Here is a 55,264-nt window from a genome sequence, read left to right on the forward strand (position 1 = left end):
CTGGCAGTATCTCAACCTCAACTATATCGCCAAGGCGCATATCGACCAGGACGCCTGCATCAAATGCGGCCGCTGCCACATCGCCTGCGAAGACACCTCGCACCAGGCGATCACTTCGATGGTTGATGGCGTTCGCCATTTCGAGGTGATGGAAGACGAGTGCGTCGGCTGCAACCTCTGCGTCAACGTCTGCCCGGTCGATGGCTGCATCACCATGGTGCCGCTGGCCGCTGGTACGCTCGACCAGCGCACCGGCAAGACGGTTGAGCCTGTCTATGCCAACTGGACGACGCATCCCAACAACCCGATGGCCAAGGTTGCTGCCGAATAGGCGTTGAGGAGCAACGAAAAGGCGGTGCAGCAATGCACCGCTTTTTTCTTCCTCTTATTGACGACAAGAAATATCCACGATAGGAAATATCCATGATTAAGGAGAGGCTAAAGTGAAGCTGAGCGAAGGCGTTGAAGCGGCGATCCATTCCGCTGCGATGCTCGCGGCGGTCGAGGGCGGAGCAACCATGCCGGGCTCCGCGCTGGCCGAAGCATTTGGCCTTTCCCCCAGCTATCTGCTGAAACATCTGCAAGCTTTGACCGCTGCCCGCATCCTCGAATCCGTACCGGGTCCGACCGGCGGGTATCGCCTGGCGCGTGTGCCCGAAAAGATCTCGCTGCTCGACATCGTGCTGGCTGTCGAGGGGCCCCGACCGGCATTCCGATGTGGCGAAATCCGCCGCAAGGGTCCTGCCAGGATAGATGCCTCGGCTTATGTGCAACCTTGCGGCATCAATGCCGCAATGTTGCGCGCAGAACGTGCCTACCGCGCGGCACTTGCCGCGGAGAAGCTCTCCGACATCATCGCTGAATTCATGGCCGATGCCGATCCACGTGTCGTCCACGCTGCCTGCGCCTTTGCCGCGCACAACGCCCGGTCACAGAAACCCGCTTCCCGATCATGACCGTACAACCCAGGAAAGGACCGAGCATGCAACCCAGGTTAGACTTCTTCGCCGAGGCGCCCCAATTGATGAAATATGTCGTCAGCCTGAACAGGGCGGTGGAAGAAAGCGGGCTCGACAAGGGTCTCCTGCATCTCGTCAAGCTGCGCGCCTCTCAGATCAATGGCTGCTCCTATTGTGTGGAAATGCACAGCCGCGAAGCGCGTGAGGATGGCGAGAGCGAACAGCGTCTCTATCTCGTCGCCGCATGGAAGGAATCGCCGCTGTTCAGCGAGCGCGAGCGCATGGCTCTCAAATGGGTGGAGACGGTGACCAGGATCGCCGACGCCGGTGTGCCAGAGGAACTCTTCCAGGAAGGGCTCAAGCATTTCTCCAGGGAAGAGCTGGTCAAACTGACTGTCGCTGTTGCCATGATCAACACCTGGAACCGGCTGTGCGTGACGTTCCACGCCATTCATCCGATGCCGGCCGCCAAGGCCGCGTGATATCAAGATCGTAAGTTGCGCAGGGCGCGCCGGGGCGCCCTGTTTTCTTTTGGGGAACAAGATGATGCTTGTCGATTTTCACAAAGAGATTCTGTTTGTTGGTCGTCTTCTGCTGGGAGGCGCGTTCATTTTCGCGGGCTTGCGCAACATCCAGAACCGGACATTCGTGGCGCAACTGATGAGCGCGCGCGGCGTGCCGCAGGCGCCTATCGTACTTTGGGTCGGTATCGTGGTGCAGGTTATTGCTGGTGTCCTGCTGATCGCGGGTGTCTGCACCGCAGCCTCAGCGGGGCTGCTGTTGCTGTTCCTGATCGCAGCCACGCCGATGTTCCACAATTTCTGGGACTACCAGCCGGGGCCGGACCGTGTCGCGAAGATCAACGGCGTCGTCGGCAATGTCGCGCTGGCTGGCGCCATCCTGGCGCTGATCGCAAATTCGCTGCAGGCTTGACCGCACGCCGGGAGAACGCTTCAACGTCCAGGCACTGTGCACAGTGCTGCTTCGAATTCCAGGGGGATGGACGGCGTGGAAATCTTTATGCTGACCGGACGCTGCATCTTTGGCGCGTTCTTCCTGATCGCGGGCATCCGCAACATCGCCCGTTTCAGCGAACGCAGGTCCGGCGCCACCAATTACGGGTGGCTGCTGCCGGCACCCGTCATGGCTGCCGGCTTCGCAGTTCAGCTGTTCGGAGGCCTGCTGCTCATCATCGGTTTCTGGGTCGTGCCGGCCGCGCTGGCGCTGATCGTTTTCCTGGTGCTGGCAACCGCGCTTTACCACAACCTGTTTCTCTATGAGGGGCGAGAGCGCGACCCTCATCTCTATTTCACTCTCGTGAACATCACGCTGGCCGGCGGTCTACTGATGGTTATTGCCGGCGCTGGCTGACGCCTACAATTTGCTTTCGGGTGGCAGGCTCTTGTCCTTCCTGCAGGTGGCGAGCGGCAGGGTCTTGCCACCGGTTATGCTCTTTACCGTCTTGGTCGCCGGGTCGGTGATGAGCTTCACACAGGCGCAGCCATAGCCATAGTTGCCATTGGAATTGACATACTGGGTCGGATCGAAATCCGGCAGCTTGTCCATTCCGGCAGCCCCGGCTCCTTCGGCATTGCCTTGCGTTGCGAATACCCACATCCCGTCCTTGTCGACCAGCCACCAGTTGCCCGGTGTCGGGTTGACCAGCCAGCCGCAACGGTTTTCGGCCGGCGCGGCCGTTGTCTTCGCGCCGGAGGCAGATGACGCAAATGCGCCGGCACAGCGCTTGTAGAGAACCGACTTGCCCATGCCGAAACCTTCGGGATTGTAGAGCATCTGGTCCTTGTCGTCGGCATATTCGAAATTATCGACATTGCCTTCCTGCCTATAGTGGATGGCGCCGTAACCGCGCGGGCTCTCCTTTGGTGCGAAGATGACGGCCTGCGCTTTCTGTCCTTTGTACTGCAGCGTGCCCGCGGTGAAGGTGACGGTGCTGCCGCTGCATTTGCCGGCTTTGGCCCAGACGCCCTGTGCAGCAATAGGAACCGTCGTGTCGGCGGCATGAGCCTGCCAGCAAGAGACAATGGCCAGGCTGGCGGCAAGCAGTTTCAGGCGCATCATTTCCCCCCAATGCACGTTCGCTAGTTCTGCATGCGTACAGATTGCGTTCAAGGCAATAGGTGCCTTTTTTCTCAGGCGAGGTGCAGGCCTTCGATGACCTGATCCGCTTCTTCGGCCGGGATCTCGCCGATGTCGATGACGATGCCGGTCTCGTCCGGTTGCAGGGGCTCCAATGTCGCGAGCTGGGAATCGAGCAGGCTGGCCGGCATGAAATGGCCCTTGCGGGCCTTCATGCGTTCCATGAGCAGTTCACGCGAGCCGGAAAGGTGGGCAAAGGCCACGACGCCCTTTTCGCTCCCGCCGCGCAGGATGTCGCGATAGGATCGCTTGAGTGAGGAACAGGTGACGAGGGCGGGACGCCCGGACCGGATGCGTCCATCGATCCAGCGCGATATGGCTTCCAGCCAGGGGCGGCGGTCGTTATCGTCGAGCGGGATGCCATGGCTCATCTTCTCGACATTGGCCTTCGGGTGCAACTCGTCTCCCTCAAGCAGGTCCCAGTGCAGCCGCTCCGCCACCAGGCCGGCGATGGTTGACTTGCCGCAGCCCGATACGCCCATGACGATGACGACGAGAGGCCTCACAGGAACGCTCCCAGGATGAGGACACCGATGAGGCCGCAGACGGAAATGATGCATTCCATCATCGTCCAGGTCTTCAGCGTCTGGCCGATGTCCATGTTGAGATAGCCTTTGACGAGCCAGAAGCCGGCGTCGTTGAGATGCGAGAGGAAGAGCGAGCCGGAGCCTATGGCAAGAACCATCAGCGCGCCCTGGGCTGGAGGCAGGCCCGCAGCCACGGGTGCAAGGATACCGGCCGCTGTCACGGTCGCGACGGTTGCCGAGCCGGTGGCGACGCGCACCAGCACTGCGACAAACCAGGCGAGGAACATCACCGGCAGGCCGCTGCCGGTGATGGCATTGGCGATGACCGCGCCGATGCCGGTGTCAACCAGCACCTGTTTGAAGCCGCCACCGGCGCCGACCACGAGGAGAATGCCGGCGATAGGCCCGAGGGAACTTTCAAGACTGCGAGCCACGGCTGCCCTGGGCATCCTGAACATCAAGGCGCCGGCAATCACGGCAATTCCCAGCGCGATCAGCGGCTCGCCCAGAACGTGCAGGGCGGACGGAAGCAGAGCCTTCGAGCCGGGCGCAATGATTTCCGATATCGCGCGGGCGAGCATGAGCACGACCGGAAGCAGGATCGCGGTAACGGCCGTGGCGAAGCTCGGTTGCGTGGCCGCCTCATACCGGCTTTCACCGGCCTGTCCGAACAGTTCCGGCGTTGGGACATTGACCCAGCGGTCGGCGATGCTGGCGAAGATCGGCCCGCTGATGATGACGGTCGGGATCGCGATGAGCACACCCAGGCCGAGCGTCAGGCCGAGATTCGCGCCAAGCGTGCTGACGGCGACGAGCGGGCCGGGGTGCGGCGGCACGAGGCCATGCATGGCGGAAAGGCCCGCGAGTGTCGGGATGGCGATCTTGGCGATGGACTGACCGGACCGCTGGCTGACCAGCAGGATCACCGGCATCAACAGCACAAGGCCGATCTCGAAGAACATCGGCAGGCCGATGATGGCGCCAACCAGTCCCATCGTCCACGGCAACATTTCTGGCCTGGAGCGTCCCACCAGCGTGTCGACGATGCGGTCAGCGCCGCCGGAATCAGCCAGCAGCTTGCCGAACATCGCACCCAGCCCCATCAGCAGGCCGACACCGGCCATGGTGGTGCCGAAACCCTTGGTGAAGGAAGCGACGGAGGCGGCAGCGCCAAGATTGGCGGCGAGGCCGACGCCGAGCGCGCCGATGGACAGGGAGAGAAAAGGATGGAGCTTCAGCCAACTTATCAGGAGGACGATGGCGGCGATTCCGGCCAGTGCGGCAATGATCAGTTGGGCATCGCCGGCGGTGGCAGCGTGTTCCATACAGTGTCCTCCATGCCCCCACGCGCATTAGTTCGCACGATTTCCGGCAAGGTCAACGGCGGATAGGCAAGTTTCCACTTGCTGGGGAATGGAGCGTCAAGAGACTGAAACGACGGCAGCGATCAGCCGGCGACGTTCTTCGGCTTCAGCCCGTCGAGGAAAAGCTGTTCGAGGAAGCGCGCGGCATCTTCGAAACGGCCATCGCCGCCGAGGTCTGGTCCAAGCACGGCGCGTACCTGCACGTCGAAATCGGCATAGTGCTGTGTCGTGGCCCAGATGGAGAAGATCAGGTGCCAGGGGTCGGTGCGCACGATCTTGCCGGCACGCATCCAGCCCTTGATGATGGCGACCTTCTCCTCGACGAGGCTTTTCAACTCGCCTTCCAGCAGAGGCATGATGCGCGGCGCGCCCTGCAGGATCTCGTTGGCGAACAGCCGGCTCTCGCGCGGATAATCTCGTGCCATCTCCAGCTTGCGGCGGATGTAGCTGCGTAGCTCCGTCAGCGGGTCGCCGACATCGTCGAGTTCGCGCAGTGGTCCCAGCCAGGTGTCGAGCAGGCGCTGGATCAGCGTCTCGTGGATTTCTTCCTTGCGGCGGAAATAGTAGAGCAGGTTCGGCTTCGACATGCCTGCCGCTTCGGCGATCTGATCGATCGTCGCACCGCGGAAGCCGTGGGTGGAGAACACTTCGAGCGCGGCTTCCAGGATCAGCTCGCGCTTTTCCTGCTGGATACGGGTACGGCGCGGGGCGGGGGCATTCATGTCGTCAAAAGCCCTTTGCAAGACAAGGCGTTCAAGCCGAACTGGACCAATTGTCTGGACCAGTTTTTGCTGGGCTGTGGAGCGCGCTTCGAATGCGGCATTTCCGCTAGTAATCCCTTGACCGTCACCATGGCGGTGCTAACGTTTGTCCATCCGGTCAAAAATTTGCGTAGCATGAAAACGCGCCGAAGACCAAGCGTTGGCCGCACCGAAACGAAGCAGTGAAAGGAAAGGCTTGGTCATGTCCAATCGGCTCAAGGTAACGCCGAACGATCTCAGTGCATTCTGGATGCCATTTACGGCGAACCGGCAGTTCAAGCAGGCGCCGCGCATGCTGGTCGCAGCCAAGGATATGCACTACACGGCCTCCGACGGCCGCAAGATCCTCGATGGCACCGCCGGCCTGTGGTGCGTCAACGCCGGCCACTGCCGTCCGAAGATCACCGAGGCGATCCAGAATCAGGCAGCGGAACTCGACTACGCACCTGCCTTTCAGATGGGCCATCCGATCGTGTTCGAACTGGCGAACCGGCTGGTCGACATCGCGCCCAAGGGCATGGATCATGTCTTCTTCACCAATTCCGGCTCGGAGTCGGTCGACACCGCGCTCAAGATGGCGATCGCCTATCATCGCGCCAAGGGCAACGGCTCGCGCTTCCGTCTGATCGGTCGCGAGCGTGGCTACCACGGCGTCAACTTCGGCGGTATCTCGGTTGGCGGCATCGTAAACAACCGCAAGATGTTCGGTACGCTGCTGACCGGTGTCGACCATCTGCCGCATACTCACCTGCCCGAAAAGAACGCCTTCACCAAGGGCGTGCCGGAACATGGCGCCGAGCTCGCCGACGAACTGGAACGCATCGTTGCCTTGCATGATGCCTCGACCGTCGCTGCCGTCATCGTCGAGCCGGTTGCAGGCTCCACCGGCGTCATCCTGCCGCCAAAGGGCTATCTGCAGCGCCTGCGCGAGATCTGCACCAAGCACGGCATCCTGCTGATTTTCGACGAAGTCATCACCGGCTTCGGCCGTCTCGGTGCACCGTTCGCGGCTGACTATTTCGGCGTGACGCCGGACATCATCACCACAGCCAAGGGCGTCTCCAACGGCGTCATCCCGATGGGCGCGGTGTTCGTGACCAAGGAAATCCACGACACGTTCATGAACGGCCCCGATCACATGATCGAGTTCTTCCATGGCTACACCTATTCGGGCAATCCGATCGCCTGCGCCGCGGCGCTTGGCACGCTGGACACCTACAAGGAAGAGGGGCTGCTGACCCGCGGTGAAGAACTGGCGCCTTACTGGGAGGATGCGCTGCATTCGCTCAAGGGGGAGCCGAACGTCATCGATATCCGCAACATTGGCCTGATCGGCGCCATCGAGCTCGCGCCAATCGCCGGCCAGCCGACCAAGCGTGCGTTCTCGGCCTTCGTGAAGGCCTTCGAGCGCGGCGCGCTCATCCGTACCACCGGCGACATCATCGCGCTGTCGCCACCGCTCATCATCACCAAGGGCCAGATCAACGAACTGATCGACCATGTGCGCGAGGTTTTGAGAGCTGTCGACTAGCGCGCCCTAGGGGCGCAAGCCAAACATTGCGGCTGGCGTCGGGAACCGCCGGCCGCAGTGTCGAAAGACAATGAGAGGACCATAATGGCCGCACCCGGCGAGAACCTGCGCATAAATCCCGATCGTCTATGGGACAGTCTCATGGAGATGGCCAAGATCGGCCCGGGCGTTGCCGGCGGCAACAATCGCCAGACACTGACCGACGCGGACGCGGAAGGGCGGGATCTGTTCAAACGCTGGTGCGATGCGGCGGGTCTCGAGACCGGCATCGACCAGATGGGCACCATGTTCGCCCGTCGTGAAGGCACTGATCCCGATGCACTGCCTGTCTATGTTGGTTCCCATCTCGATACGCAGCCGACCGGTGGTAAATATGACGGTGTGCTCGGCGTGCTCGGCGGGCTGGAAGTCGTTCGCACGCTGAACGACCTCGGCATCAAGACCAAACATCCGATCGTCGTCACCAACTGGACAAACGAAGAGGGGGCGCGTTTCGCGCCGGCCATGCTGGCGTCAGGCGTCTTCGCCGGCGTGCATACGCTTGACTATGCCTATTCGCGCAAGGATCCCGACGGCAAGAGCTTCGGCGACGAGTTGAAGCGCATCGGCTGGCTGGGTGACGAAGAGGTCGGTGCACGCAAGATGCACGCCTATTTCGAATACCACATCGAGCAGGGGCCGATCCTCGAAGCCGAGAACAAGCAGATCGGTGTCGTCACGCACGGACAGGGTCTGTGGTGGCTCGAATTCACGCTGACCGGCAAGGAAGCGCATACCGGTTCGACGCCGATGAACATGCGTGTCAATGCCGGGCTTGCCATGGCACGCATCTTCGAGATGGTGCAGAAGGTGGCGATGGAAAACCAGCCGGGTGCCGTTGGCGGCGTCGGCCAGGTCAAGTTTTCGCCCAATTCGCGCAATGTGCTTCCAGGCACTGTGGTTTTCACCGTCGACATCCGTTCGCCCGAACAGGCAAAGCTCGACCGGATGCGCGCCGCGATCGAGGCCGAAGCGCCCAGGATAGCCAAGGAACTGGGGGTTGGCTGCTCCGTCGAGGCGGTCGGCCATTTCGACCCTGTCACTTTCGATCCGACGCTGGTTGCCCGGGTGCGTGCCGCGGCTGAAAAGCTCGGCTATTCGCACATGAACGTTATTTCCGGCGCGGGCCATGATGCCTGCTGGACGGCAAGGGTTGCGCCTTCCACAATGGTGATGTGTCCTTGCGTCGACGGGCTTTCCCACAACGAAGCCGAGGACATCTCCAAGGAATGGGCCGCCGCGGGTTGCGATGTGCTGTTCCATGCGGTGGCGGAGACTGCGGAGATCATCGAATAAGGCGACCTGGAGGACAAGCCATCGATCTCCGGCCAAGATCGATGCACTTATTGTCCAAAGCCGCCTGATCTGAATCACTTACCGAACGCAGCTCACAAGAAGCGCGAACGAAACGAGGGAACTGAACATGACCAGAGTGATCAGGAACGGCACCGTCGTCACGGCCGATCGGACGTGGAAGGCCGATGTGCTGATCCAGCACGGCAAGATCGTGGCGATCGGCCAGAACCTGCATGGTGACCACGAGTTCGATGCCACCGGATGCTATGTCATGCCGGGCGGCATCGACCCGCACACCCATCTCGAAATGCCGTTCATGGGCACCTATTCGGCCGACGACTTCGAAAGCGGCACGCGTGCCGCCTTGTCTGGCGGCACCACCATGGTGGTCGATTTCTGTCTGCCTGCGCCGCAGCAGTCTCTGCTCGAGGCGCTGCAGATGTGGGACAACAAGACTTCGAAGGCCGCTTGCGATTTCTCGTTCCACATGGCCGTCACGTGGTGGGGCGAGCAGGTCTTCAACGAAATGAAGACTGTCGTCGACAAGGGCATCACCTCGTTCAAGCACTTCATGGCCTACAAGGGCGCGCTGATGGTCGACGACGACGAGATGTATGCGTCGTTCCAGCGTTGCGCCGAACTTGGAGCACTGCCGCTGGTGCATGCCGAAAACGGCGATGTGGTTGCAGCACTTTCGCAAAAACTGCTGGCGGCGGGCAACAACGGGCCGGAGGCGCACGCCTATTCACGTCCGCCGGAGGTCGAAGGCGAGGCCACCAATCGCGCCATCATGATCGCCGACATGGCCGGCGTGCCGCTGTATGTCGTGCACACCTCTTGCGAACAGGCGCATGAAGCGATCCGGCGTGCGCGCCAGAAGGGCATGCGCGTCTATGGCGAGCCGTTGATCCAGCACCTTGTGCTCGACGAAACCGAATATTTCAACAAGGATTGGGACCATGCCGCACGTCGCGTCATGAGCCCGCCCTTCCGCAACAGGCTGCACCAGGATTCGCTGTGGGCCGGCCTGCAGGCAGGCTCGCTGCAGGTGGTGGCGACCGACCATTGTGCCTTCACCAGCAAGCAGAAGCGTTTCGGTGTCGGCGACTTCACCAAGATCCCGAACGGAACCGGTGGTCTCGAAGACCGCATGCCGGTGCTGTGGACGGCGGGCGTGAACACGGGCCGGCTGACCATGAACGAGTTCGTGGCGGTGACGTCCACCAACATCGCCAAGATCCTCAACATGTATCCCAGGAAGGGCGCCATCGTTGAAGGCGCGGATGCAGACATCGTTGTGTGGGATCCGAAACGCAAGAAGACGATCTCATCGAAGAGCCAGCAGTCGGTGATCGACTATAATGTGTTCGAGGGCTACGAGGTGACGGGCCTGCCGCGCTTCGTCTTCTCGCGCGGCGAACTCACCATCCAGGAAGCCGAGGTGAAGACCAGAGCCGGCCACGGCGAATTCGTTGCACGGGAACCCAACGGCGCGGCCAATCGGGCGCTGTCGACCTGGAAGGAGATCACTTCGCCGCGCAAGGTGGAGCGCACCGGCATTCCAGCGACGGGGGTGTGAGCTTGCGGCGGCTTTTCTTCGTGGCTGCAGCCGTGCTCGTGGCGGCGCCGGCTCTCGGAGCCGGCATCGATCTTGCGAAACCCTATGGCAACAAATCGGGCTGCATCAACAGGAATGGGCAGCAGGTCTATGCCGAGGATATGCTGCTGGTCACCAGGACCGATCTGGTGACGGCCGCCAGCGCCTGCACCATCAAGGAAACCAAAGCGAACAGCGATGGCTCCCTGCTTTTGAAGACCGAATGCGAGGCCGAAGGCGAAGAGGGCAAGGCGCCGGCGGATTTCGTTCTCAAACCAAGCCCGAAAAACAAAAAGAAGCTTATCGTGACCGATGATAGCGGCTTCGTCATGGGGGAAGTGTCACAGTGCAAATGACTGCCGTAAAGCCAGCCGTCGTCGCGGCAAGCAAACTCGGCCTTACCTTCCAGACCAACGATGGACCGGTCCAGGCGCTTTCCAATGTCGATCTCACCATCGGAAAGGGCGAATTCGTCTCCTTCATCGGACCTTCTGGTTGCGGCAAGACGACTTTCCTGCGCGTCATCGCCGATCTGGAAAAACCGACCTCCGGCTCGATCACCGTCAATGGCATGACCCCTGAACAGGCCCGCGAAAAGCGGGCCTATGGTTATGTGTTCCAGGCGGCCGCGCTGTTTCCGTGGCGAACCATCGAACGCAACGTCGCCTTGCCGCTGGAAGTCATCGGCCTGCCCAAGGCTGAGCAAGCCGAACGCATCAAGCGCACGATGGAACTGGTCAATCTGGCCGGGTTCGAGAAGAAGTATCCCTGGCAATTGTCGGGCGGCATGCAGCAACGCGCCTCGATCGCGCGCGCGCTCGCTTTCGACGCCGATCTGCTCCTGATGGACGAGCCGTTCGGCGCGCTGGACGAGATCGTGCGCGATCATCTCAACGAGCAATTGCTGCAGTTGTGGGCTGCCACCAACAAGACCATCTGCTTCGTCACCCATTCCATCCCGGAGGCAGTCTATCTCTCGACCCGCATCGTGGTGATGTCACCGCGCCCTGGCCGCGTCACCGATGTGATCGAGTCGACGCTGCCCCGCGAGCGCCCATTGGACATTCGCGAGACGCCGGAGTTCCTGGCCATTGCAGCGCGGGTCCGCGACGGGCTGCGCGCCGGTCATTCCTACGAGGACTGACCGGGCATGGATACATTTCGCTCCAAGATCATCCCGGTCAGCACGATCCTGCTGATCATTGTCGCCATCTGGTATGCCGGTGCGGTGTGGATGAACGCGCCGTTCCAACGTGACATGGACAGCCGCAACAATGTCGCGCCGGGCACGATGGAATTCATCGGCAAGACGCTGTCGCAACCCAAGCCGACGCTGCCGGCGCCGCATCAGGTGGCGCAGAATTTCTTCGAGAACACGTTTGCGCGGAAGATCACCAGCAACCGCAGCCTCGTCTACCATGCCTGGGTGACGCTCTCCTCGACGCTGCTCGGTTTCGCCTTCGGCACGGCACTTGGGATCGCGATCGCCGTCGGCATCGTGCATGTTACGACGCTCGACCGCAGCCTGATGCCGTGGATCATTGCCTCGCAGACCATCCCGATCCTGGCGATCGCGCCGATGGTGATCGTGGTTCTGGCGGCCGTCGGCATCACCGGCCTGATCCCGAAGGCGCTGATCTCGACCTATCTTTCGTTCTTCCCGGTCGCCGTCGGCATGGTGAAGGGCCTGCGTTCGCCCGAACTCATGCATCTCGACCTCATGCACACCTACAATGCCAGCCGTTCGCAGACCTTCTGGAAGCTGCGCGTGCCGGCCTCCGTGCCATTCCTGTTCGCCTCGATGAAGGTGGCTGTGGCGGCGAGCCTCGTCGGCGCCATCGTCGGCGAATTGCCGACAGGGGCGGTTGCGGGCATAGGCGCCAAGCTGCTCGCCGGCGCCTATTACAGCCAGACCATCGACATCTGGTCGGCGCTGGTGGCAGGCTCCGTGGTGGCCGCGCTTCTGGTCGCTCTGGTGGGGCTGGCCGGGCGTCTGGTCGATCGCGCCATGGGCGGGAGGCCGGCATGAGCGCGTTGAAACCATCCTGGCAAGCCATGCTCGCGGTTGCGCTGTGCCTCGTGGCGTTGGCACTCGGCGCCATGAGTGCGCCGGAAGTGGCTGCCAATGCGCAGCCGACAGCGACGATCGGTTATCCCTACATGGGCACCAAAGGCCCGATGTATGGCATCGTCGTTCTCGCTGGGGTGCTGTCCATGCTTGCGTTTGCCCCGGCGCTGCAGGCATTGATCCTGTTCGCAGGCTCGACGGTCGCCGCCCTCATGCTGCTGCACGGCATAACCGGTTTCGAAGGTACGGCGCGCGCGCCGTACTACCTTTTGCTCGCCGCCACCTGGTTGCTTGGCTGGCGTTGCGTGGCAGTGCTGTCATCAATCAAGTCGTCGCAACGCTGGTTGTCGACGGCATTGAAGCTCGCCGTTCCAGCCCTGTTCGGCATCTGGATCCTGATCCTGTGGGAAGCAATCACGCGCGGCGCCGGCATTCCGTTCATCCTGCTGCCGCCGCCAAGTGCAGTCGGTGCGCGCATCGTCAATTCGTTGCCGGTCTTATGGGCTGACGTGAACCAGACGATCTTCCGCTCCGTGCTGATCGGCTATGCACTGGGCTGCGCCAGCGGCTTCATCGCGGCCATTCTCGCCGACCGCTTCGTTTTCCTGCGGCGCGGGCTGATCCCGATCGGCAACATGGTCTCCGCGCTGCCGATCATCGGCGTGGCGCCGATCATGGTGATGTGGTTCGGTTTCGACTGGCACTCGAAGGCGGCCGTGGTCGTCATCATGACCTTCTTTCCGATGCTGGTGAACACGGTAGCCGGGCTTGCGGCCTCTGGGCACATGGAGCGCGACCTGATGCGCACCTATGCCTCGAATTACTGGCAGACACTTTGCAAGCTCAGGCTGCCGGCGGCAGCGCCTTTCATCTTCAATGCGCTGAAGATCAACTCCACGCTGGCGCTGATTGGTGCCATCGTCGCCGAGTTCTTCGGTACGCCGGTGGTCGGCATGGGTTTCAGGATATCGACCGAGGTCGGCAGAATGAATGTCGACATGGTCTGGGCCGAAATCGCAGTTGCAGCGCTCGCGGGTTCGGTTTTCTATGGCGTGGTCGCGCTCATCGAACGAGCAGCCACGTTCTGGCATCCGTCTGTCCGGGGAGGTTAGGCGGAGAAGAATAAGAAGGGTTTGGGTTCAACTTCAGAGGGTAAGAACATGAAAAGAACGATTATTTCGATGCTGGCGGCCGGCATGTCGCTGATCGCCTTCCAGGCGATGGCCGAAGACAAGGTGACGCTGCAGCTCAAATGGGTCACGCAGGCGCAGTTCGCTGGCTACTATGTCGCCAAGGACAAGGGCTTCTACAAGGAAGAAGGGCTCGATGTCGAAATCAAGCCGGGCGGCCCGGATATCGCGCCGGAGCAGGTGATCGCCGGCGGTGGCGCCGACGTCATCGTCGACTGGATGGGCGGCGCGCTGGCTGCCCGCGAGAAAGGCGTCGGGCTGGTCAACATCGCGCAGCCCTTCAAGAAGGCCGGCATGGAACTGGTCTGCCCGAAGAACGGGCCGATCAAGACCGAAGCCGATTTCAAGGGACGCACGCTGGGTGTCTGGTTCTTCGGCAACGAATATCCGTTCTATGCCTGGATGAACAAGATCGGCCTGAAGACGGAAGGCGGCCCGGACGGCGTGACGGTGCTGAAGCAGAGCTTCGACGTGCAGCCGTTGATCCAGAAGCAGGCCGACTGCATCTCGGTCATGACCTACAACGAATACGGACAGGTTCTCGACGCCGGCTACAAGCCGGAGGACCTCATCGTCTTCAACTATACCGCGATGGGCAACGACCTGCTTGAAGACGGGCTCTATGCGCTCGAGGACAAGCTGAAGGATGCTGCCTTCGAGGACAAGATGGTGCGTTTCGTGCGCGCTTCGATGAAGGGCTGGAAATACGCGACGGAAAACACCGACGAAGCCGCCGACATCGTCGTGGAAAATGGCGGTCAGGACGAAAACCACCAGAAGTTCATGATGAAGGAAGTGGCCAAGCTCATCGACAATGCCGATGGCAAGCTGATCCCGGAAGCTTACGAGCGCACCGCAAAGGCGCTGCTCGACCAGAAGATCATCGCCAAGCAGCCTGAGGGCGCCTACACAACCTCGATCACCGACAAGGCGATAAAATAGCACGCTGTATTGTGAGAAGTTCGAAAGGGGCGGGAAACGCCCCTTTCATTTTTCGAGAAGGCTTAGCGCTGTTCGCGGATGTCGGTCAGCGTCCTGGCTGGCGTGATAGCTTCGGGGTCGAGCTTCACCTCGATGATGGACGGCTTGCCGCTGGCGCGTGCGCGTTCGAATGCAGAGGCAAATTCCTCCGTTTTCACCACCGTCTCGCCATGGCCGCCATAAGCGCGGGCGAGTGCTGCGAAATCCGGATTCCTGAGATCGGTGCCTTCGACGCGGCCGGGATATTCGCGTTCCTGATGCATGCGGATGGTGCCGTAGATGCCATTGTTCACCACCACCGTGATGATCGGCAGGTCGTACTGCACGGCGGTGGCGAATTCCTGCCCATGCATCATGAAGCAGCCGTCACCCGCGAAGCAGATGACTTCCCGTTCCGGAAACACGCTCTTGGCTGAGACCGCTGCCGGCAGGCCGTAACCCATCGAACCGGAGGTGGGGGCGGCCTGTGTGCCGAAACGGCGGAAACGATGGAAACGATGCACCCAGGTGGCGTAATTGCCCGCGCCATTGGTCAGGATGGCGTCCTCGGGAAGCACGCTTTCGAGATAGTCCATGATCGGGCCCATGTGCACGGCACCCGGGCCTGTCTTCGGTGTCGTCGACCATGCGAGGTAGGCGTCGTGCAGCTTGGCAGTCTCCGCCGCCCATGCAGGTGCGGCCTTGGGCCGGCGCCTGGCGAACGCTTCGACGAAAGCCGCCGGCGACGCATTGATGGCCAGTGTCGGGCGATAGACACGGCCGAGCTCGTTGGCGTCTGCATGCACATGCACCAGCGCCTGATCGGGGTAGGGGCTTTTCAGGATGGTGTAATCCGAGGAGGGCATTTCGCCCATGCGACCGCCGATCAGCAGCACGACGTCGGCTTCCTTGATCGCGTTGCCGAGCTTGGGATTGATGCCGATGCCGACATCGCCTGCATAGCTTGGGTGAAGGTGGTCGAACAGCATCTGGCGGCGAAACGAGCAACCGACCGGTAGCGCCCAGTTTTCGGCGATGGTCTTCATGTCGGCAACGGCGTCCGGGCTCCAGCGGGTGCCGCCGAGAATGACGAAGGGGCGCTTGGCGGTGCCGAGCAACATTTCAAGCGCGTCCAGTTCAGCCGCGCCCGGATAGGTTTGGACAGGCGTGAACGGCAGGGCTTTCGGCGCTTCGACCTCGCTGACCAGCATGTCTTCCGGCAGGGAGATGACGACCGGGCCGGGCCGCCCTGAAGTCGCGACGGCAAAGGCTCGCGTGACCAGTTCGGGGATGCGTTCGGCGCGGTCGATCTCGACGACCCATTTGGCGATGTCGCCGAAGAAGCGTTTGTAATTCACCTCCTGGAAGGCTTCGCGCTCCCGCGCATGCCCGGCGATCTGGCCGATGAACAGGATCATCGGAATGGAATCTTGCATGGCGATGTGCACGCCGGCCGACGCGTTGGTGGCGCCGGGCCCGCGTGTGACGAAGCAGATGCCGGGCTTGCCGGTCAGTCTGCCCTGGCAGTCTGCCATCATCGCTGCGCCACCTTCCTGGCGGCAGACGATGGTGCGGATCGGGGAGTCATAAAGCGCGTCGAGCACGGCGAGGTAGCTCTCGCCAGGAACGCAGAAAATGCGGTCGACGCCGTTGGCTTCCAGCGCCTCGACGATCAGCTTACCACCGGTCTTCATCGGTCCAGTCACTCCAGTTCGGCAAGGATTTCAGCGGTGTGTTCGCCCAGGCGTGGCGAGGGGCGATCATAGACGAGCGGCGTGACCGGCATCACCATCGGTGCGCGTACGGATGGCAGGCTGTTGCCGTGGCCATCGTCAAGGTCCAGCCGCATGCCGCGGGCGATCGCCTGCGGATCCTCGAACATCTGGCCGATGTCGTTGATCGGACTTGCCGGCACGCCGGTGGCTTCCAGCTTGGCCAGCAGGTCGTCGCGCGTGAACCTGGCGAGTGCGGCCAGCATGTATTCGCGCAGCCTGACGCGGTTGGCCACGCGCGCGGCGTTTGTGGCGAAATCGGCATCGCCGGGCAGGCCATCCAGTCCGGCCACGGCGCAGAACTTCGCAAACTGGCTGTCGTTGCCGACCGCAAGGATGAAGTGGCCATCTGAAACCGGCAGCACCTCATAGGGCGCGATGTTGGGATGGGCATTGCCCATGCGCTGGGGTGGCGTGCCGGACACCAGGAAATTGAGGTTCTGGTTGGCGAGCACCGAGATCTGCGAATCGAACAGCGCCATGTCGACATGCTGGCCTTGGCCGGTCGCTTCAGCGTGACGCAATGCGGCCTGGATAGCGATGACCGAATAGAGCCCGGTGAATATGTCGGTGACGGCGACGCCGACTTTCTGCGGCTCGCCGTCGGGGGCGCCGGTGATGGACATCAGACCGGACATGCCTTGGACGATGAAGTCGTATCCGGCGCGTGGAGCATATGGCCCCGATTGGCCGAAGCCGGTGATCGAGCAATAGACCAGCCTGGGGTTGATCGCCTTCAGGCTCTCATAGTCGAGACCGTATTTCTTCAGGCCGCCCAGCTTGAAGTTCTCGATCAGCACATCGGCCTTGGCGACCAGCTTGCGCACCGTCTCGGCTCCCTCCGGCGTCGAGAAGTCGACGGCGATGGAGCGTTTGCCGCGGTTGCAGGCATGATAGTAGGCAGCGGAAAGGTTCTCGCCATTCTTGCCTTTGACGAAGGGCGGACCCCATTTTCGAGTGTCGTCACCCTCGGGACTCTCCACCTTGATGACATCTGCACCGAGATCGGCCAGCATCTGTCCCGCCCAGGGGCCGGCGAGGATGCGGGCGAGTTCGATGACACGCACGCCGTTCAGGGGAGAATTGGCCATGAAACACCGCAGGTTTGTTTGGTCGCGCTGGCTCTAGCAATACGTGCGCTTCGTGTCACGGTTCTTGCGATGGACCAGCGCAGCAATTGACAGGAACTCAGTGCGAAACCGTGACCTTGTCCGCCCAGGTGACGAAGTCTTCCATGATGATGTTTCGATTCACCTCGTTCAGGCTTTCATGCCGCGTTTCGGCGTAAACCTTTGAAACGAGATTCGAAAAGCCCATCCCGCGCATTCGGCCGGCGAGTTGTTCGACTGCCTTGCCTCCGCCGGTTGCCGGGTCCTTTTCACCTCCGGCGAGATTGACGGGCAGGCTCCTGGCTATGCCTGCAAAGCGGCTGTCGTCGGCGCCGTTGAAGATGAAGCCGAACAGGTCGCGCCACAGCGATACCGAGGCGTCCCAGCCACACAAAGGATCGGCAACATATTTGTCGACTTCGGCCGGGTCGCGCGAAAGCCAGTCGAACAATGTGCGATGTTCTGGCACGGCCTTACCCCAGGCCTGGAAGGTGAGCCGAGGCAACAAGCGCGATGGCACGTCGGAACCCAGCCGGAACCTTTCCCAGGCCAGGATGGCGAGCGCTGCGCGGCCGCTGATACCGGCGGTGAAATTGGCGTTCCAGATCGCGGCGCCTTGTATGCGCGTCGAATGCTTCTGGACGAAGTTGAGTGCGACCAGCCCGCCCATCGAATGACCAAAAGCGATGACCGGGAGCCCCACATGTTCCGCTGCGATGTGATCGTGAACGGCAAGCACATCGGCAACGACCTTGTCGCCGCCGTTCGGATCGCCGAACTTGCCGAGTGGAGCATCGGGGGTGGTGGTGTAACCGTGGCCACGATGGTCGTGCGCATAGGTGTGATAGCCGCGGGCAGCGAGGAAATCGGCGAAGCCAGCATAACGTGCGGCGTGTTCGGCGAGACCGTGGCTGATCTGCACAACACCCCGTGCCTTGCCTTCAGCACTGCGCGCATAAAGGTTGAGCGATGCGCCGGTGGGTGAAGCAAGGGCGCGCTGGTCGCTGAACGGCATCGTCTTCTCCTCCCCTCGGCGCGGTTGAATCCGCGCTCATGACGTCGTCAGCCTTTTGTTTGCGCCCGCAGCCGTTTAGCGTCAATCAGCCATCATGATACCGCTGGGGAAAGAGCGGCAGCACATGCATCGCAATTCTGACATGTCGGTCGGGCAGATGCGCAATACTTAACGAGAGGGATTTGTGCATGCGGACTTGGCCTGGTCTTGGAGCGATGCTCGGCGTTGTCGTCATGATGGGGGTGGCTCAGGCGGAAACGAAACTCGACGGCACCTTCGTGGCGGACGCAGCCTGTCCGGCGACCCAGTCGATCAAGAATGGCAATAACCCCGGCAACGTCGGCACCGAAGCCGGGCAGAGCTATGACCTCATCGCTGGAAACAAGAACGAGCCGACGCACTATATGATCCGCGTGCCTGGGGCTGATCCGGAGCGGCGCTGGGTCAAGGTGAGTTGTGGTCACCTTGCGGGTGCCACTGGCGCGCCAACTGCTCCCGCAGCTCCCGTGGAGCCGGTCGCACCGCAGAAGAAGGCGGCTGCCGGCAAGCCTGAATACGTCTTCGCGATCTCCTGGCAGCCGGCCTTCTGCGAGACCAAATCGAGGAAGACGGAATGCCGTACCATGACGGATGCGAGCTTCGCGGCGACGAACTTCACCCTTCATGGCCTGTGGCCGCAGCCGAACGGCAATTTCTACTGCGGGGTAAGTTCGGCTGATCGTGCCAGTGACAAAGGCAACTGGCGGGACCTGCCGGCAGTCAATCTCGACAAAGCGACACGCGCCGAACTCGACAAGGTGATGCCGGGGACCGCTTCGCAGCTGGACCGGCATGAATGGATCAAGCACGGCAGCTGCTATGGCAAGGACCAACAGGCCTATTTTGCCGACGCACTGGCGCTGATGCGGCAGGTCAATGCGTCACCGGTGCGCGCGTTGTTCGAGAAGAATATCGGCGAAGAGCTGACGGCCAACCAGATCCGCGATGCCTTCGACAGCGCTTTCGGCAAAGGCACCGGTGATCGTGTGCGCGTGGCCTGCTCTGATGATCGGGGCCGGCGCATGATCGGCGAACTGACGCTGGGCCTTGCAGGGCCGATCGGGCCGAACAGCTCGTTGAAGGATCTGATGTTGGCTTCGGCACCGACCGACAATGCCGGTTGCCCGCGCGGCGAAGTGGATCGGGTGGGATTGCAGTAGGTCATCCAAGCCTGCCTCCGTTGCAGGCCGGAGGCATGCCGCCAGTTCAAGCCACCATCGGCAGCAGGCGGCGGACTTCGACGAGCAGGTCCGGGATAGCCTGTTCGTCATTTGACAGATGTTTCAGGAGATATTTCTGGAACAGTCCGTCGAAAACGGCATAAAGCGCGGCAGGCGAAACCACCGGCTCCTTGCCGCCGAGTTCGGCATAACGCGAGGCGACCCGCCACACCATGTCTTCGAGGCTCTGGTCGATCTCGGTGACGTCCTCACGGAAGACGTCCTCGAACAGCGCTTGCGCGCGCAGGTCGTACCATAGCCGGTGCATGCCGGATTCTTCCCGCAGCGTCTCCGCCAGCTTGAGCAGGAAACCTTCGAGCAGGGCTTCGCGTGTCTTGGCGGTGGCCGTGACCTGATCGTAGCGGGTGACGCATTTGGCCTTGTAGTGGCGAACGCAGCAACTGATCAGATCGACCTTGTCGGTGAAGTAATAGTGCAGTACGCCGTGCGTGAAGTCAGACTTCTGAGCGATCTCGCGCAGGCTGGTGCGTGCATAGCCAAGTTCAGCCAGAGTCTCGAGCGCTGCCTCGGCCAGTTCCACGCGTCTGGCCGTGAACTTGTCGATGCGCAGGCGTTCGGCACCGCGTGGTGTCCGCACCTTTTCCATCACCTGGTCAGCCATGGCTGCTTTCCTAGCTCCGACCGCTGAAAAATACCAGCGGGCATCGCTGAAATAAGTTTGCCTCTGCGTCAATAGTCTTTCCCGATATCGTAGACCGTAACACGCTGGGAACGCACAAAAGCTTCCGCGACTTTGCCTGGCGACCATCAAAACCATTTGCCAGGCCGAGGTGACTTGCTAAAGAAGAATTCCGGCTCACGTCCAAAAAGGAACTGATCATGCCGGATTTCTCGATTCTCATTCTGTTTGCGGGCGCGGCGCTTGTGCTGACTGCGACGCCTGGCCCTGACATGCTGCTGATTGCCTCCCGAAGTATCAGCCAGGGGCGCTCGGCTGGCTTTCTCACCTATGCCGGAATTGCAGCTGGTACTTATTGTCATGCGTTGGCGGCGGGCCTTGGGCTGTCGCAGCTGTTCGTGGCCGTGCCTGTCGCCTATGAAATCGTGCGCTGGGCTGGCTGCGCCTATCTTCTGTATCTGGCCTACAAGACATTGCGCAGCGAGGGGTCTGCCTTTGCGCCTTCCACTGCGCTCCGGAAAATTTCCGACAGGCGGATATTCACGGAAGGGCTGCTTACCAATCTGCTCAATCCGAAAGTGGCATTGTTTGTGCTGGCGCTGTTTCCGCAATTCGTGAATCCGGCTCACGGTTCGCTGCTTTTGCAGATGGTGGTGCTGGCCACGGTGCTGAACGGCATAGGTTTTTTCGTGAATGGCGCCGTGGTGATGCTCGGCAGCAGGATTCAGCGCTCCCTTTTCGGCTTTCGCAGATTTCCCAAGCTTCCCCAATATCTCCTGGCGACGGTCTTTACCGGACTGGCGGCTCGTCTGGCGCTGGGAACGCGGAACTAGCAGGTTGTCTTCAACCTGCGGCGGACCTTGGAGGAGCGCCAGGTCTGTGCGTCTTGACCCGGTGATGAAGGCCAGACGCAAAGTCGGCCTTCATCGAAACGCATCATAACAAAACCGGAGCGAGCTGTCGGAAGCAGGGCTGTTGGTTCGTCCTTGGGACGAACCACGAACAACCGCCGCGAGAAGAGCTCCAATGATTCCAACCATTACGGCGTTCGCCATGTCACCTGATGAGGGGCAGGGGCACGCACGCGACATGCGCTTGCGCTGGGCCTTCGAAGAAGTGGGGCAGCCTTATGACGTTCGGCTCGTTTCTTTCAAGCAGATGAAGCAGCCGGCACATCTGGCACTCCAGCCTTTCGGGCAAATCCCGACCTATGAAGAGGGTGATCTTACCCTGTTCGAGAGCGGGTCTATCATCCTTCACCTTGCGCAGCGTCGTTCTGGTCTGTTGCCGAACGAGCCCAATGCCTGGGCCCGCGCGATCACATGGATGTTTGCGGCACTCAACACGATGGAACCGCCGATCGTCGAGTTCGAACAAGCACCCTATATGGCGGGCGACAAGCCCTGGCTCGGCGAACTTCTGCCCATGCTTGAAGACCGTGTCAGAATACGGCTCGGCGAGCTATCGAGACGGCTTGGTGACGCCGACTGGCTGGATGGAGAATTCAGCGCAGGCGATCTGATCATGGTGACGGTGCTGCGCAGGCTTGATGGAACAGGTCTGGTGGAGGAACATCCGAACCTTGCCGGCTATGTCGCCCGCAGCAAAGCCCGTCCGGCCTACAAGCGTGCTTTCGAGGCTCAACTGGCGGTTTTTGTCGCTGCGTCGAGCGCCTGATGAAGGCGTCACGGGCGATCATTCTACCGTCGTTACTTCGAAACCTTCGTCCAGCCATCCGACAAGTCCGCCAGTCATGATCTTGACCGGCCTGTCGAGATCCGCGAGGCGAAGCGCACCGCGAGCGGCGCCATTGCAATGCGGACCAGCGCAATAGGTGACGAAGATGGTGTCTTCGCTCCATTGCTGCATCTTGGAAGCGATGATCTTGCGATGTGGCAGGTTGATCGCGCCCGGCACATGGCCTTTGGCGTAGAGGGCAGGGCTGCGGACATCGAGCAGCACGAAATCCGCGCCCTGGCTCATTGCCTCGTGAACATCCCAGCAATCGGTTTCGAACTCGAACTCGCTGGCAAAGTGTTCCCTGGCACGGTCGCTGGCGGCAGGCCTGGTTGCTGTCACGGCGGTGGGCATGGCGATCTCCTGTTGCGATGGCTGTTTATCCCGTGCCAGGAGATCACCTTGCAATTGGCGTGAATGACAATATACGTAAAGATCATGCCAAAGGCCTCCCTTACTTCGGGCCCACTCGTCGTTGCGCTGCTCTACGATGGCCTGTGCACATTCGAGTTCGGGATCATCGCGGAGATTTTCGGCCTCGCACGGCCGGAGATGGGGCCTGGATGGTATCGCTTCGCCAGTTGCCCGGTCGACGACGGGCCATTGCGTGCTCATGGCGGTTTCACCCTGGTGGCCGATGCTGCACCAGACTTGATCGAGCAGGCCGACATCATCGTCGTGCCTGGCTGGAGAGGCGCCGAGGCTCCGGTTCCCGAGCAACTTTGCCGAAGACTTCGCGACGCACATGCCCGCGGTGCGCGTCTGGCTTCGATCTGTTCAGGAGCCTTTGTGCTGGCAGCGACCGGTCTCCTCGATGGCGGTACGGCAACCACGCATTGGCGTTATGCGGGTGAGCTTCGCCGCCGCTATCCGGAAATCGAAGTCGATGACACCTCGCTTTATCGCGATCACGGCCGCATCTTCACCTCCGCGGGCAGTGCCGCAGGCATCGACCTCATGATCGAGATCGTGCGGCGGGATTTCGGTGCGGCTGCTGCGAACTCGGTCGCGCGGCGGCTGGTGATGCCGGCACACCGCGCCGGTGGGCAGGCGCAATTCCTGGAGCGCCCCGTGCCGCAACGCAAAAGCGCGGAGATCGCACCGCTGCTCGACAGGTTGCGGGCCAGTCTGCAGTTGCGCTGGACGGTCGAGGAGATGGCCTTGGAATGTTCGATGAGCCTGAGGACCTTCCTGCGCCGTTTTACAGAGGCGACCGGAACGTCACCCGGCGAGTGGCTGACGGAAGAACGCGTCGCCTGGGCCAAGCAGCTTCTCTGTCAGCAGCGCCTGAACATGGATGCCATCGCGGAAACCGTCGGCTTTGGCAGCGCCCATACGCTGCGGCATCATTTTCGCAGGCAGATGGGCATAAGCCCGACCGAGTATCGCGCGCGTTTCATCGCCGAGCCAGCGTGACGCACCAGGCCTTCCAGCCGGCGGTGTCGTCAGGTTGCGTGGATACGGTCGAACATCCGCACCAGATCGGCGAGCGTCCGTGTCCCCATTTTCCGCATCAGGTGGCTGCGACGCACCTTGACGGTGATTTCGCTGACTTTCAGTTCCGCTGCGATCTGTTTGTTGAGCAGTCCCTGGACGACCAGCCGGGCCACATCCTGTTCTCCCGGAGACAGGGTTTTCCAGCGCTGCTGCAGTTCGGCTTCGGTCACATCCTTGAGACGCCTGATCTTGTCGATCTCGATGCCGCGCTGAATGGCATCCAGCAGATCCTGGTCACGAAACGGCTTGGTCAGGAACTCGATCGCGCCATCCTTCATCGCCCTGACGCCCATGGCAATGTCGCCATGGCCTGTGATCATGATTGTCGGCAAATGCAGGCCCAGGCCGGTCATATGGGAGAGAAAATCCATGCCGCTCTGACCCGGCATGCGGACGTCGAGCACCAGGCAACTCGGTGCCTCAGCCAGATCGGTGTTCAAGAAGTCCTGCACGGAGCCGAAGGACCGGGCGCGAAGCGCGACGGAGGCAAGCAAATCCTCAAGCGATTCACGGACCGAGCGGTCGTCATCGAGGATGTAGACGATCGGTTCCTCATCAAGATGTCCGGACGTATGGCCATTCATTGCTTCGGACCTCCGGCAACCGGCAGGCTGAACAAAAGCACGGCGCCACCTCCTTCATTCGGTTCTGCCCAGATGCGACCGCCATTGGCTTCGATGATCGAGCGGCTGATGGTCAGCCCCAGTCCGATGCCATCCTTCTTCGTTGTCCAGAAGGCGTCGAAGAGATGTTCCGCTTCGCCGGCGCGCAGCCCGATGCCGGTATCGGCCACCGAGAAACGGATCCTGTCGTGGCTGTCGCTTTCGGTGGTGATCTCCAGCTCCCCGGTCTGGCTTGAAGAGGCCGCAATTGCCTCGACGGCATTGAGCACCAGATTCCCGACCACTTGCCCGATCTGGACGCGGTCGGCCAGCACCATCGGCAGGTTCTCCGGAAGGTAGAGCCTGAGCGCGATGTCGTGGCGGTCGATCTGGTCATGCGCGAGGCCGACAATCTCGCGGACAAGCCCATTGAGGTCGAAGGGGGTTTTCTCCGACGCTTTGTTGCTTGCCAGCCCACGCACGCGCGTGATTACCGCGCTCGCTCGGTTTGCCTCCTCGACAATCCTGTCCACGGTTCGGCGGGCGCTTTCGATGTTGGGTGGATCCTGAGCCAGCCAGCGCTTGCAAGCGCCGGCGCTTGTGACGACCGCCGCCAGCGGCTGGTTGACCTCATGGGCAATGGAGGCGGTCAATTCGCCAAGGCTGGTGACGCGTGCCATGCGCAGCAATCGTTCGCGGCTCTCATGGGCGGCTGCTTCGGCGTTCACGAGCTTCAGCGACAGATATGTGGTCACGCCGATGGCCACGATGCTGATGGCGGTGTTGACGACGCCCACCTCATAGGCACCGGAATGGGTGAGGGCGACACTCAACAGCGTCAGCGCGATACAGACGCAGGCCAGCACAACGACACTGCGCGCAGGCAGAACGCGGGTCGCAAAAAGGATGACGGCCGTGTAGAAAACCGCGGCTGCGATCGCATAGTCGGTCACGGTGTCCGCGACGAAGATGGCCGCGATCGCCACCAGAAGCGCTGCCGCGACGAGCAACTGGTTGCGCCGCATCTGGGTCCCCCGTCTATTTTCCATCGCTGCGATAGTCCGTCAAAACCCGCATTATGCAAGCCGTGCCAGAGCAAATAGCGGAGCACAGAAGGCGAGGCCCTCAGTCCTTGGTGCTGCCGTCCCAGCTTGCGTTGGAGACGCCGGCCTGTTTGGCGAGATAGGAGGTCACCTCCTCGATCTCATGCGGATTGACGGCCGTGGAGACAAGAGTGGCCACGATCTCGACCGTATCGTCACCACGATCGACAATTTCGACGTCGCTGACCGGATAGTTCGCCTGTTCCAGGCGTTCGACCAGGAGGTCACGCATGTCCGGCATGGCGTCGCGGCTGGAGAGGATGCTGACTTCGTAGGTCGCCTCTGTGGCTCGGTCATCGATGGGGATGCGGTTGATCATGTTTACGAGCGGCCTCAGCAGCGTGTTGCCAGCAAGCACGAAAACGGTGAGCAGGGCCGCTTCTGCGATCATGTCGGTCCCGGCGCAGGCGCCAACCGCGGCCGAGCACCACAACGTTGCAGCCGTGTTGAGGCCGCGCACATTCATGCCTTCCTTCATGATCACGCCGGCGCCGAGAAAGCCGATGCCCGAAACGACATAGGAAATGACGCGCACGGCTTCCGTCGTGCCGGCGATCCGCTGGGCGAGGTCGACGAAGGCCGCAGCGCCAACCGCGACGAGAACATTGGTGCGCAAACCCGCCGTCCGCTGGCGATACTGGCGTTCCGCGCCGATCAGCGTTCCAAGCACGAAGGCCGCGGCAAGTGCCACGACGGTGTCCAGGAAAGGATAGAAGTCAAACGTCTGCAGGAATTTCATGGCGTTGTCTCAATTGTCCTCGCGCGCATACAGGGCCCTGTTTGCACGCAGATGACGGTGATCCATCGATGATCAGCGTTGCCGCCGCAACATGCGAATGGCAAGACCATGAAGATGCATCGCGTTGCGCATCAGATACACAGATTGTGCGCGTGTGAGCAGGCCGCCGCGTGCAAGGCGCACAGTGATCACAAAGAGCGCGGCACCGGTTGCCGCGAATGCCCAGCACAGATGGCGGTTGGCAAGTTCGAGGAGCCAGCTCGAGCCGGAGTGCACTTTTCCAGTCCGCATGGGAACCTCCGCGATGCGCCCGCAAACGGGCGGGCGCCTGCAGCAATCGACTTTTCGGTGTGGAGATCAGGTTCGGGCGGACCGGCCGCCCGAACCTTTTGTCAGGATCAGAACCACTGGCCGAAGCGGCGGATGTAGATCGTCTTCATTGTCTGCGCGACAATGCAGTAGCTGAGCAGCGTTCCGGCGAGCCAGGGGAAGTACTCCCATGGCAGCGGCTGCAGCCCGACCATCGCGCCCAGCGGCGAGAACGGAATGTAGATGCCGAGCACGCAGACCAGTCCGGTCATCAGCATCACGGGCAGGGCGGCCGTGCTCTGGATGAACGGGATCTTCTGGGTGCGCAGCATGTGCACCACCAGCGTTTGCGACAGCAGGCCCTCGATGAACCAGCCGGACTGGAACAGCGACTGCAGTTCCGGCTTGTTGGCGCCGAAGACATGCCACATCACGGCGAAAGTGGTGATGTCGAAGATCGAAGAGGTCGGTCCGATCCAGAGCATGAAACGGCCGATGTTCCTTGCGTCCCACTTTCGCGGCTTCTTGAGGAATTCCTTGTCCATCCGGTCCCAGGGCAGCGACAACTGCGAGATGTCGTACATCAGGTTCTGGATGAGCAGATGAATGGCGAGCATCGGCAGGAACGGAATGAAGGCGCTTGCCACCAGTACCGAGAACACGTTGCCGAAGTTCGAACTCGCCGTCATGTTCAGGTACTTCATGATATTGCCGAACGTCTCACGACCTTTGACGACACCTTCCTCCAGCACCATCAGGCTCTTCTCAAGCAGGATGATATCGGCGGATTCCTTGGCGATGTCGGTGCCGCTGTCGACAGAGATGCCGACATCGGCGTCGCGCAGTGCGGGCGCATCGTTGATGCCATCGCCGAGGAAGCCGACGGTGTGCCCATTGGCCTGCAATGCCATCAGCACACGCGACTTCTGCAGCGGCGTCAGCTTGGCGAAAATCGTCCGCTCCTCGACGATGCGGCCGAGAGCCGCGTCATCCAGCGTCTCGATCTCGCGGCCGAGAACCGGCTGGCCGGGCTCGAGACCGACCTCCCGGCAGATCTTGGCGGTGACCACCTCGTTGTCGCCGGTCAGGACCTTCACCGTCACGCCATGCTCGGCGAGCGCCTTGATCGCAGGGCCCGCGGTCTCCTTGGGCGGATCGAGGAACGTGAGGAAGCCCTGGACGACCATGTCGTTCTCGTCGGAAACCTCGTAGCGCGTCTTGCGGGCGGCGTTGGTGATCTCGCGTGTTGCCACGACAAGCACGCGGAAGCCGTCACGGTTGTAGGCGCGGGCCATGTCGACAAGGGCGTTGCGCTCGGCTTCTCCAAGCGGACGAACAGCCTTGCCATCCTTGATCGCGGTCGAGATCGCCAGCATCTCTTCCACGGCACCCTTGCAGATCAGCAGGTGCTGGCCGCTGACGTTTTCGACGACGACGGACAATCTCCGGCGCACGAAATCGAACGGCAATTCATCGATCTTCCGGTTGGTTGAGTTTGTCTGAACGATACCCGGGACATGTTCGGCAAACCGGATGACCGCCTGATCCATCAGGTTCTTGACCCCGCTCTGGTGATGGCTGTTGAGCCAGGCGAGCAGCAGGACGCCCTCGTTGCTCCTGCCGTGCACGTCGACATGGTGCTCCAGGATGATCTTGTCCTGCGTGAGCGTGCCGGTCTTGTCGGTGCACAGCACGTCCATCGCCCCGAAGTTCTGGATGGCGTTCAGGCGTTTCACCACGACCTTGCGTCGCGCCATCGCGACGGCGCCCTTGGCGAGGTTGGAGGAGACGATCATCGGCAGCATTTCGGGTGTCAGGCCCACAGCGACCGCAAGCGCGTAGAGCAGGGCCTCGACCCAGTCGCCCTTCATGATGCCATTGATGAGGAAGACGATCGGCACCATTACCATCATGAAGCGGATGAGAAGCCAGCTCACGCTGTTGATGCCGCGATCAAAGGCAGTTTGCGCACGCGAGCCGGAGATGGCCTTGGCAAGCGAGCCGAAATAGGTCCTCGGCCCGGTGGCGACCACAATGGCGGTTGCCGTACCGCTGACCACATTGGTGCCCATGAAGCAGATGTTGGGCAGGTCGAGGAGATCCATCTGGTCATGCGCGACGGCGCCAGCGGATTTCTGCGCGACAGCGCCCAGGGTATCGTACTTTTCGACAGGCAAGGCCTCGCCGGTCAGCGCTGCCTGACTGATGAAAAGATCGCGCGATTCAATGAGGCGGATATCGGCGGGGACCATGTCGCCGGCAGAAAGCCGGATGATATCGCCCGCCACCACCTGCGCCATCGGCACTTCGATAAGATCAGGTTTGGTGTTCGGGCTGACCTGACGCAGGACGGTGGCGGTGGTGCGAACCATCGCCTTCAAAGCCTCGGCCGCCTTGCCGGAGCGATACTCCTGGACGAAGCGCATGACCGCGCTCGTCACCACCATGAGCAGGATGATGGAGACCTTGGTGGGATCGGCGTCCTCGCCGGCCTGCAGCGGCAGCCAGATATCGGTGAAGGCGCTGATGGCGGCCAGCACCATCAACACCAGGATGAAGGGGTTCTTGAACGCCAGCAGGAACTGGACGATCGCATGAGGACGCTTGTCGTGCGCGACCTCGTTGGGGCCGTCCTTGGCCAGGCGTTCAAAGGCCTCGGCGACGGTCAGTCCGTCGAGCCGCCCCTTGAAGTTGGCGAGCGTGGTATCGACGGCGTTCTGCGCTTCGCGCACCGCCCGCATGGACAGTTTCCTGTCCTCTCTTCGGGCGGCCGGAGGCGCACCCTTCAGCATCATGTTCATGGTCTTGGTCCTTGGTGGTTCCGGGAGATCGGGGCGTGGCACAGCGACCGCACGCAGGGAGAGCGCAGGCAAGCTGGTTGGAGCCAGCGATCACGGTGGCTGTTGAAACTGTTGCGGGAAGTCCGCCGCGGATTACTCGGCGGCGGACTGATTTCGTCGCGTGACGGATATGTATAGCGATGGCGTCATTGGCTAATTCCATGACCTCGCGTTTTCCCGGAGCGAAAGAATGGCCCCGAGGCGTTCGAAGCCCGAAGGTTCGATGCCATCGGCGGACTGATTTCCGGTGACGGTCCAGCGGCATTCGAGCCGCCCCGAAACAGGGTTCATCCGCCAGCGCACGATCGGCTTCGATACCGCCTGCCGAGGCATGCGGATGACCGGGACGGCTGTTTCGATCGCCGGGTGTGACTGATGGGCAAGCCGGCCCCACGGGCCGATGAGTGCCCGCAGACAGCGATGGGCAAAAGTAATGATTTTCATGTCTCACCTCATTGACGCGCCACCACGGCGTCAAAGGCGAGACCAGGAACTAGTCTCGACCAGACGGCCGCAGCGGCGTGCTTTCTCGACTACTGTCGCTAGGCATGGTTCCAGCTTCCTCTAGGGTCGCGGCAGGGCAGCAGCCCCTTCGCTCGACGGTGACGGCTTACGCCTTGTGCGAGGCCGGCACCAGTATCTTGGTCGGATGGATCGTTATGCTTTGGCATCGGTCGTCTATACCAACGTATATCCGGCGACCGGACGATGCAGCGATCTGTCCGGCAATGCGGACCGCCGATGTCTCGACACGCTGGCTCGGCTTTGCCACGTTGCCGGCATGGAGAATCTTTGCGTGAATGACCTGCGGCTGATGCAGGGTCTGGCCCAGCAGGTGACCGCCCTGCGGCCGGAATTGCTCAACGCCGATGCAACCGTTGGTGAACTGGCCTGGGTCTGGGGGAAGGATTTCGACGTCCTCGGCCCGTTCTGGCGGCAGCGGCAGTGGCTCGTCGGTGGCAAGCTGGCTGCGTGGGGATGGGTTCATCTTCCGTACCGGATTCCGCGCGGAGATGGGACCTTTCGCCAGGCTACGGCCGCCAATCTGATTTGGCAGACACATCCGGATCAGCCGGAGCTGCTGCACGAAATCCTGGACTGGTATGACATGGTCGCCGACGGCGTCGACCGGCTGCTGACGATACAGTCAGCGGACACGAACGCGCAGGCTATCGTCCCCGGGCATGGCTACGTGTTCGATACAGAGGCAGGAGCCGATGATGGATCATGGGTACAATTCAACAGGCGTGAACTGACTGATCTGCCGGAGCCAGTCCTGCCCGCAGGCTTCCGGTTCCTGACGGCCGAGGATGTGTCCCGGGTTGATGCCGTCAAGGCGCATCGCGATGCCTGGCAATCGTCGAGCTTGAGCGAGGCAGCTTTCGCGCGCGTGCAGGGGACCTGGCCGTATCGAGCTGATCTGCACGTGTTGGTCGAGGCGCCCGACGGCACACTGGCGGCGACCGCGATCATCTGGCTGGACGCGGCGACACAGACTGCTGAATTCGAACCCGTGGGAACGCATGGGGATTTCCGTCGGCGGGGACTGGGTACTGCCCTGCAATTGCATGGCATGCATCGGGCAAAAGCCGTCGGCGCCGGGCACATGCTGGTTGCCTGTCTTGGCGCGCCGGCGCACGTTGCTGCCCGCAACATGTACTACGGCGTCGGCTTTCGCGCGTTGACCCGCGACCTGCCGCAGATCAAGGTCGCCCGCCAGCGGGCCTGACCACCACGGTTCAGCCTTGTTGACTGGATCCGAGATCCAGTCGCCGATCCAGGATGATGCTATCGAGAAAAACTTCGTCGTGGCTGACCACCAGAATGGCTCCGTCGTAGGCCCGCAAAGCAGCCTCCAAGGCGTCGGTCGCGTCCAGGTCGAGATGATTGGTCGGTTCGTCCAGAAGCAGGAGTTGTGGCGGCATGGTGCGGCCCAGCACGCAAGCGAGACCGGCACACAGTCTCTGGCCACCGCTGAGTGCACGAACTTCCTGGAGAGCGTCATCGGCCCGGAACCTGAAACGTGCCAGGGCTGCCCGGCATTCGTTTTCGCTGGCGTCGGGATTCAGGCGCAGGAAGTTGTCCCGCAGCGACTCGCCTGGGTCGAGCAACTCGACACCCTGATCGAAAAAGGCATGAGAAACGTTGAGGTCGATGCTGCCGTGTTGCGGCTCCAGTTTGCCGACGATCAACGAAAGAAGAGTGCTTTTCCCGCAGCCATTGGGCCCGGTGATTGCAACGCGCTCCGGGCCTGTGATGGACAGCGACAGGTCGCGGATTGTCGGATGTGCCGGATGGTGTCCTCCCGTCACCGTATTCAGCCTGAGAACCTGCCTGTTCTGCGGCAGGCCCGTCGAGGGGATATCCATCCGGATCGGCTGAAGGATTTCGGCCTGAGCCCTGGCCGACGACACTGCGTCCTGGGCTCTGTCACGTCGCAGGTCGCGCAAGCGTGCGTTTGCTCCGCCTGAAGCTTCCGATCGTCCCTTTGCTGCGTCGAGCATGATCTTCGGCTGGTCCCCGCGTGCGCGGGACTTCAGTCCCACGCGATCCTTGCGTGCTTTACGCTCCAGCGCCTGCTGGGCATTGCGTTTTGCCGCGGTGAGCTGCTTTTCGGCATCCGCCAATTTGCGATCGGCGGCTTGAAGGTCCTCGGCCTTGCGCGCCTGATAGGCGCTGTAGTTTCCACCGTAGCGGGTTGCCCCGAGGGTGCTGAGCTCAACGATGGCGTCCATCTCCTCAAGCAGTTCGCGGTCGTGGCTGATCACGATCGCACCGGCCCGCCAGCCTTTGAGGAGATCGATCACGGCCCGTCGTCCGGCGCGGTCGAGATTGTTGGTGGGCTCGTCCAGCAACAGGAAATCCGGCTCCTGAAAGATCAGCGCGGCAAGGCTCGCACGAGTACGCTGGCCTCCGGACAAGGTGGAGAGGGGTGTCTTCAGGTCGATTTCCAGACCGCAGCGCAGAAGTGCTGTCTCGATCCGCATCGGCAGCGTCCAGTCCGCGTCTGCCAGTTCTTCCGTGCTGGCTTTTCCGGCAGCCGCACGATCCAGGACCGCCAGCGCGGATGAAACGCCGAACAGATCATCGACGTTTTTGCCGGGGCACGCCTGAATTTCCTGCTGCATCCAACCCAACGTGCCGTGAATCCGGACTGTACCCGCTCGTGGTGGAAGTGTTGCGGTGATCAGGCGCAGCAACGTCGTCTTGCCGGTGCCGTTGCGCCCGACAAGTCCTGTGCGCTCAGGCCCGAAACTCAGGTTGATATCGGAAAAAAGGGAGGTGCCGTCAGGCGTGGACCAGCCAAGGCTGGCAAGCGTAATGGATGCAGACATGGGACACTCGTTGCGTAACCGAAGCGGTGAAGGCAGCGAGGGGCTGTCACATGTCAGCGAAACTCCAATGGTGTTGTTGCGCCAATCTAGGGAAGGCCATCGAAAGAACAAGGCCTCAAGACAATCTTTCGTGGACTTGCCGGTTTCCAGGCTTAAATCACCGCCCGTCCGTGCCTATGTGATCGCAACCGCTGATCGCGGACTTCACCCGGTCGTTTCATTCAGGAAGGCGCATCTGCTTGCACGAACGTCTGCTCGAAATCGACGGCAGCCTGCTCCTGGCGCTCGACGCCTTGCTGCGTGATCGCAACGTCACCCATGCGGCCGCGCGGCTTGGCATCACACAGCCGGCGCTTTCCGCGCGGCTGACGCGGCTCCGGCACGTGTTGGGCGATCCGCTGCTGACGCCGGCAGCGTCCGGTCGCGGCATGACGCCGACGCCTCATGCGGCAGCGCTGCAGCCGGAGCTGACCAAGCTGATTGAACGGCTGCGCGACTTCACGAATGCCGCGCAGGTGTTTGACCCGGCGACAAGCCAGCGCGTTTTTCGCATCACGGCGACCGACAATCCCGCGGCGATCCTGGCCCCGGACCTGATACCGCACCTCAATGCGGTGGCGCCGAACCTCCGTGTCGCGCTCGTCCTGCCGGACAAGCCGCGCATCGCGGCATCGCTGGAAGAGGGGGAGGTCGATCTTTATCTTGGCCTCGCCGAATGTGTCGCCAACGGCCTGATCGGCCGTGCCCTGTTCGACGAGGAGTTCGTAACGGCACAACGCCGCGGCCATCCGAGGGGAAACCGGCCGTTCGATCTCGACGAATTCTGCTCGCTCGACCATCTCTTGATTTCCGCGGACGGTGGCAACTTCACCGGAATGGTCGACGAGGCGCTTGCGGGTTTGCGGCGCGAGCGCAGGGTGACGGTATCGGTGCAGAGCTATGCGCTGGCCACGCTCGTCCTGATGAACAGCAATTGCATCTGCACCTTGCCACGCCGCTTCCTGGAGCGTTTCACGTCGTCGCTCGATCTGTTCGAACCACCGCTGGAGCTTGCGCGGTTCCAGCTGTCAGCGTTCTGGCATCAGCGTATGAGTGAGGATCCCGCCCATAGCTGGTTGCGCGAGCAGGTTTTCCTGACCGCCAAGGCGCAAGGCCGGTCGATGTCGAATTGACCGGCCCAGCCTATTGTCCGGCTGCTCCGGTCCGGTTTCGGTATTCGACCGGGTGCCAGCTGTAGGAGCCATTTCCCTCGGCGCGGATATGACCAACCCCCGGGAACTGCAGATGCGGCACGGCTATGAGCTGGCGCGTCTTGGCGAAATCGGGAAACACCTCTTTTCGCACTGCCGCCGCCTGGTCCGGCTTCACGTCGTAGACGATGGTGATCGCCGGCTTGGGAAACTGCACCGATTCCACATGGACGATGTCGCCAACGAAGACGATCGACTGTCCTTTGTCCGATACGGTGAAGAAGGCTGTACCGGGAGTGTGTCCGGGGTGGAGGTTCGCCACGATGCCGGGCAGGATGGTTTCATTGTCAGCGAAGGTTTTGACCTTGCCGGCTTTCGCCAGAACGCCGACTGTCTTTTCAGCCTCGTCGAAGTAACGCCGGTCATAACCCGTTCTTTGCGCGTTGGCCGGGTCGAGGAAGAAATCGATGTCGGGCGTGCCGACATACACCGTCGCATTGGCAAAAGCCGGTTTCCCGTCCTTGACCAAACCACCGGTGTGATCCGTATGGACGTGGGTGATCAGGATATCGGTGATGTCCTCCGGCTTCACGCCGATACTGGCGAGACTGTCGTGCAGCTTGCCGCCGAAGCCCGGTCCGAACAGCGAGCCGGAGCCGGTGTCGACGAGAATGCGCCGATCGCCGGTGCGCAGCAGATAGACGTTGATGGACGCTTCGACCGGATTGGCCAGGAAGGAGCGGTCGAGAAGCCCATCGACCTCGGATTGCGACGTTCCGGTCAGCAGCTTGTGCAGATCCTGCGGGACAGTCCCATCCGACAGGGCCGTAATCTCGATGTCACCGAGCGGGAAAGAGTAGGTGTCGGCGGCTTGCAGATAGGAAGCTGTCGCTTGCGCGCCGTTGCCTTCGGCGAAGGTCGGTATTGCGGTGCCGATAAGCAGGCCAAGTGCCGTGGCGGCAAGAAGGGAGCGACGTTTCATGAAGGAGGTCCTCTGTTGCGGATAGACCTCAGCTATGTGCTGCCATGACAGGCTTGAAATCGGAATGCTGGATGGGACCGATAGATCGCGCTTATACCTTGTGGGGTCTATGGCGGATCAATACGTCACCGTGACCACGACGGTGTCGGTATAGGTGCCCGGCGCCGGCGTGGTCTGCGGCGGCACACGCCCATAGACGGGAATGCCCTGAGCGGCACCTGTGCCTGTGCCTGAGACCGTATTGGTGCCGATCGTGTTTCCCCAGGGAAGGCTGCGGGCGGTATCCCTGTAGAGCCCGTAGGTTATGCCCTGGGTGCCGAGAGCCATGCGGCGGCTGGTCGGACCCGTGCCGGTCTGGCCATTGCCGAGGCCTACGGAATAGGTCGTTCCGGGCGTGCAACTGACGGCAACCTGTCCGGTTGCATCGACATTGCCGGTCAGCACACCGGTTGTGCCGAAGTCGACGGGCTGCGTCGAGATCAGGCAGTTCGCCGCCACCGTTGCGGTGGTGTTGAAGGACGGCCGGGCAACGACGACGCCGGTGGTGACGGTGCAGTCGTTGCTGGTTGCGGAATACCGGTAGCGGAATTCCACATGGCTGCCGGAAAAGGCGGACAGATAACTGCCCGGCGGGACGGTGCCCTGACCGCCGGGCACGGCGCCGTAGAGCACGGCACTGCCGGTTCCCGAACCCAGCAGGCTGAGTGTCATGGCAAGAACTGGAGGGCGGGACGGATAGGGCCAGAGGTAGGAACCCCAGACGGTGCTGCGGCTCGCATCCGAATAGATCTGGAAATTCATGATATTCGTGCCGTTCAGCATCTGCCTGTTGGATGCCGTCGCTCCACCGGAGCCTTCGCCCAGATTGGGGCATATCAATATTCTCGACAACGACGTCCCCGTGCAGCTCACGCTCATATTGGCGGTGGTGTTCGTCTGCACGCCGGACAGCGTGTCCACCTGGCCAAAATTCATTGCAGAGATGCCGAAAGTGCAGCTTTGTGCGGACGCCGCTGAAGGAAGCGCAATGCCAAGGAAGAGGCCTGCCAGGGTCCCAAGAGAAAGCCTCACTGGCATACCACCTTCCTGATCACCACCTGTTTGCCCGGATTGGCTCGATACGGGAACGTTGCCTGGCAAGAGTTGCCGTCGCCGAGATCGATGGTGACGCTGTTGTCGCTCTTGAGCGCACGGATATAGGCTTCGCCGTCATAGCCGATGACGAAAGGTTCAGGATTGCCCGGCAGTGTGCCTGTGGAACTGACAGGCAGGGGAGCGCCGCCGGCGTCGACGAAGGAAACCAGCGCGGCGGCGGGTTTGTCGGAAACGCCGAAGTCGACGACCACGCCGCTGCGGTCGGCCGGCACCACGATCTCTTTCGTCGCAGGAATATCGGCATCCACGGGCAGATTGCCGGGATTGATTGAAACCGTGTTGTCCTCGTAGGAGTGCAGGTCGGGAACGATGATCTTGCCGCGCCTGCCCGTCTTGCCCACCGGGCGGTTCTGGTATTGGACTTCGACGTCGGGTGCGCCGACGTTGACCACGGCGAAAGCATCGTCGATCCGGTTGGTCGCGAAGATACTTCCACCCGCGACGGCAACCGCACCCTCCAGCTGCGCCGTGGCGCGGATATCCTTGTCGAATTGCTCGACGGCGGCTTCGGCTCGCCCGATGGAAGAGCGGTAGCTCACGGCTGCCGACCGATGCGGCGTCTTTCCTTCCGACGTTCTCAGGCGCCAGCCGACGCTGCCGTTTTCAAACTGTTCCGATTTGGTGAGATCGGCAAAGCCACGTGTTCCGTCCGGGCCGTTTTCGACACCGGTGGAGGCGGTGATGTTGTCGTCGAAGGGGATGGAGAGACCTGCAAATATGCCAAAGCTGTCCTCGTTTTCGATGTCCTTGAAGGCGGTGGCATAGATGGTGCTGCGCTCGAAAATCTGTTGACTGTAGGAGACGCCGACGATCCGGTTGCGCTCCCCCTCGGCATCCTCGAAATTGGTGAAGGAAAGTGTCAGGCTGGACAGATCGAGCGGCATCGGGATGCTCAGTGTCGCCTGGTCGATTGCGCGCGGCACTCCGGCGCTGAAGAGCGGCAGGCCGTCCCGCCCCAAGGCAGGTTCGGCGGTAACGGCGGCGATGTCCTGGTAATTCCCGAAGACGCGCTGGATGCGTCCATACAAGGTCCATCCTTCATAGCCGAGCTCCACCGTTGCATTTACCAGCGAGCCCGAACGTCCGTCGTGATAGCTGCCGGCAACCGCCATTGACGCCGCGCCGTAACCCGCGAGGGGAAAGGCGATGCCGGCGCCACCATTGATGAGATCCGCGCCGCCTTCGGCGTGACCTTCCAGCGTCAGCCAGTCGGTGAGCCCGTAGCGGGCACTGACCGAGCCCATGAGCCTTTGGTCATAGGTGTTGGATTCGATGCCGAAATTGCGTCGGGGGAAACCAAGCTCGGCGGAGAAATCGAGCAGGCCGCGGCGCAGCAGCATGCTGGAGGAGTAATAGGGCAGCGTCGTTGCTGTTTCCCGGCCGAGACTGTCCCTGATCACGACCCGCGCCTGGCCTTGTCCGGTGAAGGCGGGGATGTTGACGACCTCGAAAGGACCTGCGGCCACCTCTCCGGCATAGCTTCTTGTGTTCTGGGTGTAGATTTCAAGCGTGGAGGGGACGGCGGCCGTGCCGGAAAAGGAAGGCAACGGCAAGGTCACGAGATCCGGGCGCAAAGCAAAATTGCGCTCGATCTGCATGCCGCCGAGATAGACCGGCCGTGTCCAGGCGAGGCCGCCGGAAGTGAAATCCCCGGCCCGATAGGTCACCATCCTCTTCGGGTCCGAGTAGGACCATGTCGTCTTGAGCCTGCGAAACGTGTCGAACTCGTTGTCCGAATAGCCTGCGATGAAGGACTGACTCAGCGTGCCGTATGGGCTGAACAGTCGCGCGTCGAAACTGCCTGAAATACCTTGAAAGAGATCAGCTTGCTTGTCGAACAGCGTGTTCGAACTGGCAAAGAGTGAATAGTTGAGTACGCCGCCATAGCTGGAACGCGGCTCAAGGCGGTCGCGCTTTTCCCTTGCGTCGACGTCAACCACCTTCGCTTGCCGCGCATCGTCGGACGTCGCGATGAAAATGCGCTGGCTGGCCTCATCGACGCGAAATGAGACCGACGGCAACCGATCGATGATGACGAGGCCGTCATCCGCCTTTGCACTGTCGACAGGCTTCAGACCCACCTCGGAAAGTTCCTGCGGGGCCACGGCAAGCTGGCCGTCAGGCAATTGTTTGAAATTGCCGATCAGATTGGTCGACGCATCATTGATGAAGACCTCCAGGTAGAGATCCCGTGTCGCTGTCGTTGCCGGCTGCGGATCCGTTATGTCGGTTGCCTGTGGTTCCGACGATGCGGAAGACAAGACGAAAACCGAAGCCAGCACACAGAATGACAGCCTAGCGGCTGGTCGCGACACTTGCCGTTATGGGACCGGCGCCGCTTTGTGCGGAGAGCTTCACCGTCCCTGTGCCAAGCCGTCCGGCTGCCCCCACCGGCCATTGCATGACAGAACCCCCAAGCACGTAGCCGACAAGACCCTTGCGGCTGGCGATCGCCTTTCCACCTTGCGTCAAGGTCAGATCGGACAGGCGCAGCCTGCTGCCGCCTTTGTTCTCGCCGATCAACATCAAGCCGCTGCCTGAACGGGCGAGCTTCCATGTCACTTGCGAGCCGCCGGCGTCGGCGTTTCGAAAGAACACCGGGATCATGTGTCGAACCACCAGATTGACGGTGCCGGCTTTCTTGCGGGAAGGGTCAGGAAGTTCGTCGACCACCACACGGTAGCTTTCCTCGCTTGCGACCGGCGTTTTGTCGACACGCACGACACGGATCGTGTAGTCCTCGTTGGGTTTGAGCTTCATCGATGGCGGGCTGGCCACGACTTCGGATGTGGGCTCGAGTTGCTCCGAGCCACCTTGCTGCGTCCATCGGAAAACACGGACCTGCACGTTGAGCGGGCCGCGAGCCTCATTGCGTAAGTTGAGAGTGGCCGCACTGTCGGGCCCGATAAGCTCGACCGTTGTCGGTGCTACGCGGAGCGAAGCGGCCTCCGCCAGAGGCAGGCCTGACAAGACAAAAGCGACTACCCCGCCAAGTCCTTTCAGCAAAGGATGCATGTCGTTTCCCTCCTTCGCCGTTCAGTAGGTTACGGTGATTGCAACGACGTCGGAGTAGACGCCCGGAGCGGGCGTGTTCTGGGCCGGCACGCGACCATAGGCGGTGATGCTCTGGGCAGCACCGTTGCCGGTGCCGGCGACGGTATCGGTTCCGGCCGTATTGCCCCAAAGCTGGGTGCGGGCGGCATCCCGGTAGATCGTGTAGTTGATGGTGGCTGATGCTGGTCCGGTCATCTTGCGCACGGCAACGGTCGCACCCGCGCCGTTGCCGGCATTCAGACCCACTGTATAAGGCGTGGTGTTGGTGCATTGGACTGAGAGCGTTGTCGTCTGATCCAGATTGGCGTCGATGACACCCTTGGTGCCGAAGTCCAGATCCGCAGCGCTGACGACTTTGCACTCACCCTGAATGTTGATTCGAACATTAAGGTTGCCGGTTGCCGTGGCGGCAAAAGTACTGGTGGGTATTAGCGCCGCCGCCGCGCAAACAGCAGCAATTGTGCAGTTCAGCAACTTCATAAAGATGCTCCCTGTTGAGGTTTCCGCTGCGAACGGAAACTCTGGCGAAGCACCCCTGCCTGTACTTTGTATGCCATTGCATCGAGCGGGGATCAATAGAAGTCCGCGATGCATTTGACCGAGCGCGATTTCGTGCCCTAAACGATTGCCGTTTCGGTCGCCATCGCCTAAATAGCGCGCAACCTCCGTTCAATTCGGCTTCCAATCCGTTCGATCCAAGGAAAGCGCGCGTGGCACGCCAGTTCATTTATCACATGTCCGGCCTTTCAAAGGCCTACGGCACCAAGAAGGTGCTGGAGAATGTCCATCTGTCCTTCTATCCGGATGCCAAGATCGGCATTCTCGGCCCCAACGGCGCCGGCAAGTCGACCATCCTCAAGATCATGGCCGGGCTCGACAAGGAATTCACCGGCGAAGCCTGGCTGGCTGAAGGCGCGACCGTCGGCTACCTGGCGCAGGAGCCGCAGCTCGACCCGAACAAGACGGTGTTCGAGAACATCATGGAAGGCGTCGCCAAGAAGACGGCCATCATCGAGCGCTACAACGAGCTGATGATGAACTATTCCGACGAGACGGCCGATGAATCGGCCAAGCTCCAGGACGACATGGACCGCCTCAACCTGTGGGACCTGGAGCAGCAGGTCGAGATGGCGATGGAAGCGCTGGCCTGCGCACCCAAGGACGCTGACGTGACCAAGCTTTCGGGCGGCGAGCGCCGCCGCGTCGCGCTGTGCAAGCTGCTGCTTTCCGAGCCGGACCTTCTGCTGCTCGACGAACCGACCAACCATCTCGACGCCGAAACCACGGCCTGGCTTGAAAAGCATCTGCGCGCTTACAAGGGCGCGGTACTGCTCATCACCCACGACCGTTACTTCCTCGACAACGTCACCGGCTGGATCCTCGAGCTCGATCGCGGCCGCAGCATTCCTTACGAAGGCAACTACACCGCCTATCTGGAAGCCAAGGCCAAGCGCCTCAAGCAGGAAGGCCGCGAGGACGATGCCCGTCAGCGCGCCATCGGCCGCGAACGCGAATGGATCCAGTCCTCACCGAAGGCTCGCCAGACAAAGTCCAAGGCGCGTATCCAGGCGTTTGAAAATCTGCTCGAACAGGCCAACAATCGCCGTCCGACCGATACGCAGATCGTCATCCCGCATGGCGAACGTCTCGGCAATGTCGTGATCGAAGTCGCCGACCTCGACAAGGGCTTCGGCGAACAGCTTCTGATCGAAAACCTGACCTTCAAGCTGCCGCCCGGCGGCATCGTCGGCATCATCGGCCCGAACGGCGCCGGCAAGACCACGCTGTTCAAGATGATCACCGGCCAGGAAAAGCCGGATGCCGGCACCATCCGTATCGGCGAGACGGTCAAGCTCGGTTATGTCGACCAGAGCCGCGACGCGCTCGACCCCAACAAGACCGTCTGGGAAGAGATTTCCGGCGGTGCCGAAGTGGTCAAGCTCGGCAAGTTCGAAGCCAATACCCGTGCCTACTGCTCGTCGTTCAATTTCCGGGGCGGCGACCAGCAGCAGAAGGTGGGCAACCTGTCCGGTGGTCAGCGCAACCGCGTGCACCTGGCCAAGATGCTGCGTACCGGCGGCAACGTTTTGCTGCTCGACGAACCGACCAACGACCTCGATACCGAAACGCTGGCCGCACTCGAAGACGCGCTGGAAAGCTATGCCGGCTGCGCGGTGATCATCAGCCATGATCGTATGTTCCTCGACCGCCTGGCGACGCATATCCTGGCCTTCGAAGGCGACAGCCATGTCGAATGGTTCGAGGGCAACTTCGAGGACTACGAGAAGGACAAGATCCGTCGTCTCGGCCCGGAAGCGGTGAACCCGCACCGGATGACCTACAAGAGACTGACGCGATAAGAATACCGACGCCCCGCCCAAAGCGGGGCGTTTTTCATTTCGAGCATTTTCGACTGGAGTTCGTACGATGAAAGACTGGTCCGCTTCGCTCTATCTTAAATTCGAGGACGAGCGCACGCGCCCTGCGCGCGATCTGCTTGCGCAGGTGCCGGTCGCGAACCCAGGCCGCGTCGTCGACATCGGTTGCGGACCGGGCAATTCCACGGAACTCCTGGCCGATCGCTGGCCGGAAGCGCAAGTCACCGGGTTCGACACATCGCCAGACATGATCGAGAAGGCGCGGGCGCGGCTGCCGGAACTTTCCTTCGAGCTCGCCGATGCGGAGAACTGGGCGCCGGCCGAGCCGGTTGACGTCATTTTCGCCAATGCCGTGTTCCAGTGGCTGCCGGAGCACCCGGCAGTGTTGCAGCGCTTGCTCGGTTTGCTGTCCCCCGGCGGCGCGCTCGCCGTCCAGATGCCCGACAACATGGATGAGCCGTCGCACCGGCTGATGCGTGAAACCGCGGCGGCGATGCCTTTTGCGGAGAAGCTCGCCAAGGCGGCGCGTGCGCCGCTGCCTCCGGTATCATTCTACTACGACAGGCTGAAGCCGCATGCCGCCAGGTTGGACATCTGGCACACGGTCTACAACCATCCGCTGGCCGATGCTGCCGCGATCGTCGAATGGGTGAAGTCGACAGGGCTCAAGCCGTTTCTGGATCCGCTCGACGAGGCGGAGAAGAGCCGGTTCCTGGAGCACTACACGGCGAAGATCGCGCAGGCTTATCCACAGACGGTCGACGGCAGGGTGCTGCTGCGCTTCCCGAGGCTGTTCATCGTCGCCACGCGCTGAAACTCGCGGCCGATTGGTCGACATCTCCGTCGGCGTTGCAGACGCAGCGTCAACAGCCATGCGCGAAGCGGGATCAGGAAAGGCTCGCTTCGGGTCGGAAGGTAGCGTAAACCGCATAGAAAAGCCGGCCGCATCACCTCCCAGGATGCTGGCGCCGGCGCGGCTCCCAACCGCCAGGAAAACGAGTTGAACATGCATCGCGTCATCATCAGCGGCATCGGTGTCGAAATCCCGGAAGCATCGATCAGCAACGACGAACTGGTCGAAAGCTTCAATGCCTGGGTCGATGTGGAAAACGCCAGGCGAGCGATCACAGGCGCGGAGCCGCTGCAGAAATCCGACGCCGATTTCATCGTGCATGCCTCGGGCATCAAGAAGCGTCACGTCGTCGAGCGTACCGGCATTCTCGACCCGACGCGGATGGCGCCGCGACTGCCGGCCCGGGCGGACGAAGCGCTGTCGCTGCAAGCCGAATTCGGTATCGCTTCCGCGCGCAAGGCGTTGGCGCATGCCGGGACAGAGCCCGGCGAGATCGACCTGGTCATGGTCTCGTCGTCGCATCTGCAGCGGCCCTATCCGGCGATTGCTATCGAAATGCAGGAAGCGCTGGGCACCAGAGGCGCCGGCTTCGACATGGGGCTGGGATGTTCGTCCGCCGCAGCGGCGCTGCATGTGGCGGTCAATCTTGTGCGCTCGGGTGCGCAGAAGAAGGTGTTGGTGACGACACCGGAAATCATCACCGGTCATCTCAATTTCCGTGACCGCCAGACGCATTTCATCTTCGGTGACGCTTCCGTCTCGATGGTGGTGGAAGCAGTCGGGGAGGAAAAGCAAAGGCCGGGTCGTTTCGAAGTGCTCGACACCAGGCTGTGGACGCAGATGTCGTCCAACATACGCACCAATCTCGGCTATCTGACCCGCACCACGCAGGACGATCCCTATATGATCGATCTCGAGGGAAACATGATCAAGCAGGTCGGCAACAAGGTGTTCAAGGAAGTCACCGTCGCCGGCCACAAGTTCATCGTCGAGTTCCTGGCCGAGCATGGCTTGACGCCCGATGGCATCCGCCGGTTCTGGCTGCACCAGGCCAATGCGCGCATGAATGCCATGATCCTGAAGCTGGCCTTTGGCCACGAAGTGGGGCACGATCGCGCACCGATGGTGCTTGAGCGGCTGGGCAACACGGCGGGTGCTGGCGCCATCATCGCGCTCAGCGAAAATCATGCCGATATGAAGCCGGGTGATTTCGGACTGCTGTGTGCCTTCGGTGCCGGCTATTCAATTGGTGGCGCACTTTTGAAAATGCAGTAGGCGCCCTGCATCAGAAACCTTCATCGGTTCATCAGCGCTTTCGACTGGACCGCATGAGGGCATTGCGACAGGTTGCGCCTCCAAATGTGCAGACTGTGACAGGTAGACCATGCTCGATACACAGCCCGAGATCGTGCCGGGCAAGAAGCTCAGCGCCAAAGTCGCCGGCCTCTATGCCGCGCCATCCGATGATTTCCAGACCAGCGCGGTAGAGCGGCTGCAGCTCGGCTTTGACGGCATACCGGGAGACTTCCATGGTGGCCAGACACGCAGGTCGGGCGGGCGTGAGCCGTGGTATCCGCGCGGCACGGAAATCCGCAATGAACGGCAGGTGTCGATCGTCGCCTTCGATGAACTGGCCGTGGTCGCCGAGCGCATGGGACTTGCCGAGATAAGGCCCGAATGGATCGGCGCCAATCTCGTTATCGACGGCCTGCCGAACCTGTCGATGCTGCCCTCGGCCACGCTGCTGTTCTTTGCCGGTGGGGTGACATTGAAGATCGACGCGCAGAACGGTCCATGCCGTCTTTCCGGTCGTTCGATCGCTGAAAATGCCCGCATGGAAGACCAGGATGCCGGTTCACTGCTGTTCCCAAAGGTGGCGAAACGCCTGCGCGGCCTGGTTGCCTGGGTGGAAAAGCCTGGTGTGATCGAAGCCGGAGAAGCAATTTCGGTCCGCGTTCCCGAGCAGTGGATTTATCAGGCCTGAGAGCGCCTCCAGGGCAATTCCAGGGAAAGTCCGTAGCCGCCTTCCTGGAGCGTTTTCGTGTAACGGAAGCGCTCTATCGGGCGGCACGCAGTTGTCGGTAAGCCAGGGCAGCGAGCACGAGCACACCAAACAGCATGACGGCGTTGACCGTATATTTCACGGTGAGCGCCGCATCGCCAGCCGGCTGAACCGCAAAGGACGTCAGCGCGTAGGCAAGAAGGGCAGCCGCCGCCGTGCTGAGCACGTGGATGCTTTTCCACGCCGTGCGACCCGACCATATCGCAATCAGCATCGCGCAGCCGGCGAAAGCGAGCAGCGAGAGCGAAACGCCGGTCCAGTCCGGCGAAGAGAAGATGTGCAGGGCAAGTATGGCCAGAACAAAGACGGCAACCAGCCATGGTGCCGGCACGTAGCCGGCGCGTTTGCCGATGTAGACCGGCGCGAGGAGGGCGGCGATGCCGAGAAGCAGGGCGCAGGCAACCGTTGCCACGACCTGCGCCTTTGTTGCCATGAAACCGGTGACCCTGAGATGGTCGTCGAAGACGAGGGCGGCGGCAGCCAGATAGAGCGATACCATCAAAAGGATGCCTATGCGCCCGAGCCATGGCCGATCGGCAATGCGTGGCGCGCAGCATTCCACCACTGCGATCGGAGCGGCGAAACTCCAGACGACATGGGTGCTGACGAAGTCGAGGGTCAGGTTGGCGCTGATCCCGAGCGGGCTTATCCAGGTCGGCAGCCTTTCAGTATCCCAATAGGCGATGTTGAGATCGGTGCCGTAGTGAGGGTTGAAAAGGCTCTGGTCGATCAATCCAGCCTGGATGAGGCCAAAGGCGGCGGCGAGCAGAAGCATGGTCGGCCATCCGCGTCCGGTGCGTCGCGCGATCTCGCGGATGAGCAGCGCGACTGAACCGTAGAGAGGGGCGAGAATCAGCAGGCCCCACAACATTTCCAGCGGGTGATATGTGCTTTCGGCATAACCGACCAGATACTCAGCCGAGATGGGCGAGAGCAGGAACAGGCCGATCACCGGCAGCAGGCGCCGACCAAGCTCTGGCTTCGACAAGACCGTCACCGCGGAAGACATCCGAAAACTCTTGGCCAATAGTGGAGTATATGCTCTATTAATGAGCGAGATGCAGAAAACAGTCAAGCGCCCGAGATCGCCTGATGCGCACCGTCGATCCTGAGAAACATGCCCGCAAGCGCGCCGACATCCTTGTTGCAGCCGCCGAGGAATTTGCCGCCAATGGCGTCGACGGCACTTCGACCGCGGCGATCTGCCGGCGCGCGGGTATCGGTTCCGGCACGCTGTTCCACTATTTTCCGACCAAGCTCGACATCGTGCATGGCCTGTTCGGCGATGCTTTCGAGCGCATGACTGCGGTCTATCTGGAAGCCGAGGTCGAGGACGATCCGCGGGAAGGGTTTCACCGTATCCTGCAATATCTGTTCGATGACCTCGCCAATCCGTTGGCGCCGGGGTTAATGGCGGTGGCGCTGCTGCAAATCGGTCGCGACGAGGCATTTGCGCGGATGTTCAGCGAGGACGAAGAACGAGCCAGGCGTTCGCTTACAATTCTTCTGGAACGGATGGCCGATCGCGGCACGCAACTTGCGTTTCCCCCGGAACGCGCCGCTGCCTGGGTCCAGAACCTTTTCGATGCCAGCTTCCTGGCCTCCGGCAATGCCGGATTCGACGCCGCCCTTCAGACGACGGAACTGCGCACGATGATCGGCTGGCTGGTTGGGCGTGAATGCCAAGCCTAGAGCGTTTCCGTTTTTTACGGAAACGCGGAAACGCTCTAAGTTTTTGTTTTCGTCGCATTTTTGTAACGCCAAGTGATTCCACTTGGCTACAAAATGCTCTAGCTGGGATAGGTGACGGGGCTCGACCAGGCGGGGTCTTCGTGTCTGTGCCAATAGAGCTGTTCCAGCCGTCTGGTGACCGGCCCGACCTTGCCGTCGGCGATCGGCTTGTCGTCGACCCTTGTCACCGGGATGATGCCGCCGGCGGTGGACGTGATGAAAACCTCGTCGGCGCCCTTGAGTGTCATCATGCTCACGTCGACTGCCTTGCAGTCGAGCCCGAGTTCGCTTGAGAGTTCGAAAACCGTGCGCCGGGTTATGCCGGCCAGAACGCCGACCGCCGGCGTCACCAGCCTGCCTTCCTCGACTGCGAAGACGTTGAAACCCGGGCCTTCGGCGATATTGCCGTTGAAGTCGAGCAGCAGCGCCGTTTCGGCCTTGCGATCATAGGCATCGTAGAGGCCGCGCACGAGATCGAGCCAGTGGTAGTTCTTGATCGCCGGGTCGACTGACGCGGGTGGGATGCGGATACGGTCGCTGATCGCGACATGCAGCCCGCGTTCGCGCTGCTCGGCATTGGCCACCGAGCCGAAGGGCACGGCAAAAGCCATGAAACGGTTGATGGCATCGCGCGGATCGCGGCTGAAGGTCGGAGAGGCGCCGCGCGTGCACAGCATCTCGACATAGGCGGCGCGGTGGCCGGAGAGCGCCACACAATTATGCAGGATTTCCGCTACCTGTTCCCGCTTGAAAGGGATCGACATGCGCAGCCGTTCCAGGCCGCCGAAAAAACGTTCGATATGCAGGTCCAGCCGGAAGAAGCGGCCGTTCCAGACGTGAACGGTGTCGTAGGTGGCGTCCGAATGCAGGAAGCCCCAGTCGAGTACCGAAATCCTGCTTGCGACATCGGCAGATACTGTTCGTCCAGGAAGGCGACGCCGGCTGGATAGCTGTGCGGGTCGATATGCCGGCTTTCGAGAGCGGGCAGGGCGCTGACGATCTGGTCCATGGTCTCTCCTCATCTTTTGACACAGAATGCCCGCGCACGATGAGCCATATTCCTCAGAATGGCCGTCTGCGTGCGCGCGATGCGATCAAAACGGCGGGACTGCTGAAACGGAACGATCAGCGCAACGGCTGTTTCAAGTCTGTCCTTGCCAGGCAGCACACGTTTCACCGCTTCGCCTTCTTTGACGCATTCGGTTTTCACCAGTGACCTATGTTTGGCGTCTTTGAAGAGGAGGCAGACCATGGCGGTGAGAGAAGTCGTTCTGATCGGTGACGCACGGCTGCGGCAGGTCGCGCAGGCAGTCGATCCGACCAGACACGATTGGCGGCAGGACGCCATGGACCTTGCCGATACGCTGACCGATCTCAAGGCACGCCTAGGCTTTGGCCGCGGGCTGGCCGGACCGCAGATCGGTTCGCCCTGGCGGTTGATCGCCTTCGACTGTCGTTTGGGGACCTTTGTTGCCGTCAATCCGCGCATCACCTGGCGTTCGGATGAGACTTTTTCCGTGCTGGATGACTGTTTCAGCATTCCCGGACGAAAGGTGCCGGTGATGCGCAGCCGGGCTGTCACATTCGAATGCCTTGATCTCGATGGCCAGATCCACGGCTTTGAGTGTCTCGAACCCGACCTCGCCGAACTGGTGCAGCACGAAGTGGATCATCTCGACGGGATCCTGATGGTAGACCGGGTTCAGGCCGAAGCCTTGGAACACCACGCCAAGAGTTGACAGGCGACCGGGTGCGACCTAGTTGAACGCTATCAGCCAGTTGCACTGGCCGTAAGCGTTAACGTCACTCAACGCGCAAGATCGAATGGCTCTCCGCCGCGATCTGCGCGGCTGTGTCCAGCAGATCGAGGCAGGAGCCTTGAGAGGACACAGATGAATATCCAGACAACCGCGAACATTCCAGCGGATGCGCCGCGCATCGAACGTGTTCGCTTCGAACTCAGGCGCCGCTCGCTTCTGGTCGAGCGGAGCATCCGCCTGACGCCCGGTATGCTGCGCATCGTCTTTTCGGGTGACGACCTGAACGACTTTGCAAGCCTCGCACCCGACGATCACATCAAGATTTTCGTGCCGACACCTTCAGGCGAAATCGTGCCGCGGTCCTATACGCCACGTTACTACGATGCCGAGGCGCGCGTGCTGGCGATCGATTTCGCGCTCCATGATGCCGGACCGGCAACGAACTGGGCGATCGACGCGCGGCCAGGCGACCGGCTTGAGGTTGGCGGTCCGAAGGGCTCGACGATCGTTTCTCCGGATATCCGGCACTGGCTTCTGATCGGTGACGAGACGGCGCTTCCGGCCATCGCCCGCCGCATCGAGGAAGCGCGCGAGGGCAGCCGCATCACAAGTGTCGTCGCCGTGACTGGACCGCAGGAACATCTGGTGTTTGATACACGTGCCGATCTGCTCACGCTGTGGGCTCACCGTTCGATTTCGGACAGCAGCGATCCCACCACGCTGCTGGCCCTGCTGAAGACGATCGGCCTGTTGCCGGGAACGTTCGTGTGGATCGCGGCCGAAGCGCTGGTGACGCGCGCTATCCGCAGCTATCTCGTGCAGGAGCGGGGCCATCCGCTCAGCTGGATGAAAGCATCCGGCTATTGGGTCATGGGCCGTGCGGATGCCCATGAGAAGTTCGAGTGATCGCGGGCGATTCCAGGAAAAGTGTCTGGTGTGTTTCGTCCAAAATTGCGTCACGACCCGGAAATGGAGCGGATGCCGTTTCCATGGGACGGTGAATCGCTCTAGCTGTGTAGCGAACCTGACCGGCTCCGGAGCCGCGATCATTGAAGAGCATGGGAAAAGCCGATCATGAAGAGCGACAGATCCTCACGTGCGTTGAGCGAGATCCTGCGCGATCTCGCTGGTGAGGAGAGCGGGCTGGCGGAAGCATTGCGGCTCGCGGAAGCTCATCTGGCCGGCGAGCCTGGCGATACGGAGATATTGGAATGGCGCATCCGCCTGCTTGAGCAGATGGGGCGCGGCGAAGAGGCCATGACTGCATTCGAGCCATACAAGGCCGCAATCCTTGCCCGGCAGCCTGAAAGCCCGCATCGCTGGCAGGAACTTGGTTTCGCGCTTTATTGGCAGGCAGGGATCTGCCGCGATCTCGGCCGCAGGGAAGAGGCGCGTCGGCTGGTTCTGGAAGCGGTGACCAGGATCGGCAGCTTCGCCGATCACACGGCCTGGATGACGGCCGCGCGATGGTTCTGGGAGGATGGCGAATTCGATGGCGCCGGGCGGCTCTGGTACGACGTCATGTTCAGAAGCAACGCCGACGTGGGCCTGGCCACCGAAATTCTCAAAACCACCACCGCCCTGGGCGACGAGCACAGTCATGACTGGGTATGGCTCGCGCGCATGCGGGCAACGCTGACCGTTCCGGCGCAAAGACGCGAACGCATCGAGGCAATGTTTCGCCGTGTCGAGCACCAGCCCCTGGCCTGGCGCATCAGGGCGAGGGCGCGTGCCATGGCGGATGATCTCGACGGAGCTTCCGTCGATCTCGACCGCTACCTCGAATTCGGTGGCGACCCCAGGGCACAGCTCTGGCGGGCGCAGCTCAACCATCTTATGGGGCGAGCCCATGGTCTGGAGCAGATCGTGTGGAAGCGGACATCCGAGGCGGGCGCGCGCGATTATTATGCGGCAGGCTGCGACGTCGCGGAATTCATCGAGGAGTTACAGCAAGAGGGGGAATATGTCGGCGCCGACGATTTCGCCCGTGCCCGTCGGGTGGAGGCTGAGGTCTACAAGCTTGGCGCGGAGCGCTTCGAACATTATTTCAGGACGGGGGACGGCAACAGCGAGGATGCCGATCCGCACGTCTACGCGATGCTGTGCAACAATCTCGGCTCGTCCTGGGGCATCAACCAGGAACGTTACCTGGAGGGCATAGCCTGGCACGACAAGGGCTGGGCGGTTTCGCCGTTCTGGGAGCAATACAGCAATCGGCTGCGAAACCAGCTCCATGCGCGCCAATGGGCGGGGGTGATCGAATCCTATGACGTCCTGCGCCGGTCCTTCGGCACGAATTGGGGATATGAAAAACGGCTGAATGGCGTCGGCTATGCCTATGATCAGCTCGGACGCCATGGCGACGTAGTCGCTCTCTATGACGAATTCGCCGACTGGTGTTGGGCATTCGAGACAGGCCGGCTCGAGTTCGACGAGGAAGAAAACCAGATCGGACTGGTGCTGCGGGCGGCAAAGGCAGCCGCACACCAGGGGCGCGACGATCTGTTGCGTGACATCACGGAGAGGCTGTTGGCCTCCGATCGCCTGACCCCAAACATGGCGGAGTTTCTCGCCACGGTCTGGACGGATCACGGCGATCAGGCCGAAGCGGAGCGCTGCAGGCAGGCACTCATCCCGCAGGAGCCGCCAGCGATGTCGGATGCAGCCAGGCTTCCTGATCTGGAGACGCTGCAGGGAATTCACGATGGCTTGCTGTTGAATTCGGGCTATGGCGCTCTCACCCTGGCAGCGGAAGATGAGCGAGACTGGCATTTCGTTGTCACGCGCTACCTGGCGCCGGCCAATGGCGATGCCTTTTGTCCCGTCAACATCGAAGCGCAACGCGGACCAGAACCGGGCGGCCGCGCCTGGCAGGTCGGTCAGGTCGAGGAGCGGGCCGGATGGCTGGGGCGCCTCGGTGGCCGCAAGGTCGATCGGCGTGTCCAGCTCACCCGTTCCACAACAGGCTCGCTCGATGCCGATGCACTCCAGAACGCCGACGAAGCAGAGATCGCAGCCTTCTGGCCGCAATTCCTGCAGCGTTACGACAGGGCGGGCAAGATCTGGCAGCAATTGTCCGCCACGATCACCATCGAGCACGTCAGAGCGCTGCTCGCCGAACTCGAGGCTGCCGGTCATGGCTATGGCCAATCGCTGGATCTTGGCATGTGCATGATCCAGCGTTCGTTGATCAACGGCCGTCAGGAGATCAGCCTTTGCTTCGACCGTTTGCGGGATGGCGATCCCGCTCGACCGGGCAAGGCCTGTGACTTCTACTATTACCGCTATCAGATTGCGGGAACTGAAGGGGAACCTGTGCTCTGCTACATGTATCAGGACAAGAACCATCAGGCAGCCCGGGATATCGAGCCCGGTGACCCCGATCTGGCGCTGGCCTCGCTCGATCACTTCCGGCGCATGACGCGCCGTCTGGAGGGGTGGCGCAGACAACGGAACGGTTGATTGCCCAGACTGGCGCGATCTCGCGGCTAGAGCGCGACACGCGGCTCGAACTTCACACGATCGAGCATGATCATGGAGCGGAACTTGCGGATGTTGGGATTGGCGTAGAGCCGCTCCCTGGTGAAGGTCTCGAACGCGGCGACATCGTCTACGATCACGACAACCACGAAATCGGCGTCGCCGGTGACCATGTAGCACTGTGTCACCTCGGGGGCGCTGCGCATCTCGCGCTTGAAAGCGTCGATCAGGTCAAGCCGCTCGGTCTCCAGTTCGATGTTGACCACCGCGGTCAGCGATCGACCGATGGCTCCAGGGTTGACCAGGGCGATATCGGCCATGATGACGCCGTCTTCCCTAAGCCGTCGCACCCTGCGCATGCAGGAGGCGGCGGAGGATGCGACGCGCTGGGCGAGTTCCGCGAAGGACAGGCGGTTGTCCTCCTGAAGTGCGGTCAGGATACGTCGATCTAGGTCATCCAGTGGCATGCGGGGTGTGTCCTTGGCCATTGCTTCCTGGTTGCCGAATGCGGTTCAGCGCTCGCTCAGCAGGTGTTTGATGAACAGGTTGAACAGTTCGGTCTGGCTGGAGATATCGAGCTTGGCGTAGATGTTCTTGCGGTGGATTTTCACCGTGCCTTCGGCGATGCCGAGGATGCGTCCGATCGATATGGATGAATGGCCGCGCAGCACAAGGCTGACGATGGTCTGTTCGCGTCGCGTCAACCGCGACGGCGCGAAGGTGGCGAAGGCGCGCTCGACATCGTCGGCATCATGCGGCTGGCTGGGTTCGGCCGCTAGCTCCGGTGCCAGATGTTCCCAATGCCTGCTGATGAGCATCGTCACCAGCGCCGCGGTCTGCTGCAAGCGTTCGAAGTCGGCGGCCGAGAATGTGACGCTGGAATTCGCCCGCAACAGCGAATAGGCGAGGTAGAAACCGGGCTGCATCGGCGCCAGGAAGACGATCTCTTCGCTGAGAGAGCCGGTCTCCATCGAGATACATGGATGGACGTCCGGGGAATTGTAGTATTCGGCTTCGAAGAAGGCGTCCGGCGCCAGATCTGCCAGCCGATGCAGGCCGTTCGGAGCGCGGCGCAAACAAGCGGAATAAACAGCGTCGAGCAGGTAGGTGCCGTCGAGATAGTTGCGCATGATCTGCTGCGAGGAGACCTCGCCCAGCCCGTCATGGAGCAGGTGAGGGCGATCTCGCCCCGGATAGGCGAAGATGCACGACAGATCGAAGGGCGCAACGGCGCGCAACGCAGCGTCCAGCCGCTGGGTGAAACCCGGCTTGCCGAGATGCGCCACCAGTTCCGGCGTCGCGGCATGCCAGGCCGCGAGCGCTGTCTGATCGTTCATTGCCACTTCCTGTGTGACGGATGGTGAGCCTGCATCGTCCAGTCCCGTCTGAAATGCGTTCGTTGCGCTGTCCAAACCGCTAGCCGAGTCGCGAGGGGTGACTTTACCGACGATCGGACGAACTTCGAAATCACGACACCTTCTATCCCTCAAGCCATATCCCTTTGGGGATATTCCGCCGCATGCACGGCGCTGAAACTATGCCGGATAACCATGGGAGGGCCAGCATCGATCGACAGCGATCGGTGGCGACCCTCTTTGAAGGAGGGGACAGGGATGAGCAGGAATTCGGCCGGCCGGACAGCCGGCGTCACATATCAGAGAGTAGACCAGAGCTATTTCGAGCAACGGCAGCTGCAACGGCATGCCGGTCTGTTCTCGCTATGGATGATGGGCGTCGGCGCCGTCATTGCCGGTGAATATTCGGGCTGGAACATCGGCTTCTCGCAAGGCGGCTTCGGCGGCCTGCTGCTGGCGGCGCTGATCATCGGCTTCATGTATATCTGCCTGTGCTGCTCCATCGGCGAGATGAGCGCGGCGCTGCCGCACACCGGCGGGGCTTATTCCTTTTCGCGCACGGCGCTGGGGCCGTGGGGCGGATTCACCACCGGTCTCGCCGAGAACATCGAGTTCGTGTTGGCGCCGGCCGCCAACATGTTTTTCATGAGTTCCTATCTCGCCGCCATATTCGGCACGCCGGAAAGCGTCCTGCCGCTGTGGTGGGTCGGCGGCTATGTGGTGATGCTGGGCCTGTCGCTGCGCGGTCTCGAGCTTTCGATGCGGGTCGTCATCTACATCACCGTCGCGGCGATCGTGGTGCTTCTGTTCTTCTTCGTGGTGGCAATCCCGCATCTGGACTTCACCCGCTATGCCCTGAACATCGCGGCCGGCCCGCAGGGGGCGACGCTGCTGCCGGAGGGCAATGGCGAATGGCTGCCCTTCGGCTTCACCGGCGTGATGCTGTCCCTGCCTTTCGCGGTCTACATGTTCCTCGCCGTCGAACAGCTGCCGCTCACCGCCGAAGAGGCAAAGAACCCGACACGCGACATGCCTCGGGCGCTGATCCTGTCGATCCTGACCCTGGCGGCGCTGGCGCTCGGCGTGCTGTTCTTCAGCGCTTCCATCCCGCAGGGTGCTCATGCCATGGGCTCATCCGGCGAACCGCTGCTCGACGGCTTCCGGACCATCTTCGGTGACGGCTGGGCGAAGCTGCTGGCTTCGGTCGCGGTTCTGGGCCTTGCCGCTTCCTTCTTCGCCGGCTCCTTTGCCTCCGGCCGCAACATTTATTCGCTGTCGCGTGCCGGCTACCTGCCGACGGCGCTGTCGGTGACCAATGCCCGCACCAAGACGCCCAACGTCGCGCTTGCCGCCGGCTCGGCGCTCGCGCTGTTCATGCTGCTGCTTGTGTGGTTCCTGGGCGGCCGGCACAATGTCGCTTTCATGGGCGGGTTCCTGGTCTCGATGATCGTGTTTGCCGGCATGGTGTCCTATGTGATGCAGAGCATTGCCTTCCTGAGGCTGCGCAAGCTCCATGCCGCGATCGAGCGGCCCTTCGTCAGCCCGTTCGGCCGTTTCGGCGCCTACGCGACGATCCTGATCTGCCTGATCACGCTGGGCTATCAGTTTTTCGATCCGCTCTATCGCTGGGCGGCCATCGCGGCTGCCGTCTGGTATGCGATCGGGCTCGCCTATTTCGGCTTCTATCGCCGGCATCGCCTGGTGCTGTCGCCCGAGGAGGAGTTTGCCGTATCGGGCGGCATGCGCGGTCATCCGGCCGAGTGAGAGCCGCGGCAGGCCGGTGAACAAAGACAACAGCAAGGACAAGAGCATGACTGGAAGATTGCAAGGCAAGGTCGCGATCGTCTCGGGCGGGGCGACCGGCATGGGCGGGGCTGCGTCGAAGCTGTTCGCGGCGGAGGGGGCGAGGGTGGCGATCGTCGACCGCAACGCGGAAGCGTCGGCGGCGACCGTTGCCGAAATCGAGGCCGCCGGCGGCAAGGCTGCCTGTTTCGTTGCCGATGTTTCGGACGAAGCCGAGGTCGCGGCGGCCGTGAAGGCTGCCGCCGAGACCTTCGGACCGGCCACTGTGCTGTTCAATCACGCCGGTACCATCGTCATCAAGCCGTTCCTGGAAACCACGGTGACGGAGTGGGACTGGCTGCACGCGGTCAACGTGCGGTCGATGTTCCTGATGACGCGCGCCGTGCTGCCGGGCATGATCGCCGCCGGCGGCGGTTCGATCGTCTGCACCTCGTCGATCTCGGCGGTGGCAGCAACGCCGATGGAGGTGCTCTACGACACCACCAAGGGCGCCTGCCACATGTTCGCGCGGGCGATTGCCGTCGAATTTCGCGACAGAAATATCCGCTGCAACGCGGTTTGCCCGGGCTTTATCCGCACGCCGCACGGCTTGCGCGAAGTGGCGGAGCTGCAGAGCCACGGCGTCGACGTTTCGGAGGCGGCGATCGCCGCGCAGCAGGGACGCATCGGCGAACCGGAGGAGGTGGCCAAGGCCGCGCTGTTCCTGGCCAGCGACGAATCGAGCTTCGTCAACGGCGCGCATCTGTTCGTCGACAATGCCTTCACGGCGATCTGACTCGGCTACTCTTCGTCGTCGTCAGGATCGAACAAGCGCGTGGCACGCCAGCGTGTCAGTACCTCGTTGGTCTGGTCGACGACGAAGAAACGCGCCGAGTCGCGATCATATCCTTCCGACAGCAGCTTTTCGTAGTCGGTGTGCTGGTGGCGAACATGGGCGATGGTGGCCAGCCATACCGCTATGCCCGGTGGCAGCGTTTTCATGTGCACCGCGCCGGCATCGGTGCGGATGCGCTCCATGTCGGCATAGGGCGCAAGCGGCAGAAGCGCTGTGAGCG

Annotated in this window: 55 protein-coding genes and 1 pseudogene (2 of these 56 only partly in view); 30 read left to right on the forward strand and 26 right to left on the reverse strand. The window is 61.7% G+C overall.

Going from position 1 to position 55,264, the window contains the following annotated elements:
* The 5 genes from preA to ACFJIU_RS05335 all read left to right on the forward strand — a co-directional run.
* Positions 1–331: the 3' end of an NAD-dependent dihydropyrimidine dehydrogenase subunit PreA gene (gene preA / locus ACFJIU_RS05315; protein WP_379068351.1), read on the forward strand. Its footprint begins 983 nt before the window's first position; only the last 331 of its 1,314 coding nucleotides appear in the window; its start codon lies off the left edge, out of view; it ends in the stop codon at positions 329–331.
* 112 nt (positions 332–443) lie between these two features.
* A complete protein-coding gene (locus ACFJIU_RS05320; RefSeq protein WP_379068354.1) occupies positions 444–956 on the forward strand; it encodes an RrF2 family transcriptional regulator in 513 nt (170 codons plus the stop codon).
* Positions 957–982: 26 nt separating this feature from the next.
* Positions 983–1,441, forward strand: coding sequence for a carboxymuconolactone decarboxylase family protein (locus ACFJIU_RS05325; RefSeq protein WP_379068357.1), 459 nt, complete (start codon positions 983–985; stop codon positions 1,439–1,441).
* Positions 1,442–1,505: 64 nt separating this feature from the next.
* Positions 1,506–1,892, forward strand: coding sequence for a DoxX family protein (locus ACFJIU_RS05330; protein WP_379072969.1), 387 nt, complete (start codon positions 1,506–1,508; stop codon positions 1,890–1,892).
* An 87-nt stretch (positions 1,893–1,979) separates the two neighbouring features.
* The gene (locus tag ACFJIU_RS05335) at positions 1,980–2,330 is read left to right on the forward strand and encodes a DoxX family protein (protein WP_379068360.1); all 351 of its coding nucleotides are present in this window, start codon (positions 1,980–1,982) and stop codon (positions 2,328–2,330) included.
* Between the two features lie 3 nt (positions 2,331–2,333).
* On the opposite strand, the gene ACFJIU_RS05340 is transcribed toward ACFJIU_RS05335, so the two are convergent.
* The 4 genes from ACFJIU_RS05340 to ACFJIU_RS05355 all read right to left on the reverse strand — a co-directional run bounded on the left by ACFJIU_RS05340 (position 2,334) and on the right by ACFJIU_RS05355 (position 5,729).
* Complete coding sequence (locus ACFJIU_RS05340; protein ID WP_379068363.1) at positions 2,334–3,038, reverse strand: DUF4087 domain-containing protein; 705 nt, start codon at positions 3,036–3,038, stop codon at positions 2,334–2,336.
* Positions 3,039–3,109: 71 nt separating this feature from the next.
* Positions 3,110–3,622 carry a gluconokinase gene (locus tag ACFJIU_RS05345; RefSeq protein ID WP_379068366.1) on the reverse strand — a complete coding sequence of 171 codons (513 nt, stop codon included), beginning with the start codon at positions 3,620–3,622 and terminating at the stop codon, positions 3,110–3,112.
* Positions 3,619–4,968, reverse strand: coding sequence for a GntP family permease (locus ACFJIU_RS05350; RefSeq protein ID WP_379068369.1), 1,350 nt, complete (start codon positions 4,966–4,968; stop codon positions 3,619–3,621). Before ACFJIU_RS05350 ends, ACFJIU_RS05345 begins: the two co-directional genes overlap by 4 nt.
* Before the next feature lie 122 nt (positions 4,969–5,090).
* On the reverse strand, positions 5,091–5,729 hold the full coding sequence (locus tag ACFJIU_RS05355) for a TetR family transcriptional regulator C-terminal domain-containing protein (RefSeq protein WP_379068372.1): 639 nt from the start codon (positions 5,727–5,729) through the stop codon (positions 5,091–5,093).
* 241 nt (positions 5,730–5,970) lie between these two features.
* On the opposite strand from ACFJIU_RS05355, the gene ACFJIU_RS05360 reads away from it, so the two are divergent.
* The 8 genes from ACFJIU_RS05360 (at position 5,971) to ACFJIU_RS05395 (ending at position 14,431) form a co-directional block, all read left to right on the forward strand.
* A complete protein-coding gene (locus tag ACFJIU_RS05360; protein WP_379068375.1) occupies positions 5,971–7,299 on the forward strand; it encodes an aspartate aminotransferase family protein in 1,329 nt (442 codons plus the stop codon).
* A gap of 84 nt (positions 7,300–7,383) precedes the next feature.
* Positions 7,384–8,634 carry a Zn-dependent hydrolase gene (locus ACFJIU_RS05365; RefSeq protein ID WP_379068377.1) on the forward strand — a complete coding sequence of 417 codons (1,251 nt, stop codon included), beginning with the start codon at positions 7,384–7,386 and terminating at the stop codon, positions 8,632–8,634.
* 127 nt (positions 8,635–8,761) lie between these two features.
* On the forward strand, positions 8,762–10,213 hold the full coding sequence (hydA, locus tag ACFJIU_RS05370) for a dihydropyrimidinase (protein ID WP_379068380.1): 1,452 nt from the start codon (positions 8,762–8,764) through the stop codon (positions 10,211–10,213).
* On the forward strand, positions 10,210–10,587 hold the full coding sequence (locus ACFJIU_RS05375; protein ID WP_379068383.1) for a hypothetical protein: 378 nt from the start codon (positions 10,210–10,212) through the stop codon (positions 10,585–10,587). Before hydA ends, ACFJIU_RS05375 begins: the two co-directional genes overlap by 4 nt.
* Complete coding sequence (locus tag ACFJIU_RS05380) at positions 10,584–11,375, forward strand: ABC transporter ATP-binding protein (protein ID WP_379068386.1); 792 nt, start codon at positions 10,584–10,586, stop codon at positions 11,373–11,375. Before ACFJIU_RS05375 ends, ACFJIU_RS05380 begins: the two co-directional genes overlap by 4 nt.
* Positions 11,376–11,381: 6 nt before the next feature.
* Positions 11,382–12,260 carry an ABC transporter permease gene (locus ACFJIU_RS05385; protein ID WP_379068389.1) on the forward strand — a complete coding sequence of 293 codons (879 nt, stop codon included), beginning with the start codon at positions 11,382–11,384 and terminating at the stop codon, positions 12,258–12,260.
* The gene (locus ACFJIU_RS05390) at positions 12,257–13,411 is read left to right on the forward strand and encodes an ABC transporter permease (RefSeq protein ID WP_379068391.1); all 1,155 of its coding nucleotides are present in this window, start codon (positions 12,257–12,259) and stop codon (positions 13,409–13,411) included. The genes ACFJIU_RS05385 and ACFJIU_RS05390 overlap by 4 nt, the downstream gene beginning before the upstream one ends.
* Before the next feature lie 48 nt (positions 13,412–13,459).
* Positions 13,460–14,431 (forward strand): ABC transporter substrate-binding protein, encoded by a 972-nt coding sequence (locus tag ACFJIU_RS05395; protein WP_379068394.1) that lies wholly within the window; start codon positions 13,460–13,462, stop codon positions 14,429–14,431.
* 62 nt (positions 14,432–14,493) lie between these two features.
* Here the strand turns inward: ACFJIU_RS05395 and ACFJIU_RS05400 are convergent, their stop codons facing one another.
* The 3 genes from ACFJIU_RS05400 to ACFJIU_RS05410 all read right to left on the reverse strand — a co-directional run bounded on the left by ACFJIU_RS05400 (position 14,494) and on the right by ACFJIU_RS05410 (position 18,345).
* Positions 14,494–16,143, reverse strand: a complete 1,650-nt coding sequence (locus ACFJIU_RS05400; protein ID WP_379068397.1) for a thiamine pyrophosphate-binding protein — start codon at positions 16,141–16,143, stop codon at positions 14,494–14,496.
* Between the two features lie 8 nt (positions 16,144–16,151).
* Entirely contained in the window at positions 16,152–17,312 is a 1,161-nt protein-coding gene (locus ACFJIU_RS05405; protein ID WP_379068400.1) for a CaiB/BaiF CoA transferase family protein, read from the reverse strand.
* A 97-nt stretch (positions 17,313–17,409) separates the two neighbouring features.
* The gene (locus tag ACFJIU_RS05410; protein WP_379068403.1) at positions 17,410–18,345 is read right to left on the reverse strand and encodes an alpha/beta fold hydrolase; all 936 of its coding nucleotides are present in this window, start codon (positions 18,343–18,345) and stop codon (positions 17,410–17,412) included.
* Positions 18,346–18,533: 188 nt separating this feature from the next.
* On the opposite strand from ACFJIU_RS05410, the gene ACFJIU_RS05415 reads away from it, so the two are divergent.
* Positions 18,534–19,544 carry a ribonuclease gene (locus ACFJIU_RS05415; RefSeq protein ID WP_379068406.1) on the forward strand — a complete coding sequence of 337 codons (1,011 nt, stop codon included), beginning with the start codon at positions 18,534–18,536 and terminating at the stop codon, positions 19,542–19,544.
* Between the two features lie 46 nt (positions 19,545–19,590).
* Here ACFJIU_RS05415 and ACFJIU_RS05420 read toward each other — a convergent pair whose 3' ends face one another.
* Positions 19,591–20,226 carry a TetR/AcrR family transcriptional regulator gene (locus ACFJIU_RS05420; RefSeq protein ID WP_379068409.1) on the reverse strand — a complete coding sequence of 212 codons (636 nt, stop codon included), beginning with the start codon at positions 20,224–20,226 and terminating at the stop codon, positions 19,591–19,593.
* 218 nt (positions 20,227–20,444) lie between these two features.
* Here ACFJIU_RS05420 and ACFJIU_RS05425 point away from each other — a divergent pair, with 218 nt between their 5' ends.
* Together ACFJIU_RS05425 and ACFJIU_RS05430 are read left to right on the forward strand one after the other, a co-directional pair.
* Positions 20,445–21,077: a LysE family translocator gene (locus tag ACFJIU_RS05425; RefSeq protein WP_379068412.1), complete on the forward strand. Its 633-nt coding sequence runs from the start codon at positions 20,445–20,447 to the stop codon at positions 21,075–21,077.
* Between the two features lie 193 nt (positions 21,078–21,270).
* Complete coding sequence (locus ACFJIU_RS05430) at positions 21,271–21,921, forward strand: glutathione S-transferase family protein (protein ID WP_379068415.1); 651 nt, start codon at positions 21,271–21,273, stop codon at positions 21,919–21,921.
* Positions 21,922–21,939: 18 nt separating this feature from the next.
* Here ACFJIU_RS05430 and ACFJIU_RS05435 read toward each other — a convergent pair whose 3' ends face one another.
* Positions 21,940–22,335, reverse strand: a complete 396-nt coding sequence (locus ACFJIU_RS05435; protein ID WP_379068418.1) for a rhodanese-like domain-containing protein — start codon at positions 22,333–22,335, stop codon at positions 21,940–21,942.
* Positions 22,336–22,419: 84 nt separating this feature from the next.
* Here ACFJIU_RS05435 and ftrA point away from each other — a divergent pair, with 84 nt between their 5' ends.
* On the forward strand, positions 22,420–23,397 hold the full coding sequence (ftrA, locus tag ACFJIU_RS05440) for a transcriptional regulator FtrA (RefSeq protein ID WP_379068421.1): 978 nt from the start codon (positions 22,420–22,422) through the stop codon (positions 23,395–23,397).
* A gap of 29 nt (positions 23,398–23,426) precedes the next feature.
* Here the strand turns inward: ftrA and ACFJIU_RS05445 are convergent, their stop codons facing one another.
* The 6 genes from ACFJIU_RS05445 to ACFJIU_RS05470 all read right to left on the reverse strand — a co-directional run bounded on the left by ACFJIU_RS05445 (position 23,427) and on the right by ACFJIU_RS05470 (position 29,515).
* On the reverse strand, positions 23,427–24,062 hold the full coding sequence (locus ACFJIU_RS05445) for a response regulator transcription factor (RefSeq protein ID WP_379068424.1): 636 nt from the start codon (positions 24,060–24,062) through the stop codon (positions 23,427–23,429).
* Positions 24,059–25,105 carry a sensor histidine kinase gene (locus ACFJIU_RS05450; protein WP_379068427.1) on the reverse strand — a complete coding sequence of 349 codons (1,047 nt, stop codon included), beginning with the start codon at positions 25,103–25,105 and terminating at the stop codon, positions 24,059–24,061. Before ACFJIU_RS05450 ends, ACFJIU_RS05445 begins: the two co-directional genes overlap by 4 nt.
* A 100-nt stretch (positions 25,106–25,205) precedes the next feature.
* Complete coding sequence (locus ACFJIU_RS05455; protein WP_379068430.1) at positions 25,206–25,922, reverse strand: MgtC/SapB family protein; 717 nt, start codon at positions 25,920–25,922, stop codon at positions 25,206–25,208.
* A gap of 72 nt (positions 25,923–25,994) precedes the next feature.
* Positions 25,995–26,213 carry a hypothetical protein gene (locus ACFJIU_RS05460; RefSeq protein ID WP_379068433.1) on the reverse strand — a complete coding sequence of 73 codons (219 nt, stop codon included), beginning with the start codon at positions 26,211–26,213 and terminating at the stop codon, positions 25,995–25,997.
* 107 nt (positions 26,214–26,320) lie between these two features.
* On the reverse strand, positions 26,321–29,032 hold the full coding sequence (gene mgtA, locus ACFJIU_RS05465) for a magnesium-translocating P-type ATPase (RefSeq protein WP_379068435.1): 2,712 nt from the start codon (positions 29,030–29,032) through the stop codon (positions 26,321–26,323).
* Between the two features lie 192 nt (positions 29,033–29,224).
* Positions 29,225–29,515, reverse strand: coding sequence for a hypothetical protein (locus ACFJIU_RS05470; protein ID WP_379068437.1), 291 nt, complete (start codon positions 29,513–29,515; stop codon positions 29,225–29,227).
* A gap of 220 nt (positions 29,516–29,735) precedes the next feature.
* On the opposite strand from ACFJIU_RS05470, the gene ACFJIU_RS05475 reads away from it, so the two are divergent.
* Positions 29,736–30,800, forward strand: a complete 1,065-nt coding sequence (locus tag ACFJIU_RS05475; RefSeq protein WP_379068439.1) for a GNAT family N-acetyltransferase — start codon at positions 29,736–29,738, stop codon at positions 30,798–30,800.
* Between the two features lie 10 nt (positions 30,801–30,810).
* Here ACFJIU_RS05475 and ACFJIU_RS05480 read toward each other — a convergent pair whose 3' ends face one another.
* Positions 30,811–32,406 (reverse strand): ABC-F family ATP-binding cassette domain-containing protein, encoded by a 1,596-nt coding sequence (locus ACFJIU_RS05480; RefSeq protein WP_379072971.1) that lies wholly within the window; start codon positions 32,404–32,406, stop codon positions 30,811–30,813.
* A gap of 239 nt (positions 32,407–32,645) precedes the next feature.
* On the opposite strand from ACFJIU_RS05480, the gene ACFJIU_RS05485 reads away from it, so the two are divergent.
* Positions 32,646–33,578 (forward strand): LysR family transcriptional regulator, encoded by a 933-nt coding sequence (locus ACFJIU_RS05485; RefSeq protein WP_379068441.1) that lies wholly within the window; start codon positions 32,646–32,648, stop codon positions 33,576–33,578.
* A gap of 10 nt (positions 33,579–33,588) precedes the next feature.
* On the opposite strand, the gene ACFJIU_RS05490 is transcribed toward ACFJIU_RS05485, so the two are convergent.
* The 5 genes from ACFJIU_RS05490 to ACFJIU_RS05510 all read right to left on the reverse strand — a co-directional run bounded on the left by ACFJIU_RS05490 (position 33,589) and on the right by ACFJIU_RS05510 (position 39,267).
* Positions 33,589–34,578 carry an MBL fold metallo-hydrolase gene (locus ACFJIU_RS05490; protein ID WP_379068443.1) on the reverse strand — a complete coding sequence of 330 codons (990 nt, stop codon included), beginning with the start codon at positions 34,576–34,578 and terminating at the stop codon, positions 33,589–33,591.
* A gap of 117 nt (positions 34,579–34,695) precedes the next feature.
* Positions 34,696–35,553, reverse strand: a complete 858-nt coding sequence (locus ACFJIU_RS05495; RefSeq protein WP_379068446.1) for a spore coat protein U domain-containing protein — start codon at positions 35,551–35,553, stop codon at positions 34,696–34,698.
* A gap of 92 nt (positions 35,554–35,645) precedes the next feature.
* A complete protein-coding gene (locus ACFJIU_RS05500) occupies positions 35,646–37,994 on the reverse strand; it encodes a fimbria/pilus outer membrane usher protein (RefSeq protein WP_379068449.1) in 2,349 nt (782 codons plus the stop codon).
* A 34-nt stretch (positions 37,995–38,028) separates the two neighbouring features.
* Entirely contained in the window at positions 38,029–38,748 is a 720-nt protein-coding gene (locus ACFJIU_RS05505; protein ID WP_379068452.1) for a molecular chaperone, read from the reverse strand.
* Positions 38,749–38,769: 21 nt separating this feature from the next.
* The gene (locus ACFJIU_RS05510; protein ID WP_379068454.1) at positions 38,770–39,267 is read right to left on the reverse strand and encodes a spore coat U domain-containing protein; all 498 of its coding nucleotides are present in this window, start codon (positions 39,265–39,267) and stop codon (positions 38,770–38,772) included.
* Between the two features lie 230 nt (positions 39,268–39,497).
* Between ACFJIU_RS05510 and ettA the strand changes: the two genes are divergently transcribed.
* The 4 genes from ettA (at position 39,498) to ACFJIU_RS05530 (ending at position 44,002) form a co-directional block, all read left to right on the forward strand.
* Positions 39,498–41,147 carry an energy-dependent translational throttle protein EttA gene (ettA, locus tag ACFJIU_RS05515; protein ID WP_129414194.1) on the forward strand — a complete coding sequence of 550 codons (1,650 nt, stop codon included), beginning with the start codon at positions 39,498–39,500 and terminating at the stop codon, positions 41,145–41,147.
* Between the two features lie 67 nt (positions 41,148–41,214).
* The gene (gene tam / locus ACFJIU_RS05520; RefSeq protein ID WP_379068457.1) at positions 41,215–41,979 is read left to right on the forward strand and encodes a trans-aconitate 2-methyltransferase; all 765 of its coding nucleotides are present in this window, start codon (positions 41,215–41,217) and stop codon (positions 41,977–41,979) included.
* A 192-nt stretch (positions 41,980–42,171) separates the two neighbouring features.
* Positions 42,172–43,293 (forward strand): beta-ketoacyl-ACP synthase III, encoded by a 1,122-nt coding sequence (locus tag ACFJIU_RS05525; protein ID WP_379072972.1) that lies wholly within the window; start codon positions 42,172–42,174, stop codon positions 43,291–43,293.
* A gap of 109 nt (positions 43,294–43,402) precedes the next feature.
* Positions 43,403–44,002: an MOSC domain-containing protein gene (locus ACFJIU_RS05530; RefSeq protein WP_379068459.1), complete on the forward strand. Its 600-nt coding sequence runs from the start codon at positions 43,403–43,405 to the stop codon at positions 44,000–44,002.
* 73 nt (positions 44,003–44,075) lie between these two features.
* Here the strand turns inward: ACFJIU_RS05530 and ACFJIU_RS05535 are convergent, their stop codons facing one another.
* A complete protein-coding gene (locus tag ACFJIU_RS05535) occupies positions 44,076–45,089 on the reverse strand; it encodes a hypothetical protein (RefSeq protein ID WP_379068461.1) in 1,014 nt (337 codons plus the stop codon).
* Positions 45,090–45,172: 83 nt separating this feature from the next.
* Here ACFJIU_RS05535 and ACFJIU_RS05540 point away from each other — a divergent pair, with 83 nt between their 5' ends.
* Positions 45,173–45,772 (forward strand): TetR/AcrR family transcriptional regulator, encoded by a 600-nt coding sequence (locus ACFJIU_RS05540; RefSeq protein WP_379068464.1) that lies wholly within the window; start codon positions 45,173–45,175, stop codon positions 45,770–45,772.
* 98 nt (positions 45,773–45,870) lie between these two features.
* Here ACFJIU_RS05540 and ACFJIU_RS05545 read toward each other — a convergent pair.
* Positions 45,871–46,820: pseudogene (locus tag ACFJIU_RS05545) on the reverse strand (aminotransferase class IV).
* On the opposite strand from ACFJIU_RS05545, the gene ACFJIU_RS05550 reads away from it, so the two are divergent.
* From ACFJIU_RS05550 to ACFJIU_RS05565, 4 genes are all read left to right on the forward strand, one after another.
* Positions 46,776–47,027 (forward strand): hypothetical protein, encoded by a 252-nt coding sequence (locus tag ACFJIU_RS05550; RefSeq protein ID WP_379073287.1) that lies wholly within the window; start codon positions 46,776–46,778, stop codon positions 47,025–47,027. The pseudogene ACFJIU_RS05545 and the gene ACFJIU_RS05550 sit on opposite strands and share 45 nt — an antisense overlap.
* Positions 47,028–47,061: 34 nt before the next feature.
* Positions 47,062–47,550: a peptide deformylase gene (locus tag ACFJIU_RS05555; RefSeq protein ID WP_379068467.1), complete on the forward strand. Its 489-nt coding sequence runs from the start codon at positions 47,062–47,064 to the stop codon at positions 47,548–47,550.
* Positions 47,551–47,703: 153 nt separating this feature from the next.
* Positions 47,704–48,477: a siderophore-interacting protein gene (locus ACFJIU_RS05560; protein WP_379068469.1), complete on the forward strand. Its 774-nt coding sequence runs from the start codon at positions 47,704–47,706 to the stop codon at positions 48,475–48,477.
* Positions 48,478–48,645: 168 nt separating this feature from the next.
* Positions 48,646–51,033, forward strand: a complete 2,388-nt coding sequence (locus ACFJIU_RS05565) for a tetratricopeptide repeat protein (protein WP_379068472.1) — start codon at positions 48,646–48,648, stop codon at positions 51,031–51,033.
* 26 nt (positions 51,034–51,059) lie between these two features.
* Here the strand turns inward: ACFJIU_RS05565 and ACFJIU_RS05570 are convergent, their stop codons facing one another.
* On the reverse strand, positions 51,060–51,518 hold the full coding sequence (locus tag ACFJIU_RS05570; protein ID WP_379068474.1) for an Lrp/AsnC family transcriptional regulator: 459 nt from the start codon (positions 51,516–51,518) through the stop codon (positions 51,060–51,062).
* A 45-nt stretch (positions 51,519–51,563) separates the two neighbouring features.
* Positions 51,564–52,388, reverse strand: coding sequence for a LuxR C-terminal-related transcriptional regulator (locus ACFJIU_RS05575; protein WP_379068477.1), 825 nt, complete (start codon positions 52,386–52,388; stop codon positions 51,564–51,566).
* Between the two features lie 276 nt (positions 52,389–52,664).
* Here ACFJIU_RS05575 and ACFJIU_RS05580 point away from each other — a divergent pair, with 276 nt between their 5' ends.
* Positions 52,665–54,170, forward strand: a complete 1,506-nt coding sequence (locus ACFJIU_RS05580; protein ID WP_379068479.1) for an amino acid permease — start codon at positions 52,665–52,667, stop codon at positions 54,168–54,170.
* A 46-nt stretch (positions 54,171–54,216) separates the two neighbouring features.
* The gene (locus tag ACFJIU_RS05585; RefSeq protein ID WP_379068482.1) at positions 54,217–54,984 is read left to right on the forward strand and encodes an SDR family NAD(P)-dependent oxidoreductase; all 768 of its coding nucleotides are present in this window, start codon (positions 54,217–54,219) and stop codon (positions 54,982–54,984) included.
* Positions 54,985–54,989: 5 nt separating this feature from the next.
* Here the strand turns inward: ACFJIU_RS05585 and ACFJIU_RS05590 are convergent, their stop codons facing one another.
* Positions 54,990–55,264, reverse strand: partial view of a DUF2293 domain-containing protein gene (locus ACFJIU_RS05590; RefSeq protein WP_379068485.1) — the 3' portion only. It continues 40 nt past the right edge of the window; the window shows 275 of its 315 coding nt (coding positions 41–315); its start codon lies off the right edge, out of view — the gene reads right to left on this strand; its stop codon occupies positions 54,990–54,992.

Origin of the sequence: Mesorhizobium sp. UC74_2 (genome assembly GCF_042701485.1) — a bacterium.
Lineage (GTDB): Bacteria > Pseudomonadota > Alphaproteobacteria > Rhizobiales > Rhizobiaceae > Mesorhizobium.

What these genes read in the sequence shown, in the direction of transcription:
- ACFJIU_RS05325 (WP_379068357.1), top strand. Translation starts at nt 983, where the DNA reads ATGCAACCCAGGTTAGACTTCTTCGCCGAGGCGCCCCAATTGATGAAA.
- ACFJIU_RS05330 (WP_379072969.1), top strand. Translation starts at nt 1,506, where the DNA reads ATGCTTGTCGATTTTCACAAAGAGATTCTGTTTGTTGGTCGTCTTCTG.
- ACFJIU_RS05335 (WP_379068360.1), top strand. Translation starts at nt 1,980, where the DNA reads ATGCTGACCGGACGCTGCATCTTTGGCGCGTTCTTCCTGATCGCGGGC.
- ACFJIU_RS05340 (WP_379068363.1), bottom strand. Translation starts at nt 3,038, where the DNA reads ATGATGCGCCTGAAACTGCTTGCCGCCAGCCTGGCCATTGTCTCTTGC.
- ACFJIU_RS05350 (WP_379068369.1), bottom strand. Translation starts at nt 4,968, where the DNA reads ATGGAACACGCTGCCACCGCCGGCGATGCCCAACTGATCATTGCCGCA.
- ACFJIU_RS05355 (WP_379068372.1), bottom strand. Translation starts at nt 5,729, where the DNA reads ATGAATGCCCCCGCCCCGCGCCGTACCCGTATCCAGCAGGAAAAGCGC.
- ACFJIU_RS05360 (WP_379068375.1), top strand. Translation starts at nt 5,971, where the DNA reads ATGTCCAATCGGCTCAAGGTAACGCCGAACGATCTCAGTGCATTCTGG.
- ACFJIU_RS05365 (WP_379068377.1), top strand. Translation starts at nt 7,384, where the DNA reads ATGGCCGCACCCGGCGAGAACCTGCGCATAAATCCCGATCGTCTATGG.
- hydA (WP_379068380.1), top strand. Translation starts at nt 8,762, where the DNA reads ATGACCAGAGTGATCAGGAACGGCACCGTCGTCACGGCCGATCGGACG.
- ACFJIU_RS05380 (WP_379068386.1), top strand. Translation starts at nt 10,584, where the DNA reads ATGACTGCCGTAAAGCCAGCCGTCGTCGCGGCAAGCAAACTCGGCCTT.
- ACFJIU_RS05385 (WP_379068389.1), top strand. Translation starts at nt 11,382, where the DNA reads ATGGATACATTTCGCTCCAAGATCATCCCGGTCAGCACGATCCTGCTG.
- ACFJIU_RS05390 (WP_379068391.1), top strand. Translation starts at nt 12,257, where the DNA reads ATGAGCGCGTTGAAACCATCCTGGCAAGCCATGCTCGCGGTTGCGCTG.
- ACFJIU_RS05395 (WP_379068394.1), top strand. Translation starts at nt 13,460, where the DNA reads ATGAAAAGAACGATTATTTCGATGCTGGCGGCCGGCATGTCGCTGATC.
- ACFJIU_RS05400 (WP_379068397.1), bottom strand. Translation starts at nt 16,143, where the DNA reads ATGAAGACCGGTGGTAAGCTGATCGTCGAGGCGCTGGAAGCCAACGGC.
- ACFJIU_RS05405 (WP_379068400.1), bottom strand. Translation starts at nt 17,312, where the DNA reads ATGGCCAATTCTCCCCTGAACGGCGTGCGTGTCATCGAACTCGCCCGC.
- ACFJIU_RS05410 (WP_379068403.1), bottom strand. Translation starts at nt 18,345, where the DNA reads ATGCCGTTCAGCGACCAGCGCGCCCTTGCTTCACCCACCGGCGCATCG.
- ACFJIU_RS05415 (WP_379068406.1), top strand. Translation starts at nt 18,534, where the DNA reads ATGCGGACTTGGCCTGGTCTTGGAGCGATGCTCGGCGTTGTCGTCATG.
- ACFJIU_RS05420 (WP_379068409.1), bottom strand. Translation starts at nt 20,226, where the DNA reads ATGGCTGACCAGGTGATGGAAAAGGTGCGGACACCACGCGGTGCCGAA.
- ACFJIU_RS05425 (WP_379068412.1), top strand. Translation starts at nt 20,445, where the DNA reads ATGCCGGATTTCTCGATTCTCATTCTGTTTGCGGGCGCGGCGCTTGTG.
- ACFJIU_RS05430 (WP_379068415.1), top strand. Translation starts at nt 21,271, where the DNA reads ATGATTCCAACCATTACGGCGTTCGCCATGTCACCTGATGAGGGGCAG.
- ACFJIU_RS05435 (WP_379068418.1), bottom strand. Translation starts at nt 22,335, where the DNA reads ATGCCCACCGCCGTGACAGCAACCAGGCCTGCCGCCAGCGACCGTGCC.
- ftrA (WP_379068421.1), top strand. Translation starts at nt 22,420, where the DNA reads ATGCCAAAGGCCTCCCTTACTTCGGGCCCACTCGTCGTTGCGCTGCTC.
- ACFJIU_RS05445 (WP_379068424.1), bottom strand. Translation starts at nt 24,062, where the DNA reads ATGAATGGCCATACGTCCGGACATCTTGATGAGGAACCGATCGTCTAC.
- ACFJIU_RS05450 (WP_379068427.1), bottom strand. Translation starts at nt 25,105, where the DNA reads ATGCGGCGCAACCAGTTGCTCGTCGCGGCAGCGCTTCTGGTGGCGATC.
- ACFJIU_RS05455 (WP_379068430.1), bottom strand. Translation starts at nt 25,922, where the DNA reads ATGAAATTCCTGCAGACGTTTGACTTCTATCCTTTCCTGGACACCGTC.
- ACFJIU_RS05460 (WP_379068433.1), bottom strand. Translation starts at nt 26,213, where the DNA reads ATGCGGACTGGAAAAGTGCACTCCGGCTCGAGCTGGCTCCTCGAACTT.
- mgtA (WP_379068435.1), bottom strand. Translation starts at nt 29,032, where the DNA reads ATGAACATGATGCTGAAGGGTGCGCCTCCGGCCGCCCGAAGAGAGGAC.
- ACFJIU_RS05470 (WP_379068437.1), bottom strand. Translation starts at nt 29,515, where the DNA reads ATGAAAATCATTACTTTTGCCCATCGCTGTCTGCGGGCACTCATCGGC.
- ACFJIU_RS05480 (WP_379072971.1), bottom strand. Translation starts at nt 32,406, where the DNA reads ATGTCTGCATCCATTACGCTTGCCAGCCTTGGCTGGTCCACGCCTGAC.
- ACFJIU_RS05490 (WP_379068443.1), bottom strand. Translation starts at nt 34,578, where the DNA reads ATGAAACGTCGCTCCCTTCTTGCCGCCACGGCACTTGGCCTGCTTATC.
- ACFJIU_RS05495 (WP_379068446.1), bottom strand. Translation starts at nt 35,553, where the DNA reads ATGAATTTTGGCCAGGTGGACACGCTGTCCGGCGTGCAGACGAACACC.
- ACFJIU_RS05505 (WP_379068452.1), bottom strand. Translation starts at nt 38,748, where the DNA reads ATGCATCCTTTGCTGAAAGGACTTGGCGGGGTAGTCGCTTTTGTCTTG.
- ACFJIU_RS05510 (WP_379068454.1), bottom strand. Translation starts at nt 39,267, where the DNA reads ATGAAGTTGCTGAACTGCACAATTGCTGCTGTTTGCGCGGCGGCGGCG.
- tam (WP_379068457.1), top strand. Translation starts at nt 41,215, where the DNA reads ATGAAAGACTGGTCCGCTTCGCTCTATCTTAAATTCGAGGACGAGCGC.
- ACFJIU_RS05525 (WP_379072972.1), top strand. Translation starts at nt 42,172, where the DNA reads ATGCATCGCGTCATCATCAGCGGCATCGGTGTCGAAATCCCGGAAGCA.
- ACFJIU_RS05530 (WP_379068459.1), top strand. Translation starts at nt 43,403, where the DNA reads ATGCTCGATACACAGCCCGAGATCGTGCCGGGCAAGAAGCTCAGCGCC.
- ACFJIU_RS05535 (WP_379068461.1), bottom strand. Translation starts at nt 45,089, where the DNA reads ATGTCTTCCGCGGTGACGGTCTTGTCGAAGCCAGAGCTTGGTCGGCGC.
- ACFJIU_RS05540 (WP_379068464.1), top strand. Translation starts at nt 45,173, where the DNA reads ATGCGCACCGTCGATCCTGAGAAACATGCCCGCAAGCGCGCCGACATC.
- ACFJIU_RS05550 (WP_379073287.1), top strand. Translation starts at nt 46,776, where the DNA reads ATGCCGGCTTTCGAGAGCGGGCAGGGCGCTGACGATCTGGTCCATGGT.
- ACFJIU_RS05555 (WP_379068467.1), top strand. Translation starts at nt 47,062, where the DNA reads ATGGCGGTGAGAGAAGTCGTTCTGATCGGTGACGCACGGCTGCGGCAG.
- ACFJIU_RS05560 (WP_379068469.1), top strand. Translation starts at nt 47,704, where the DNA reads ATGAATATCCAGACAACCGCGAACATTCCAGCGGATGCGCCGCGCATC.
- ACFJIU_RS05565 (WP_379068472.1), top strand. Translation starts at nt 48,646, where the DNA reads ATGAAGAGCGACAGATCCTCACGTGCGTTGAGCGAGATCCTGCGCGAT.
- ACFJIU_RS05570 (WP_379068474.1), bottom strand. Translation starts at nt 51,518, where the DNA reads ATGCCACTGGATGACCTAGATCGACGTATCCTGACCGCACTTCAGGAG.
- ACFJIU_RS05575 (WP_379068477.1), bottom strand. Translation starts at nt 52,388, where the DNA reads ATGAACGATCAGACAGCGCTCGCGGCCTGGCATGCCGCGACGCCGGAA.
- ACFJIU_RS05580 (WP_379068479.1), top strand. Translation starts at nt 52,665, where the DNA reads ATGAGCAGGAATTCGGCCGGCCGGACAGCCGGCGTCACATATCAGAGA.
- ACFJIU_RS05585 (WP_379068482.1), top strand. Translation starts at nt 54,217, where the DNA reads ATGACTGGAAGATTGCAAGGCAAGGTCGCGATCGTCTCGGGCGGGGCG.